Origin of the sequence: Pseudomonas sp. 10C3, assembly GCF_036346185.1 — a bacterium.
Taxonomy (GTDB): Bacteria; Pseudomonadota; Gammaproteobacteria; order Pseudomonadales; family Pseudomonadaceae; genus Aquipseudomonas.
This window is the reverse complement of the sequence record NZ_JASJVE010000015.1, coordinates 56,556-108,962: the sequence shown is the minus strand read 5'-3', so window position 1 is coordinate 108,962 and position 52,407 is coordinate 56,556. Positions and strand designations below refer to the sequence as shown.

Sequence of the window (52,407 nt, the reverse complement as noted above, 5' to 3'; positions counted from 1 at the left end):
GCACGGTGTCGTTGCCGGGCCGTGAAAGCGAATTTCGCAGTGGTTTTGATCGGGCGCTGGAATACGCCGCGGTGCTGGGTAACTCACAAATTCATGTCATGGCTGGCCTGCTGCCCTCCGAGAATGACCGGGCTCGGCATCACGCCATTTACCTGGAAAACCTGGCCTACGCGACCGCCCAGGCGGTCAAAGTCGGGGTCACGGTGTTGCTGGAGCCCATTAACACCCGAGACATGCCACGCTTTTTCCTTAACCGACAGGATCAGGCGCAAGCCATCTGCAAGGAAGTGGGCGCCAGTAACCTGAAGGTTCAGTTCGACTGTTACCACTGCCAGATTGTCGAAGGCGATTTGGCCAGCAAATTGCGACGGGATTTTAACGGTATTGGCCATATCCAGATCGCGGGCGTGCCGGACCGGCACGAGCCGGATCTGGGAGAGGTTAACTATCCCTATCTGTTCGAGTTGATCGATAAGTTGGGCTATGACGGTTGGGTAGGGTGCGAATACAGGCCGCGCGGCAACACGTCAGTCGGTTTGCAGTGGCTGCGGGACTGGAACGCTCGCTAACGCGCAAAGCCTTACACGCTGTCATCAGAAGGCAGCAGCAGTTCAACCCCCTGTTTGCGGATGCTGTCGGCTGCGGCAGGGGTCAGCGCGTCGTCACTGATGACAATGTCGAACTGCTCGATCCCGGCAATTTTGTACATGCTGAACGTGCCGTACTTCGAGCTGCTGGCCACCAGCACCACTTGCGAGGCCGATTGCATCGCGACTTGCTTGACCTCGACCTTCAGCGCCGAAGGCGTTGTGAGGCCGCGACGAAGATCCCACGAACTGGTCGATATGAAGGCGATATCGGTGACGATCTGGCGCAACGTGGCCACCGCCAAACCGCCTACGCATGAATGGTTGGAATGATCCAGCTGTCCGCCGGTATGAATGACGGTGACATGGAGCGCATCCATCAACGCCAGGACAATCCCGAAGTCGTTGGTCACCACGGTCATGCCGGACAGCGCCTTGATAAAAGGTACGATTTCCAGAGTGCTGGTTCCGGCATCCAAGTAAATCGTCATGTCGGGGTGCAGTAACCGTGCGGCCAGTTTTGCCATCGCCTGCTTCTGCGGCAATTCGACGACCGCTTTGAGTTGATGGCTAGGCTCGCTGTGCAACTGGCTGGCGATCCGCACGCCACCCGTGACCGAGTAAGCACGTCCTTCCTGTTCGAGCAGCGCGATATCGCGGCGTATGGTCATGTGCGAACAGTCGAACATTTCCATCAATTGATGAACACTCAGCACCTGATGCTTGCGTAACTGCCGTAGCATGAGCTCACGGCGCTGCTCAGGGATCATCGGTGCGCCGCTTTCGGCGGCGATGTCCTTTTGACTAGACATTCGAGCTCCAGAATGAAGAAAACCGCAGAAAAGAAGCGCGGAGCAAATATAGTAGCGAATCTACAGGCAAGGAACGACACGTTTGACTTTCCGAGCGAATGCGCCGGGATGCCAGTCATTTAATGGGCTTTGAATAACTTACCGCCATCTGTCTTCGCCCGACAGTCTTCACTGGCGTGGGACGCTCTAAGGTAGAAGCATGAAGCACATCGTCACCGTTTTATCAGCGCTTGCTATCGCTGTCGGCCTCCTTGGTTGTATCAGCGCCCCGATCGCAATGACGCCACAGACTGAGCAGCGTTTGCACGCACAAGCCCCTGTCCGTTTTTTGCTGACCTTTGATGACGGGCCAAGTGCGTCCAGTTTTTTTAATCCGACGCTCTCCGTTCTCGACGATCTTGCCCACAATCCAGTGCAGCCGGGCATCAAGGCAGTATTTTTTGTGCAGACCCGTGCGGCACGGGCGGGCGGCAGTGAATTGGGCCGAAAAATCATGCACCGTGAATATGACGAAGGTCACGTGCTGGGCTTCCATACCGCTACGCCGGGGCATACCAATCATCGTTCTCTCAGCCCGGAAGAGCTGGAACAGTCGCTAACGGAAGGCAGTGCAGACATCGCTGCGATCACCGGTGCACCACCCGTGTTGGTGCGCCCGCCATTCTGGAACTACGATAAGCGCACCTTCGCCGCTTACCAGCAGCATGGCATGCATGTGTTGCTGACCGATCTGAGCGCGAATGACGGCAAGATATGGGGCTACAATTTCAGCCTGCGCAGACGGTCCAGCATGCTGAGGCAGTTGTCCGAAGTACGCGAGCGGATTGCAGCAGGTGAGTTGCCAGCGGTCGATGGCGCTATTCCGGTGGTAGTGACGTTTCACGACCTCAATCGCTACACCGCTCGGCACGCGCAGGAATACCTGCAGATACTGATCGACAGTGCGCGCGAGACGGGTCTGACAACCGCAGCCAAGCCTTTTTACGATGATCGATCAGCGTTGCAGCATGCCGTCATGGCGCGCACCGTCAGGGACAGTTTTGAGCCTGTTCAGTTGCCTGGGTTCTGGAGCTGGTTTTGGGACAGTAATTCGCATTAGTTTCAGGGCGTTATGACGGTTGAAAAACGTCACACGCGTGATCGGCGCTTCACGCGGGAGATAACTGCTTTTTCAGCTGGCTGTCGAGAGCCAGCGGGAGCAGGGTATGGAATTATTTTCTGCCAGCGATTGACATGCTATTCGAACAAGTCCAGAATTGCGTCCATTCCTGATGTGGGAATGTAAAAAAACCTATAGATTTCAAAGGGTTGGAAGCTAGATTAGATTCAAGTTTTCAGCTCATGTGTGTATGCGTTCAATGTCAGCTGTATCGACGTTGTACGTTTGGGGCCGAGTAGCAAAATGGTTATGCTGCGGATTGCAAATCCGCCTACGCCGGTTCGATTCCGACCTCGGCCTCCATCATAAACAAGCTCCGTAGATCCATGATTTACGGAGCTTTTTTATTGGTTTCGCGCGCAATGTTTTGTTGCATTGACGGGACCAGTAAACTTGCTTCACCGGGTAGGGATGTATATATTCCCTGCACATCGCGCTACCGCCCGAATGGCGAAATTGGTAGACGCAAGGGACTTAAAATCCCTCGTTCGTAAGGACGTGCCGGTTCGACCCCGGCTTCGGGCACCATATAAAACAAGGGCCTGCATGAGATATCTCATGCAGGCCCTTAGCTTTTATTTCCGCAAAAAAATATCCTTTTCCGCAATTCGCTATTTCGTCGGCGTAACCTTCATGCCTTTCCGGGTGCGGATGTAATTCTCTGTCATGCCGATTGTGGTATGTCCGAGCTGGTCCCGCGCCTCTCGGATATTGCCCGTCGACTCCTCCTTATCGGTAGCAGCTTTGGCGCGCAGATCACGCATTTGAAAGGATGCTTTGGCGATGCCAGCCGCTTCCCGCGCAATATCAAACCGTGATCTAAGCATTGAATAGGTCATTGGTTGTCCGTTTTCGATGACGATCAATCGAGTCGCCCGGATCTTGTAGCCGGCCTTTCTGACCATGATTCGGTCGATCAGCACTTTCAGATCACCAATGATTTCAATTCGACGCTTTGCCCCGGTCTTACCCTGGTGTACCGCCAATTGGCCGTTACGGACATCCCGCTCATCCATTTTGAGCGTGTCGGTGATCCGCTGGGCCGTCAGGTAGAACAGATCAAGGGCATCCCTGAGAGGTTGGTCCGCGTGTTCGAAGACCTTGAGCAGCATTTCGTCCTCGATGTACACATCGCGCCCTGTTTCCTTGTGACCCTTGACGCCGGAGCAGGGGTTGGCCAAAGCCGTGTAGCCGCACTCCCTGGCGAAGTTCCAGATAGCACTCAGCAACGCCTTTTCACGATTGGCACGGACTGGAGCTTTCTTTCCACGATATCGAAGGTACTGGCGCACATGCTGGGGTTCAATTGCTTCAAGGGGCGCCGGCGGGTCATTGAAGAACAACAGAAGTTGTTTCAATTCCCGCGTATTGTCCTTTTGGGTGGCGGTTGCCTTGGTCGGGACAACTTCCTCGAAATACCGCTCAGCAACATATTCGAGAGTTAGAACTGTGCGAGCAAGTGCGGTGGATGTCCGGCTTTGTTCGAACTTTGCGTAAGCAACGATAGCCAGGCCATAGTCGCTACCAAGCGGAAGTTCCTTTCGCGGTGTTCCTCCAACATCGTAGAAATAGTAAATTTTGTCGCCGCGCTTGCGTTCCCGAAAGCGGGCGATACTTCCTGGCTTAGACGGTTTGCGGCCCATTCAACCCGCCTTCCTCGGCTGCCAGGCTGGGATTTCCTTGGGCTGTTGCGCCGGGCTTGCGACAAGAGCGGCTGTTGTTACGCACGGCCAGCCGTTTCGCTTGATTGTGTGGCGGATACCGTTGCGGCGCAGTACGGTGAGCTGGCCAGATTTAGTGCGCGCTCCAGTGAGATCGCACACCTCTTTGTGTTCCAGGAATTCGATTGAACTCATGAGGGCTCCGCGCCGCTCTATGGCGGCAGAAGGTGGGGATGGGTGTTAGATAGCCAGGATGTGGCCGAACGGAACGCGGAAGCCTGGGGCATTGCGATGACCGCCACCGCCATACTGCTGAGCGATCGCTGAAACGTCCTCACCAGCGTCAGAGCTGCGCAGGCTGAATGATCGGCCTTCCGGCGTATCCCAGTAGCAGGCGGCGAAGGGCTCGCCCGCAGACATCAGGTGCCCCGCATCGCTGGTCAGCGTGTACGGCAGGTTTGCCACTGGCACGTCATGGCCACCGATCATCATCCGGCGTTTAGTCACCCCGACCAATTCCGCGACGTCCTTGTGGTGCTTGCGCTCGATCGCACAGCCATCCGAGCGCAAGGCGCTGACGTCGGCAGCGAACAGGCCGTCCCAAACTTCGAAGTCATATGGATAGCTGAAGACGCTGGCCTGTATCTCGCGAGTGCCTTCCAGCTTGAACAGCCACAAGTCACGGTCCTCGATGTGATTGATCAGTGCGGGGCGGGGCGAGCCTGGAAAGAAGAAGTCCCATGTGATACCGGCGCCGGACCGGGTCATGTCGAAGATCGCGCCAATGTGGGGTGAGTTGTTGCAGCGGCACTCTGCTTTGCAATCGCTCTGGAAGTCCTTATAGGTAAGACCAGCCCAAAATAGATTCTTCAGGTCTTCGTGCGCAGTTTTGTGGTGGTCGAGGATCAGCAATGAGGCTGCTTCGTAGGACATCTGGACGAGCGTGTCATAGGGGTAGGAAAAATCGACGATGACGACATTTTTGCCCGTAACGTCCGGCACCGGCTGGCCGTAAGTGGCGGCATGAAACTCGATGTCGGCGCCCAGGGCTTTGCGAACAACCCAGGCGGCGTCGAAGCCATCGGCACAGTTGCCGTGGTAAATACAGATAGTGGTGGCTTTTTTATCAGGCATGACTTCGTCCTTGCCGCTATAGCGGCTGACTTTGAGTTGGGGGGGCGTTACTGCGGAGAGTTGTTCAGGCGTTTCGCTTCTCTCCGGTCCGCTAGCCCGGGAATAGCATGTTTTGGGAGCTGCCATTCTGGAATGCGAATACATATTCGCCCAAGGTATAGCCAGCCACTTGTCCGGTTCCCGAGCGGCGAGATACGGTAGAGTTGGAGAAAGGTCGATCACAAGACTGATGCGCAACGAAAGCGAGTTGCGAGACTTGAAACTGCCAACGCATGACAGTCGGGTAGCACGATGAAAAAAAAGTCATCACCAGAGCATCATCTTCAACTCCGGGTACGCGAACTTGGGCAGTTGTTCAACTCGATGGATCCGACACCTTTTCTTAACAAGGATCTCGATCGCGAAGCGGAAGCGTTCATTGAGACCTGGGCGGCGGAATTTACGTCGGACAGCCGGCTCAAGATTACAATCCACCTTGAGCACCTGCCTGCAGAGGGCGAGCCAAGTGCGATTATGGTCGAAGCAATCCACAATTATTTTGATCATAAGGCAGGTCTCGTACGCGGTGAGTTGAAGCATCTCCTTCGGGACGGTCGCATTAGCCTATTGATCGGCGTTTCCTTTGTGATCCTGTGCCTGATCATGGCCGATGTCATTGGTAAACTTGGTACTGGCCCTGTCATCAACATAGCGCGCGAAAGCCTAATGATCGTTGGCTGGGTAGCAATGTGGCGGCCGCTGCAGATTTTTCTATATGACTGGTGGCCTCTTTTACGATTGATTCGCGTCTACAAGTCCATAAGCCATGCACGTGTTCAAGTGGTGCAAGGTAAATAATGTCTACGCAAGCTGTAATTCGATCTCCGGCAGGCAGGTCATTGGCCCGCTGAGGTCGATGCGCCTTATGCTGCCACCTTTGGAGTATAGGTCAGCGTGCCGTCGAGGATCGCTTCCTTGATGGCGTTGAACTCCCAGGCGTAGTACTGCGAATCGACGTAGACGCGCATGCCGTCGCGGTAGTCGTGTTTCTTACGCTTGATAAAGGCTTCGGCCGCGGCATGGGTGAAGTGCGCGTTGACGTACTCCCAACGGTCGTCCCAGCCGGTGACGGTGTGCTCTGACAACCCATCCAACACGTACCACTGATCATCCTCGCCGGCCTTCATGAACTGGCACTCGGACCAGTTCTGCATGCGCTTGTTCAGCTCGGATTTCTCCCGGCGGTCCAGGGTCAGCCAGTACTCATGAATCGAGTAAGCCACCGACTCGCCGCTGTCCCAATACACCAGACGCTTGTCGGTGCAGTCCATGTCCAGGCCGCAGACAATCCTTCTGGCTTCGACAATGAAGATGGCCGCGGCGGTGCAGTGATCCCGCACCCGTTCGCCGATACAGTCGTGACGCAGACGCTGAACGAAGTCGGCCCATGTCGCGGCGTTGAGGTCGTGACCGGTAGCCAGGCTCGGTGCCGGCTCAGCGATTTTATTTTCTGTGGGCATGAGGCGTCCTCGCCGGCTGGCGTGCCAGAGCGTTGTAAGGTAGAAAGTAAGCTCAAATATTTGTTGAGCACTAAGGATTGAGCGATGGGACGCTGGGGTAAGCTTGTGGGAAATGTAGGCAAGTACACTGTTCAAGCATGGGAAGAGCAGAGGGCAGACGGCACATATTACGAAGCTAGGTTTTTCGTGAATGGGCCAGACGCCTCTAACGTTTCGCACGGTGATTTGCCGTCAGCGATTGCCTTGGCCGAAAAGCTTCATGACAACCCGAAGCCTCGATCTTCTGGTCCACGGATGGGCTAATAGCCAGTCTTCAGAGCAATAGGTCAGGGTGAGTCAGGCTGCGGCTGCCTGACTATGAGTCACCCGCCATGGATCGTTCGCCCGGGCTAATGCAGCCATGGGTGGAGGGCTCACGCTGTTCCCGCACATATGCACCTGTTGGGTCTTCGTAAAGGGCTTGCCGTCGGCGCCCTTGTCGATGATGTAGTCGGCGGGAAAGCCCTGCGCTCGGTACAGCTCTGCTGGCTGCAGCATCCGAAGACGGATGTCGACGATCACGTACGGTGCCCCTTTGACCATCACGGTGACCAAGGCCAGCCGATCCTTCGTGGTGATGGTCGGCGCCGGCTTGTTGAGTCCGCTCATGTTCTCGGTGCCGTAATAGCTGATCAGGAATGCCGCAACCCGCAAGGCACCTTCTTCGTGTTCGGGTGAAAGCTGGAATGAAACCAGAGAACTCTTCCCGCCGCCGCCCGCCGTAATGGTTGGTGCGGGCTCATCGATGCCCTGACCAATGCTGGCGCCGAACTGGCGCTCAAGGAATGCACTGGCCAGGCCGTGGTGAGTTCCGCCGGCGCTTACGGTGTGCAGGGGGTCGCTCAGGTCACGGGCATCACAGTTACCGCGAAAATGCACCAGGTTGGCGGCGACCAGTTGCTGTTGGCTGCCGGTGTTCGTCACTGTGGTCATGGGCTCGTCGATGCCCTTGGCGTCTGTGGTGTTGAATCCGCCATTCATCTGCGCCATGAAGGTGCTGACCAGGGCGTGCTTAACGCCACCAGCGACAACGGTACCGAGCGGCTGGTTAAGTCCCGGAACTCTTGGTTGTTGTCCGTCTCGCTCGCCATAACCGGTTTGGATCAGGGTAGGGCTGATCAGTGTGAGTTCGCCGCGGTTGGCGCATGTAACCGTTGGCAATGGCTCAAGTGGATCGTTGATCCGGTCGCTGCCCTGGTGGGTTGCTGGCGCAATGATGGGGCTGACTACCGAGAATGCGCCGCCTTTCGGGTAGGAGGTAATAGTACGCAAGGGCTCATCCATCGATTGCACTGTCTCGGTCGACCAGTTCGCGATCGGCACGATGAAGGGTTTTGAGTTGTCGATGACAAACTTTTTCATGCCCTTCGCTACGCGCCGGAGCGTGGCGGGTGCCAGGTCCTTCTTTCGTCCAAAAATGCTTTTGCCCAGATCGCTGAAGTCGATGCACTCGGCGGCGGTGCGCCAAGGAAGCTGACCCTTTGCTGGTTTCTTCGCATGGGTTGGCTCTGGCCATACGACTGGCTGACCATCGCACCGCGCGATCATGAACAGGCGTTCACGACTGGTCGGTGCGCCGAAGTCACAAGCCTTGATCACGCGCCATTCGACGACGTAGCCCATACCCTGCAGTTCGGCGACGAATCGCGACCAGGTATGGCCTTTGCGTTTCGGATCGGGTATCAGGAATTGCTGCTCGAGCGGAACGACCTCGCCCGGTCCCGCAATGTCCCCACCCAGCTTTACGACGCGCCCGGTCAGCTTGCATCGCTTGGCGATCAGCGGGCCCCACTGAAGGATCTGCTTCACGTTCTCCAGGCTGATCACGCGCGGCTTCTTCTTGCCACCCCATTTCAGGCCGATCCAAGACAGGTTTCGAATCTCGCGCTTACGCGGCTGGCCACCGGCTGCCTGGCTGTGATGCGTGCAGTCTGGCGACATGTGGAACCATCCGACCGCCTTGCCTCCGCACTCGGTGTCAGGGTCGCCCTCGAACACGTCGGTGGTGTAATGCCTGGTATGTGGGTGGTTGACAGTGTGCATGCTGATCGCCGCAGGGTTGTGATTTTTCGCCACGGTCACCGCACGCTCAAGGCCCATTTCCAAGCCGGTACCGGCTCCTCCACCACCACAGAAGAAATCCACCAGGATTTCATCGTCTTGCAGGTTGAAGCTAAGGCCGTACTGAGTTTTGAAGTCGTTTATGTGCTTTCTTTGAATAGCTGGCATCCCGCAGATCTCCTTGGTATAAGTGGCTATAAATCTGTTTGATTTGAAATGGACGTTAAACGTTATGAATGGAGTAGCTTGGATTGCGTAAAATTGATTTGGATAATCTGTATGAGAAGTTTGAATCCGAAGCACACTTTATTCGTGATTTATATTTGGTAACTAAGGGGCTTTATGGCGAGCTTAGAGAGCGCGATGCATATTTAAGTAAGCTTTCGGAGTTGTGCTTTCATAAGCTGTACGTCGCATATGAAATATATATATCGAATCTCTTTGTTGGATTAATTAATAAAGATTCTCAAAATTACCAGCAGTGGCTTTTCAATAAAGCCTTGCAGCAGGTAAGTGTGGGTGTGCCTATATGGGTAAAGTCGGGGATAACATTTAAGCCAGTTAAGCATCTTACTGTTGAACAGGCGCGCAAGGCGATTGATCCTAATGGATTTAATAAGACATTTTCTACAGCAGGCGATATGGTAAAGTTTGCAAGAGGCAAAATCTCTGCAGTTAGCGGTAGAAATATAAACTCATTATCTCAGCCCGACCGGAATCTTATAAACTCCTGCATTGCTATGCGAAATTTCATTGCTCACGAAAGTGCAAGCTCTCGTTCTACGATGAATAGCCAGCTTAGGAAAATCAATATAGGTGGAGGTAACGCTGGTTTGGATCGACAGGCTCGGGAGGTACATAAGGTTGGCGCGTACATGCGATCAATTGTGAATGGGCAATCACGTCTGGAAGTTTATGTTTCTCGACTATGTGTGATTGCGCACTCGCTTAAGCCTTAGCTCTATCGTTAAATGTCTACGAGACATCCTTGTCTCTATAGTTAGCGAGGATCGAATGTGCCGAGTGCCAGCTTGGCCGCTTCACCTACTTGAGCATCGAGCACCGACTTGAACTCCTGCGCGATTTCTTCGCGCTGAACTTCTTCGCCGATCCAACGGAGCTTCAACGCCGGCTGCGCGCCGCTGGTGATGACCGAGATGCGCAGCACGATTTCGCGAACGCTCAGGCCTTCGAATGGCACCACCGAGAACACTAAGGAAGTTGGCAGTGTTTCTTTGCTGCTGGCCTCGATAGCGTCCATCGCGCTGCGGCTGGCGCCGGTCTCGCGCACGGTGTGATCGCTTTCCGACGACGCCTTGATGGTGATGGTGCGCACTGCTGCGATCGCCTTCACGATACTGATGTCCTGCAGGTCCTCACCAACAGCCTTCAGCGACGCGTTCCAGTCCTCGATCCAGTCGCTCAATTCCCTCTGCGACAGGGTGCGCCCGCCAATCTCCCGAACAGCCTTGTAACCGGCCGTGGGTTTCAGCTTCAGCGCAGCTCGGTCATCGGCGTGACCAGGGTTTGCGGCGTCGCCGATGTTGAACATCACCAAGCAGGACATTTCGTCCTGATCAATGAAGCCTTGAGCATTTACCACGGCTCGGTCGGTGACGTACTTACCGAAGTCCAGCAGGGAGTTGGTGGAGAAAGTGCCACGGAAGCGGCTGCGGCCAGCGGCGAAGCGCTCCAGGTCAAAGATCTTGGCGCCTTCCGGAAGAATGGCGGTCGGCATGAACGTGGGCAGCGGCTTGCCGTTGGCGATCAACGCGGTGTCGGTGATGAGTTGAATTGCTTCAGGGGTGAGGGACATACGTCAAATCTCGATGGGGAAGGGGTGGTGTTGCGGGTGATCAGGTGCGGGGAATTACCGGGGCCTGGTCTTTGCTGAACAGCTGCGCGTGCTTCTCAGGGAACAGCGTTATCTTGCCGCCGCTGCCAACATGCATCGGCGTGTCGAGGCTGGTGTTCTCGCTGCGGGTACCGCGCTTGGTAGGAACCTTGTAGTCGAGCTTGTGCTTGATCTTCACCTGGCTCGATTCGCCGATTTGGGCGAAGTCCAGGGTAATAACCAGCTTCCCGACCTTGCCGTGGTCAACGACACCGGCAGCGACTTCGGAAAGGGCGTGGCCGATCTGGCTGGCGAAGGCGCCGCCGTTCAGCTCCTCGAGGAACTCGGCGGTATCGGTTGCGATGGGCATGGGTGATTCTCCGGGAGGGCTTGAAGCCCGCTTGGTGGAAGATGGAGTTGTGGTTGGCGACGGCGCTGACGCACCTTGGTGTTGATGCGCTTCAAGCTGCTTTTCTCTGATGCCATGCGTCCACCGCGTTGAATATCCGGGCGGCCTGCGCTTCTTCCAGCGAAACGCTGCATGGGATGGCAATCCAGCCAGAAGCGATGATGTGGTTCTGGTTGCACTCAGCGAGCAATGATCTGTAGCTGATCTCTATCACTCCAGCCAGAGAGTCAACTTGATAGACGCCTTGCGTCTCGATCTCGACCGACTTGATATATTCCGACCCGATTTGATCGACGCACAGCGCACTGAGGTAGATCGTCCAGCGGTGCGACACCTCGAATATCGCGTCGACAATGCCGCGGCTTCGGATGATGTTGCAGCTCTTCCAATTGATCATCCACTGGCGCCCGCTGGGGTCTATGTTCACAACTGCAACATGGTTCGAACTAAGAAGCGCCCGGCAAGAGCGCTCGATCCTCGCATGACGGTTGTGAGGCTTCCTTTTACTCATAGTGCCTCCGCGAGTTTCCGCAGAATCTTGCGTTCTTCCACTGTGGGAGAGCGGCGCCGGCGCTTGAGGACCGTTTCAGGGTCAACCCTTCCGGAGCGCGCAGGTTTGGGTTCTGGCTCAATGTTTTTCGCCTGAACGATCCGCCCATCACGCGCAAGGAATGCAGCCATAGCGGCAGCCAGGCGGGCCGACTCTGGTCGGTTACGTTCGACGATGCTGGTATGGTTGCTGATCATGGATGCGAACCGTAGAAGGCAAGCACAGCGATGATCGCGCAGAAGGTGATAGTCCAACGCAGCATTAACTTGCTGAAGTCGGCCTGCCGCTTGGTCGCCGGGGATTGCTCAAGCTGCTGAGCAAACTTGCAAGCAGCGCCGTGGCCCGTGCAGATCTGTTTTACCTCTCCGGTGGCGCGTTCCACGATCCCGAACTGGTTGTTCCCGCTTGGGATCACGCTGAACCGGGGTAGGGAGGCCGGATTGAGTCGGTCAACCTTGTCGTAAAACTCGGCGGTTGAGAGGGTGCAACGCTGGCGGAGGCCTTCGAGAATGGCGCGGCGCTGGCTGATTGTTTGATGCATAGGATTCTCCAAGACCGCATTGGTCAGATGCCAGGCGCGGGAGACCAAGCCCAGCCGTGAGACTGGCCTGGCACCTGCCGATGCGGTCATATTGGTTGGGGGGAGGGTGATGCAGGGGGCCGCTTTCGCGGTATGTACTCATCCGCATCAGTAAATCTGCAGGTCTTGCGGGCCGGTGTTACTCGCCACCTCCGGCTGGGCGATTACTTTTATGCATGCGCTTTGGTTGCCACCTGGCCCTAACCAGTTCGCACTACTTCATGTCACCTATCCGCGCCTTGCCAGTGAACATCCCTCATCTTGGGCTCTGGTAGGTGGCTGACTCAGTGCAACCCTCAACCCGTTTAACGTGGCCAATCCTGTGTTGCTGATCGACTGACGCGCTACCTGGCTTTGAGCTGGCGGGGTTCTCCCTGCGATATCCAGTTCCAGTGCTGGCGTGGGGATCGAAATTTATGTTTCGCGCTATACCCGTTGCCGGGGATCGATCCGCGAAGATTTCAGATTGAGTAAAGAGCGGTCGATCCTTGTGGGGACTTATCGCTGCCGGTCCCTGGTTAGGTACTCGGCGGCGATGGAGTGAATATGTACTAATGGTTCATAGTGGTCAAGTACCGAAAGTACATATTTTTTAGGTCAGTACAGAAATCGATGGAGTTTTCAGAATCTTGAAATTCAGGATTTACCCGAAGACATCGGTCAGATATGCTTCGTCAGCACTGTATAAACATACAGCTTTAAGGAGTAGCTGATGAGCGAGGCGCAAGAACAAAAGCAACAGGTTAAATCGGAGATGTCCGGGGTAGAGCGGCTTGGCCTGCGAGTGTCGTCGATGGTCAACCACCCAATCGCGCAGACGCAGCGCTGGGTGACGATCCATCGCCTGGATACGGACGGTGACCGAGAGTGGGATGAGGTGATGGGCGTGCTATCTGAAACGGATGATTTGGAGCTGACATTCAACGACGACGAGACGATCACGCTGAAGTGGGAGGCGTCGACGGACGATGATCGGCCTGTCGAGGCTATAGACGACCCGGTGGAGGAGGCTGCACCGTTTTAATGACTTAAAAAAGCCCGCTTAGTGGCGGGCTCATGAATCAAGTCAGGCGGGGAGGCTGCTTGCCCGCACGGAAAATAAAGACCAAAATAAAGACCTCTCTAGGAGTCTTCTCTATGCAAAGCGTCTTGGCTGATGTGGCTGTCAGCGTATCTGAGCTCAAAAAGAACCCATCTGCGGTGCTGAGCGGGGCAGGCGGGGTGACTGTGGCCGTGCTGAACCACAACCGCGTCATGGGTTATATGGTCCCGGCTGATGTCTACGAGGCGATGATTGAGCGCTTGGACGACCTAGAGCTGGCACAAGTGGTCAAGGCGCGGATCGACGCCAACGAGACGCCTGTTCGAGTGTCTCTCGATGATCTCATTGGCGAGGCTGAGGCCGATATTGCTAATGAGCGCTGAGTACAACGTTGAGTGGGACCCGAAGGCACTGAAGGAACTCCGAAAGCTTGACGGCGCCGTCCGCCTTCAGTTTCTGCGAAAGCTTCAGGAGCGGCAGAGTCATCCGCGAGTGCCCGGCGATGCGCTCCACGACCTCAAGGATTGCTACAAGATCAAACTGCGCGGGGCGGGTTATCGTCTGGTATATCGCGTTGAGGATGAGCGGATTGTCATCCTGGTGCTGGCTATCGGTAAGCGTGAGCGCAGCTCGGTGTATGAGCAGGCAGATAAGCGTCAGGCAGGAACGAAAAAGCCCGCCTAGGATTGGTCCAATAATCACTTGCGCATAAACCGGTCAATCGCATCAGCGCTACGATGAGATAGGTGTGGAGACGATCAATGAATATTAAGCCTACCCGTACCGACGAAGACCTCAAGGCGGCCTTTGCACGCATGGACGAAGTGTGGGGCGCAGAGATCGGCACACCTGAAGGTAACGAGCTGGAAATTCTTGCTCTACTCATCGAAAAGTACGAGGACGAGCATTATCCAATGCCGCCGTCCGACCCAATCGAAGCAATCAAACTCCGCATGGATCAGCAGGGATTGACTCTGCGCGACCTTGAGTAGTACATCGGACCGAGCGGGCGCGTGTCGGAGGTCCTGAGCAGAAAGCGAGGTCTGAGTCTGGCAATGATCAAGCGTCTACACGAAGGACTGCGGATTCCCTATGAGTCGCTCTTTGCTGGAGCTGCTTAACGAAAAGTCCGGCGGTGGATGGGTATACGCGGCGGACTCATCTATTTGATATGGGTATCAGTTCTCCGGATCGATCTCGGCTTCCGCCTTCTACTTGGCAATCAGCTCTAATGCTTGCTTGCCCTCTTGGCTTGTCGCTGGTCCGAGACCAAAATCTCTAATGCGTCAGACAGCACGGAAACGCGCGCTCTGAAATCATCAATGCTGGACAAGGTAGTCGACTTGGATGGGTTAAGCGGCGGGGTGTAGTGCCCCGTGATCACATACAAAACATCGATACCCACTGAGGATATCTTTGCCAAGTAATCTGCTCTCGGACATCGGTCACCATTCTCATACTTACCTTGCGCATTGGCTTGGATGCCGCCGATATCCGCAAGTCTTCGCTGGGTGAGGTTAAGCCGAATCCGCTCACTTTTCAGGCGTGCGCCTATCTGAGTCATGGCTGTCTTCCATTTACACTGCTTTGAAGGGTGTTTTCCAGTTTAGCAGTGCCTTGTAATAGTGTTAAGCGCAAGGAAAGGTCGGGCGGTAGGCACAGGGAATGCGGCGCCAGTCCGGATAGCTGCGCGACGTACAGGCGGGCAAGACGAGACGATAGTTAAGCGAATGCGCCTATCGCTCCGGACCGATAAGCTCAGCAATCCCGAGCGTTACAAACTCCAAGTTATCCTCGATGGTGCTCAGCGCCCCACGTACGTTCCCACCGACATCTGTCGATCCGCGCTGCTCAACCCACAGCGCAAGCTCCATAATGGCAGCCTCCAGGGCGATCTGATTCTCGTTGAGTTTGAAGAGCAGGGAAGGGAGAAGATCTTTGTCTGCCATGGCTTGAGTCTCCATTGAAAAAGGAAAGCGTAGCAGCAGACAACAAAAAGCCCGCGCGCGGCGGGCTATCTGTCGAAGGGAGCTGATCCATCAGCTGATCCGATTGTAGGACAATGGATGGCGAAGTGACAGTAAAGCGTCCTAGCGTGTCGTTATTGGAATCCACTTATCACGGAGCGACAGCTGCATAAGGGCAGTATCGCGAATGTGATCGGTGGATACGAAAAGCCCGGCGCTGGGCCGGGCTTGGAGGATTGAGAATTGAGGATTACTTCACAATATGAAATTTAGCCTTGGGCTGCTCTTGGGAGGCGACTTTATAGAGGTCTCTAAAGTCCGAAGCCACAATACCGAGAGTGCTCATCATTTCGTCATGCGTGTACCCAAGCTCGTGCATATGAAGCTCTAATATCTCTGTCGTTAGAATTGCTTTCTCGTGCGGGAAATCAAGCTCAGAAGGCTCCCTAAGTCGGTAACCCATGCTGCTGAGCTGTCGCCACATATAGCTGCCTTGAGTTTTCGTGATGGCCTCAAGTGTTATCGCCCTGAAGAGTAGCGCCGCAATAGATGCCTTCCAAACAGGCTTAAGCGCTGCGAGAGACTTGATGCTTGCATTCTTTAGGTCGTAGTAAATATCTTTCCTTGGCATTAGGAGCGCGGCGGCAAAACTATTTGCTTCATCTTCCATTGATGGACGAGGTTGCCTATGCATCACCAAATGTCCGAGTTCATGGGCCAGTGAAAACCGCATGCGATCGGAAGGTTGATTTCCACTTAAGAAGATGCAAGGCGGCATGCCTTTTACGGCCATAGTTACGCCATCTACTTTTCCATCAGGAAAATCACAGATAAATACTAAAACTCCCGCCCGCTCTACAAAGTCGATAAGGTTTTTGATAGGGCCGTTAGGCACCATCCAAGTCCTACGAACCAGTGATGCTATTTCTTCTGTATCTCCGCCATATTGCTCAACATCCAAGTATGGCAACTCAAGCTCTTGAGCTATATCTACGGATCGAAGAAGTTTTCTGTAATGAATTACCCGTAAATTCATTTCCGCCTGAATGGCATCCAGAGTTTTCTGTGGAACGCTGGCCTTTTTTCGGTAGGCATGAACGCTAATAGGTAATCCGTAAACTCGATCCTGATTAAAGAAATAACTCTCAGGGAACGACAGCGTATTAGAAAGCGTGAAAAGCGTGTCATTTCCTGGCTCTATTAAGCCATTTTCAATTTTAGACAAATAGCCCTGTGTTATACCAGTAGCCTTTGCCAAGGCTATTTGACTAAGGCCTCTGAATTGCCGCGCCAATTGCAGCATTTCTGGGTTGAATCGCTCGTTCATTTTGAAGGTGTTACATTCTTAGGTGTTGATTTGTCTAATGCTGTAGCCAGTTTTTCGGCTATTTCACGCTTGATAGAAGCTCGAGCCTTTCTAGGTGTAACTTTCTGCGTATGTTCTGTAGTGTTGATTGCAAAAACCTTCGCAAGGTTACGATCATAGATTGGATGAGACCAAGCTACAGTGTCGCCATTTCTGCGCACTAATTTAATGGTGCTTATTTCTGTCTCAAGCTTGTTCAAGACATAAACTATTTCGGTTTTTACCGCTTCGGGTATGCCGAGAACATACTGTTCAGGATCATGAAACGCCAAAGCCATAGGTGTTGGATAGTTACTACTTACGCCGTTCTCATCAGCTTTTTTGAATCGAAAGGTGAGCTGCTGACCAATCATAAACATGCATGTGTTCGAAGACCGGTTTACGTGGATACTCGGCAAGGGATCTAGTTTTTCTTCAAGTGTTCTTGTGGCTATATCCCAGATCATATTTGCGCGCGTTCTCGCGCAGAAATATTTCTTATTGGGAGTCTCTAACCAAGTACTCCATGCATAGAGGACGGCTTCAGAAATTCTTGTCTCGACTGGGCCGATAATTGCGGCAAGCTCGCTGTCAGATAAGGTTGTCATTCGTGGGTTACCTGCTGGTTCGTGCCGGCAGAATACAACCACTACAAAATGATAGTCAAATTATTCCAAAAATTATTCCTGTTACCTTTTAAGCCTCTTCTGTGCGCGGCTCTCACAGAGCGCCCCGCACAATCCTCCCAGCCCGCGCCTCATCTCATAACCCGCCAGCTGCCAGCTAATTTGTACCCTCAATGGAGAATCCTTCGACTCTCTCCAATCCTGATTCGATCAAGCGCCCGGTTTAATGCGTCCAAGGCGTCGAGGAGAGCTTTCGCCTCAGCCTCTCGACCATCTCCCCAAAGGCGTTCCGCCATTTTGTTCAGGGCCTGGATAGAGCGCTCAATTTCAGCAGCAGTCGCTGCAGCTTTACTTTCCGGTTGCTTCTTCGGCATTCAGTAACCCTTCTGCAGGGCATGGCTTTGTCTTTCAATTTTTAGCGCGAATACGTCGCCCGCCAAAATGCTTGGGCTAATCGATGAAATTTTGTGCGATGTGATCTGGTGCGCCCGTTCAGCGGAGATGATGCATATTTTTTCGGTTAGTGAGTACTCGACTTGACGATCAGTCCCGTGCCGATTTCTTTCGTGTACCCAAGCAGCACGTCCTCAGCCTCATTGAAGCTTTGAACCAATTTGAGGATCGCCTTAGCCTCATCCTCAACGCCAGCCTCACTCAGGCGGACAGCAATGCCCAAAAGATCGACCGAGGACCACTTCAGCGTTCCGGCGATCTTCTTGAGATCGCGCCGCATGTCTTGCGTTGGTTTGTTCATGGCCATTGCGACGTCCTACAAATCCCCGTCCATTGATATCAACCGCCTCTGAGCCATCGCCTGAACGTAGACATCAATGAGGCTGGCCGCGGTTTGCTTTCACCGACCAATCCGTCAAGCGCAATCGTTGCCTTAAGGGTTCGCTCCCTGAGTAGGCTGAGCCTGGTATGCAGGTCTTTCTTGAGCCGCTTCCGATCTTCAAGAGGCGAGAGCTCTATCAGCTTCCCCGCCATAAAAAAATTTAGCTCCATCTGCCGGTCCAACGCTTCGGTAATCTGCTTGATTGCGTCGTTCATCCCGAGTCCTACTCAATTGATTTCAGCTCGCACCGTCGGATGATCTATTACAACGTCCGCGCGTTTCTAAAGAGGTGCGCGCCCTACAAATTCCCACCGCGCCACCTATTCAGTCTTAACCCGTACAATCCGCCCATCCCTAACCTCGTCCGCAAGTGCTGCCAGACGATCCGCCTCCTCATACAGCTTTGAAATCAGCTTCAGCGCAGCGACAACGTCGGCATCCCCGCAGCTCTTGGTAATTTCGAGGACTTCGGATGCTGCCTGTTCGAGACTCAGCGCTGCGTCTTTGAGTTCGCGCTTCAGCTCTTGCGTTGGTCTGTTGAGTCCCATTTCGACCTCCTACAAATTCCCGCTGCGCCAGACTATGGCTTCCAGTACTGCCCACGCTTTAATTTCAGCACGTATTCGGCGAGAGACTGATTGCGATCTGCATAGCCTCCATAGTCACCGGGGGTGAAGAACCATTTTTTCCCATCCCACGAAACATCGCGATTCGCCGGCTTTTCCGGGTTGCACACCACCATGCAGTCACAGATAGTCGTATCCGAGTGGACCATTGCTACAACGCTTGGAGTGCGATCAACATAGATCCAGTCTCCAGCCTTTATCTCGGGACGCATATCCATGCCTGATCTGACTCCAAAAGAGCGTGTTTTTAAGTCGCTCGAATACATCGAAAAAATCCTGGATTCAGGCGAGAGCCTTGAATCTAGGCGTTACGAGATAACCAGAAACATCAAGAACGCCTTGTCGTGGGAAACCGAACTGATCGACAGGGTTGATGAGCCACAGAAGCCCTTATAGATCCCCACCGCGCCAGATCACACCGGTTGCCCGTTCCACACGTACAGCACGCGAGCCAGGATGTGGGTATCGTCGACCCGGATATCCTCTGGGTCATGGTGCTTGTTGTCCGAAATCATCTTGAAGCCATCCCTGCCTTTTTTCTGCAGGCGCTTCACGTACAGCATCTCGTCGTAGGAGAACAGGTAGATGCCATCCCCGGTGAACTCCCGGATCGTGATATCGACCAGCAAGGGGTCACGGTCCTTGATCGTCGGAGCCATCGACTGACCCCAGCCGGTGATCATCTTTAGATGGAAGTGCTCCTTGAACGTGACGCCCATCTCGCGCAGGTGCCGAGGGCTGACCCTGATGTCCTGGAGCATTTCTGGGTATTCGTGCGGGATCTGCCCGCTACCCATGGCGCCCCGCACATCGTAGTGGGCAATCCAAACCTCGTCGCCGACTTGGCCGGGGCGAGAGAAGTCGACTGTTATGACGTTGCTCGATCCGACCTTGGCGGCAACCTCTTGAGCGACGTCTGCAATCTTCTGTCTGGCATCTTCGGAAAGGTTCTTTCCGTGCTTGGCGAGCATCTGTTGAACAATATCGGCTGACGAGGTGTGAGCGTCTCCCGCAGCGCCTTTGCTTTGGGAGATGGCAGGCAGTCCCGGCTTAGCGCCGGACCCGTACTGAAGCCACTCTATTTGCACCTCAAGGGCATCCGCTATAGCCCGCATTTTCGCAGGGCCTGGTAGTGACTCACCATTCAGCCACTTACTGGAAGCTTTCGGCGTAACGCTGGCGATTTCAGCCAGCCGAGCGCCTGCCCCCCACTGGTCAATTCCGTGGGCGGACAAGGCTTGCTTAAGGCGAACGACGAATGCTGCGCGAATTTCTTCTATCTGAACCATAGGTTCAATGTCGCATGCCCTTGCATGTACTTTCAGTTCCGACATAATATGTACTGTAAGTTCATATTTAACCCGGAGGCCTTATGCGGCCGCTCAAGAAATCGATTGATGATGCAGGCGGCGTTCCCGTAGTGGCCATGGCCTGTGGGAAATCGCCCAGAGCTGTTTACAAATGGCTAACCGCTGACTCGCTTCCTCGCACCGAATACACCGGAGAGACGCGGTACGCAGAGCGCATCGCGGCGCTCGCAGCTGCCAAAGGCAAGCCGTTTGAACCGGCGTGGCTATTGGCTGAAGCGCATCCAAAAAAATCTGCCGCCTAACTCCATCGCTCCGATCCGGATACCGAACTTATGGCCTACGACGAGAAAGCGCACCGGCACGAACACCAGGTAAAGGTCCGGCTCGACGACGACGTATTCCAAGAACTGAAAGAAGTAGCCCGCGACCTGAAGTTACAACACAGCGTGCTCAGTCGGGAAATCATCGAAGCGGCACTAGAAGTCAGACGCGAACGAGGTGAATTGCCTTTCGGTCTCGAGAAGCAAAGAGCCTGACAACGCAACAGAGGGGGATTTATGCCCATTGCAGTAGAGAGCGCAGTAATTCTCGGAAGGGGCATGAGCAAGGAGCTTGAAGAGTGGGCAGGGGAGGCTGGTTTGACCGTATCGCAGTTGACTTCGGAGCTTCACCGGCTGGCTCTGCCCAGAATCAGAAAGGCGATTCTGGAGAGTGCCAAACCGAGTTCCAACGTAGTCCCGATTAAAGGCGTCCAGGTCTCTTATTAGGGACCAGAGCATCAGGTTAGATCCGTTAGCACGGGTCTCTAAATGGGGACTGGGTAAGCAGTTCATGGGGTATTCCCTGATCAGTTGATGAACAGATATTCGCCTTATTGGCATTACGCCACCACGGAAACAGAAATGAGGTTTTACGAATGGAAAGTTTCTTGCGGGCATGCCAGAGCGCTGTTCTGGATAACGAGGCAAAGACTCTCGCGGCAAAGATGGGCGTTCCGCATGTCGGCCTACTCCAGCGCGCTAACCCAGACAACGATGCTCATCGCCTGACGATTGAACACCTGTTTGGGATTCTGCTGCACACCGGTGATATGCGTCCGCTGAAGGCGCTCGCCGAAGAATTTGGATTTGATCTCGTGGCGAGAAACAAGCCTCAGCCAGAGGCATTGACCACCTCGATGATCAATGTCGGCAAAGAGGTTGCGGATCTGACGATTGCTGTCCACGACGCGCTGGAAGACAACTTTGTATCCAAATTAGAAAAGTCGGTCATTAGCCGGGAAATCGGCCATGTACGCGAAAGTCTGGATGTGATGGAGGCGTCGGTTCAAGCAGCTTGAATTAAAGACATAAAAAAGCCGGGGTGCAACCCGGCTTTTCGAACAACTTGTAAAACAATGTGGAGCCATTATGAACACGATCGTTGCTCCGGGCAACACGGTGACCATGAGCAGCCGGGAGATTGCCGAGCTCTGCAACAAAGAACACAAGAACGTCAAACGTGACATCCAGAAAGTCCTGACGGAGCTGAATTTAGATGCGCTCAGTTTTGAGCGCATCTATCTGGACGACTCCAATCGCCGCCAAACCGAATACTTCCTGCCTCGCGACCTTACCGAAACCCTGCTCACCGGCTATAGCATTCCGCTGCGCCATCGCGTCGTCACTCGACTGCGAGAACTGGAAAACGCCGTTCCTACCGCGGGCAGTATCCCCACCAGCTTGCCGGAAGCCCTGCGCTTGGCTGCCGATCAGGCTGAACAGAATCAGCAACTGCAGAAGGTCATCCAGGACCAGGCGCCGCAGGTGCGAGCGCTGGCCACGCTCACTTTTACCCACGGCTCGATTTGTATTACCGATGCGGCGAAGCACATCGGCATGCGTCCTCGCGAGCTTTTTAGCTGGCTCAAAAACAACCGCTGGATTTATCGCCGCAGCAGCGGCGCCAACTGGTCGGCGTTCCAATCGCGTCTCTCGGCGGGCCTGCTCGAGCACAAGTTGGTGATCCTCAACAAAGACAAAGAAGAAGAGTCCATGAAGGTTGTCGAACATGTGCTGGTCACGCGTAAAGGCCTGACTGTGCTGGCTCAATCGGTAAATGGGGATTCGGCGTGAGCACGGTCATTATGAGCCTTTGCTGGCCGCTCCAGGGCATGAGTGCTACCCAGAAGGCCGTCCTGATTTCCCTGGCTGACAATGCAAATGACGACGGCGTTTGCTGGCCCTCGGTAGCAAAGATTGCTGTCCGAACCTGCCTTTCGGCACGAGCTGTTCAAGGCGGAATCAGGTGGCTGTGTTCGACCGGTATTTTGGCGGTCAGCGAGCGTATGGGTCGGTCTACCGTCTATACGATAACCCCCGCAGCATATGCACCCCCGCAGGTAATGCACCCCGCAGATGATGCGGACCTACCTCCGCAGGATATGCACCCGGCCCCCGCAGCCGATGCGCAGGCCCCCCGCATCAGCTGCACCCAGAACCGTAATGGAACCGCCACTGATCCCAAAGTAGAACCGCAATCTCTTTTGCCAGCCCGTTCCGGCCAGGCCGCCGGAAAACTTGTGGCGCTCGATCAGGCCAACCGCGCCAAGCAAAAATTGGACGACGAACGCCAGGAGGCTTGCCGCGCAATCTGGACTGCGTACTCCACGGCGTATTTCGGGCGCTACAACACCGAGCCAGTCCGGAACGCCCGGGTAAATACCCAAATCAACGACCTGCTCAAGCGACTCGGTGCGGCAGAGGCCCCGGCCGTTGCTGAGTACTACGTTTCGATCAACGACGCCCACCTCATTCGCAGCTGTCACGACGTTGGATCGCTGTTGTTCAAAGCCGAGGCGTACCGCACTCAGTGGGCTACCAATGTGCAGATCAACGGCACCTCAGCCCGGCAGATGGAAAACACCCAGGCGAACATGTCGACGGCCGAACAGGCCAAAGCAATGTTGCGTAAGCGTGGTACCGGCAATGCTTAACCAGGACGAGCTTGATCTGGCGATCGATCTTCTCTGCGGTACCGCCGAAGCGATGGGCATGACGTTGAGTCCAAACGCAGCGGCAATCATGGCAGTCGATTTGATCGAGCACCCATTGGGCTTGATCGAAAGGGCATTGAAGGCTTGCCGGAAAGAGGTCCGTGGGAAGTTGACGATGTCGGACATCTTGTCGCGAATCGAAGCAGCCGATGGCCGCCCGGACAAGGACGAGGCATGGGCTATTGCGCTGGCCTCCAACGATGAGTTCGACACTGTGGTGATGACCGACGAGATTCAGATTGCACTCGGTGCGGCCCGCCCTGTGTTGAGTCTTGGCGACAAGGTCGGTGCCCGCATGGCATTCATCAATGCTTACGAGCGGCTTGTGATCCGGGCCCGGGCCGAAACCAAGTCAGTCCATTGGCATGTCTCCATCGGCTTTGATGCAAATCGCCGAATCGAAGCCATAAACGCTGCTGTGCAGATGCAACGCATTCCGCAAGAGCGCGGCCGGCTTTACCTGGCTGATTTGAGTCATGAGCCGATCACTGAAGACGGTCGCGCGCTTGCTGGGTTGATTACCGGGCAAGTCGTGAAGCCAACTGCCGCGATAAGGGAAAAGCTGAAAGGCATCAAAGCCAGCATGCTCGAAATGCGAGGTGTCAGCGATGAGCGGAAGAAAGAGGCTCGTGAAAAAGCCGAGCAGGAGTTCGCCGCGCGCCGGGCCTTTTTGTCTCAGCAGGCAATCGCCGCCCTTGCAAAGGAAGACGCTCATGTCTGATCAGCGCCTCGCCAACACCAATCCTGCCGATTACCGCTTCGCGGTGCACTGTTGCGGCTACAAGTGGGATCTCACCGATAAGCCAGACCGCGCCGTGGGTCTTTTTGAACATCGCTCCGTCGCCGTTCAATTTGGCCGTGCGCTGTGGCCGAGCACCTTTGAAGTCATCGATATCGTCACCGGGGAGAAGGTATGAAAGGCCGTAACGTAAACGCTCAGCAGAAGCGCTGGCACGACATGCTGGTGCAGACCATTGGGTGCGTTGCCTGCCGTATCGGCCAGGACATCCACAACGACCAATGCAGCATCCACCACGTCGACGGCCGCACTAAGCCTCATGCGCACTGGTGCGTACTTCCGCTGTGCGCTGGACACCACCAACACGGTTACGGCGCCGAAGGTTTCCCTGGCTACGCCGTGCACGGGCAGAAGGTGGCGTTTGAAGAGTCATACGGCACCCAGTCGGAGTTGCTCAATTTCTGCGCCCAGTTCGTCGCAGAGGCGGGGCACAGCGTTCCGGCTGGCTTGCTCGCCCGGATAAATGGTTCGGGGGTCGAAGCTTGATTCCTCTAATGTTTGCCGCCCCGAAGCAGAAAAGCACCCGCGCCAAGCCAACCGATTGGGAAGGGCAGGAACAAGTAACGCTGCTATCTGAGATCGAGCTGCGTCACCCGGCGGCCTTCAAGTTGATCTACCACCCGGCCAACGGCGGGCACCGGCACAAGTTGGTGGCCATAAAGCTGAAAAAACAGGGCGTCAAGGCGGGTGTTCCTGACCTGGTGCTGCCTATGGCGCGCGGCGGGTACTTCGGCCTGTATATCGAGTTCAAGGCTACGCCGCCGCATGATTCGCCGGTGTCTGCCAGCCAGGATGCATACATCCAAGGCTTGATCAGTGAAGGTTATCTGGCAGTCGTCTGCCGTGGGTGGCGTGATGCGATGGAAGTACTTGGTAACTATCTGAAGCAGACTCGCACGGCGGTGGCTGCATGAGCTGCGCCGTCGTCACGCTGACAGATGCCGAGATCCGCCGGCAGTCCTTGTCCGATGCAGTGCGAGATATTCGTGATCCGCGTCACCAAGGCCTTTATTTCCGGTTCAATACCAATCGGGAGCGCGGATCGTGGTATCTGGTGGTGAGCAAGAAATGGAACAAGATCGCTGGCTATCCCGAACTGAACACCAAGAGCGTGCTGGCTGTGCTGCCAGAGGTTCGTCAGCGGTTTTCGGCGGATGGGGCAGCCTCGGCCACCGTGTCGAAGTGGGGCACCACCGGCCAACTCCTGGCTTGGTACTCGGACCGTATGGGCCGTGACCGCAACTTGTCCAGCAAGCGCAAGAACACATCCAAGTCGGCCATTGCCTGCCACCTGATTCCGCGTCTGGGCGATATGCCGCTGGCTGACATCAGGCACGCCACACTGGACAGTCAGTTGATGTGGCCACTTCAGGAGACGCTTTCTCTCGAGTACGTGCGCCTGGTGTTCGGTCTTTTGGTTGTGGCATGTCGGCAGGCCATGGCACTCAACCTGATAGCCAGCAACCCCATGGACGGGATCAAGTTCAGCGACTTCTCCAAGACCAAGATCAAGGCCAAGCCTGCGCGCCTGCGTGGCGTCCAGCTCGAAAGCTTACTGACCACCCTGACCAGCGTGATGAGGTTGGCTCCGGCTGACGCAATGCTGGCCCTGATGATGCTCTGCCACGGCACCCGGGTCGGTGAGACACGCATGGCGCGCTGGTCGCACATCAGCTTGGCCGAGCGAGTGTGGTTCATTCCCGCCGAGCACACGAAGACCCGGGTCGAACATTCGCTTCCTCTGACTGACCAGGCGTGCGCGCTGCTGACCCAGTACAGGGACAACCAGACCGCCCAAGGCTATGACGGGCAGTACGTGTTCCCGGCTCGCAACGGGAAGGCGATGAGCGAAGGGCAGGGCTGCGCCGTGTTCTCTCGCCTTGGCCAGGGTGAGTGGACCAGTCACGACTTGCGCAAGTTGGCCCGCACTGGCTGGGCTGACCTCGGTGTCGACTTTCTGATTGGCGAGATGTTGGTGAACCACGCCATGGGCCACAACGTGCAAGCGTATATCCACACCCAGATCGAACAAGGCAAGCGCGAGGCGCTGGAGAAGTGGCACGCCCATCTAGACAGCAAGGGTTTCACTGTCATCCACGGGTTGACAGAGGGTGAATCGGGAAATTCGAAGAAACTGCTACAGGCCACGGAACATATGGCTTTGAGTGCCCTTCAAGAATCAACCATAGGCGAGGTTTAAAAACGTGAAAAAGAGCCACGGACCCGCCTTTCGGAAGACCTTGAAGCCGCTCCGTGAGTGTCTCGACTGTCGTGGTGTTGGTGTGGTTCGGGGTGTTTTCCACGAAATGGAGTGTGCCACCTGCAATGCATCGGGCTGGGTCTGCGCAGAGACCGGCGCCGCGCTGCCGTTGGCCGAGTTGGTATTGCAGTTGAACTTCAAGTTGCGTGCATTGGCTCGAGACCTGGCCATCGCCAGCCAACCGGCTAGCACGAGCGGTCCTCAACAGCAGTACGAACAGAACAACCGCCGCGGTGCCGGCGGATCGAATTACACCGGGGATTGATGGAGAGCCAAAATGCTCAATCAGATGTCTTTAGAGTTGCCGTCCCAGCCCGTGCAGCCGCGCCTGCGGATAGTGCCGCGATTGAAAATCGACTCCGGGCCGCCGCCTGCTCAGCTCGCGTTCGACTTCACTGCGGTATTTGCTCGAATCCCACGGCGCCCGATACGCAGTACGATTTGCGCGGGTGCCACGCTGATCACCAGGGACGGGGTAACGCTCCCGGCTGCGGAGTGGGCTGCACGGCTTGGGCTGAAATGGCAGACAGTGAAAATGCGCAGGCTGCGCGGGGATAACTGGTCAGATGCGCTGGCCCCAGAGTTGAGGCGCAGCACCTTTATGTCAGGCTGGAAGATGCACGGTTAACGCCAGACGTGTAGCACCTTATCGCCGTGGCCTTCGTCTACGGCCCGACGCTTCAACTCCTGCAACAGCACCAGCATGCGCTCGATGCCCTCGGCGCTCAGCGCACCGCCGATGGCAGCATTCTCGGTCTTGCCGCTCAGCGATATCACCAACAACGCATCAGGCGGATTGGTTCCCATCGCTTCGTCCGCCAGCGCCATCACTTCCGTAATTGCCATGTACTCGGAATCGCGCGTCGATCCGATATCTGATTTCGTTTTGCTGGTCATTGGAATTGCCCCATTGGTTGAGAGGCCAGTCCATGTGACTGAGTTCGCGTGCGCAAGGCTTGTGGTGGCTATTGAGTCACATAGGCTCGGCTCAACGATGAAACCTGCCTCAAGGGCCGACGATGATCACCAAATCCAGCACCGCATCAGCAGAGGTCGAACATGGAGTTCAATAGGGCTACGGTCTGGCTCGCCGGGCTGATTGGTGCCCTGATTTCGAGCTGGTGGCACAAAGATGATCTGGCCGATAAAAAGGCCTGGCTGATCTTTGTCACGTCAGGCGCATGCAGCGCGCTCTATCTGACGGGCATGGTCAGTTCCTACTTAGGTATCACTGATCCCAACAACGTTGCCGGTGTCGGCTTCCTGCTGGGCACCTTCGGCGGCTCGCTTATGGCTGCCATCAACCGCGCTATCAAAGCCGCTGACCTTTGGGCGTTGATTCGCTCGAAGTTCGGGGGAGGCAATCCATGACTCTCGAAACCCTGAGTTCGACCTGCATCGGCATTATCGCTGCCTGGGCAACCTGGTGCGTAGTGAGCCGGAAAGTGAACGACGGCCTGCTGGGCAAGATCATCTTCGCGGCTATCGCACTGACTGGTTACGCCATGGTTATTCGCACCGAAAGTACCTTTTTTACGCCAACTGTTGTGGGAGTGACCTTTCACGGCGCGCTGGCCATGGCTGGTGTCCGGCACTACGTCATGGTCAACCACTGGCCCCGCATCAAGGCGCTGCTCTGCCGTTATCTGCATTGCGAAAGTTGCCTCAATGAGCCGACTAAATCTGAGCCACGGGAGTCACGGAAATGATCCTGCTGATGATCAATGCTGTGCTGTTACTCGTCCCGAAACGGGGTGAGGGATGAGATTTATACCCATCCCCACGGATGTCGATTTCGAAGGCATTCAGTGGCGAGTTTGTCATGCAACTACCGACTATGAAATCAGCGAATACGGGCATGTTCGTCGCTTGACGCCTGGACGTAGAACCTATCCCGGCAAGATTCTTTCTTATTGCTGGCATCGGGCGGGCTACCCGGTTTTCAAGCTGACCATCAATGGAAAGCACAAAAACTTTGAAGCTCACAAGCTGGTTGCTTTTGCGTTCCTTGGGTATCCGACCCCAGAAGCGAATGAGGTCGCACACGGCGATGGTGATCCTACGAACAACCATCTAAGCAATTTATCGTGGAAGTCTCATTTCGAAAATGAGTTTGACAAGATCGGCCATGGAACTGTGCCACTCGGTGAAAGGAACGGCGGAGCGAAGCTTACCGCTGACACGGTATTGAAAATCCGGTCCATGCGGCTTACAGGGCTCAGCCTATCGGCGCTGGGCCGTGAATTCGGCGTGGCTTTTCAGACCATTTCAAAGATCGTTAACCGCCAGAGCTGGAGCCATATTTGATGAGTTTAAATGATAAAGATGTAGACGTTTTGGCGCGTACGCTGTTTGGCGAAGCCCGTGGTGAGGGAATAGCAGGGATGATTGCCGTGGCCTGGTCGATCCGCAACCGGGTGAACGACGGCAAGGACAAGTCTTGGTGGGGTGAAGGCTACTCTGGCGTGTGTCAGGCCCCGTGGCAGTACAGCTGTTGGAATAAGAACGACCCCAATTACCCATTTCTCAGCGGCGCGCGCCCGATCCCGGCTGGTGAGATGTCCGCCGCCCGTCAGGCCGCCACCACAGCTATCGAGAGCCCCGGTCCAGATCCCACCGGTGGTGCAACTCACTATTACGCTACCAGCATGCCCAAACCGCCCGCATGGGCTGCCGCCGCGACGCAGACACTAGCGCTCGGCCACCACATCTTCTTCAGGAACGTGCCATGACCGAAGTCGCGTTGAAGTGGATCGGCTTCGCCGTCCTTGCCCTGGTTCTGATCGGTATCGGCGCGGCAGGTGCATGGCAATGGCAGGCCAACAGCTACACGGCGATCATCAAGACCAACGAGGCAAATCATCAGGCGGACTTGACCGCAATCGCTAATGCCGGCGCCGCACAGGCCCGGCAAGCACTGGGCAAACAGAAAGACGCTGAGCAGGCGCTTGCGACCCTCGACACGAAAGCCACCCAGGAGAAGGCCGATGCCCTCGCTGAAAACGAAACGCTGCGCTCTCAACTCACCGGCACACAGGCTGACAATGACCGCCTGCGCGGCGACGTTGCTGCTGGTGATCGCCGGTTGCGCATCGCAGGTCGATGCCCCGCAAGTAATACCGGTGGCGGCAACGTGTCCGCTCCCTCCAGCACCACCGGCCTGGGCGATGCAGCCACCGTCGAAATCTCTGCAGCAGCTGGACAAACTGTTTTCGATATCCGCGCCGGGATCATTGCTGATCAAGCAGCCCTGAGGACATTGCAGGATTACGCGACCAACGTCTGCCAAGGCGCCCCCGCCGCAGGTAACGCCCAATGAACTGGTTCAAAACCCTGCTCGCTAAATTTGCGGGCTCACGCCATACCGAGGAAATCGCCATGCCTGAAGTTGATGCAGCCACCGCAGTAATTCCAGCCGCCCCGACAGAGTTGAACACTGACACGCTCAAGGCTCTGCTCTTGGCACTCGGCCATGACGTCGAAGCTGATTGGGAGCACCTGGTCGCGCTGGCCAAGAAAGTAATCTGAAATCCGCGCCACGTTCGGAGTTATCGCGAAACGTGGCGCGCCGTACAACTCGCATTGGAATACCTGAGTGGCTGAGCGCAAGAAAGTCGACTGGGAAGCGTTGGAGCGTGAGTTCCGTATTGGCTCGATGTCGCTGCGTGCTCTATGTGAAAAACACGGCGCCAACCCCGGTAACGCCAGTCGCAGGGCAAAGAAAGAGGGCTGGGTACAGGACGCAAGCCAAGAGGTCCGAGAGCGCACCCGCGCCGCACTAATCAGCCAGCCGAGGGAAGAAGACAACACTGTTGTATTCCGAGACAACGCTCCCACGCGGGCCGACGTCGATGTTGCTGTTCAGACTAACCTAGCTGTCATCACCAGGCACCGCAAGGACATCGGCCAGGGCCAAGAGATCGTCGGCCTACTCATGCGTCAGCTCGTCGAAACCGCGGTTAACCGCGAATCGATTGAGAATGACATTGAGGAAGAAACCAAAGGCGACGAAACCAACCAGCGCCGGTACCGGATGATCAAAGCCATCTCGTTGCCGACCAACGCAGCAGTGATGCGCGACCTTTCCACCGCCATGAAGAACCTGGTTGGGATGGAGCGTCAGGCTTTCAACCTTGACGAGCTGTCGTCAGAAGAAACGTACGAAGAGCGCTTGGCGCGCCTGATGGGCAGCAAGGAGTGAAGAAGAACTGGTCCGTCACTACGCCGGGACACAAACCATTTCCAATGATCCTGCTTGAGGGCGCGCTCGATCATGCGGGAGCGCTGGAGTTTGCCAGGTCGATCTGGCCTGAATGCACGATTGAGTGAGGCAAGCATGGCCAATGTCACGATCATCCGTCACGTAATCCCGATCAGCGTCGAGATAACGCAGGCCATCAACGATCTCGACACCACCATCGCCAAGGCAATCGACACTGCCAAGGCTGCCGGACTGCCTCAGGGATTCGTCGTATCGATCTTGCGCGGTCACGCGGCATTACAGACGAATAGCATGGGGAAGTGATCGGCTAATCCATGTATGGAGTTACGGCGTCAGGTATGGCTGGTTCTGGCGCCGATCGCCACGCTATGAATTAACAGCGGCCAATACCGCCGAATAGCCCATCGTGACGCCAATCCCAAATGCCTTTCCTGTAAGGGATTTCACTGTTCCCATCAGCCCTGCCTTGGCGGCTTCCTGTAGTTGAGAACCTATGCTTTTGCCCGAAAGGCTGTCTGGAACTGCCTTGAGCACTTCAAGACCCTTGGCGGTTAGAGTGCACTCGTAGAACTTGCATGGATGGCTACCCTGTTGCCCGAATGTTATGTAACCGCTCTTTGAAAGCCATGTGATAGAGGCGCAAAAAAATTCTTCCGACTCGAAGATCTGTTGTTCCCCTTCAGGAGTTTCAATTGAATCGATGGCTATAACGCTACTGAATTGCTCTGTCGTCAGGGATAGCGTCATAGGGAATGACTCATAGAGTCCTGCAAGCACCTTCCCTGCAAGCTGATCGAATCGATCTATGTTGCTGGTAGCCATGTCGCTCTCCTTGCGTTGATTGATCCCCACCAATACCGGCAACCCACCATTATTTCAAGTCCGATGCGCAAGCTGACGCCTGTTGCGCGTGTTGCTCCCTCGATTCAGTCACATAGGCTCGGCCCCGTCATTTCGATAATCGAGATAGGGGCTGATCATGAACGACCAAGCAATCGAGCAAGAGATCCAAGCCAAAGGCCTGACCGCGCCGCGTATCACTCCTGGCGACGTCGAACGCAATATCCGTAGCGAGTTTTATTTCACTGCCGGTGAAGGTGTGCTTGGCCAGAGCGAGATGGGAACCAAGCCTGCTGGCAACGCCGATAGTCTTAACCGACTGACGTTCTGTGTGTTGGTGCTGGCTAACGGTTTCACCGTCACTGGTGAGAGCGCCTGCGTCAGCCCCACCAACTTCGACGCTGAGATCGGCAAGAAGGTGGCTCGCCAGAACGCTATCACCAAAATCTGGCCGCTGATGGGATATGAACTGACGCAAAGGCTGTCTACCCAGGCAACCGTTTAACCCATGTCAGCCGACGCCATGCTGTCGAAGCTCATCACTGACGATGAGCTTTACTGCGCACGCAACTTGAAGATCCGGACGAAGGAGGGCGCAATCCTGCCCTTCATCTGGAACGACGCGCAACGCATCCTGCATGCCCGGCTAGAAGAGCAGTTGTCGTTGCGTGGCTGGATACGGGCAATCGTGCTCAAGGGCCGCCAGCAGGGTTGCAGTACCTACGTGGCGGCCAGGTTCTACAAGCGCACCTGCACGAACTTCGGCAAGCGCACCATGATTCTGACGCACCTCGACGGCGCGACACAGAACCTGTTCGGCATGGTCAAAACTTTCTTTGATCTCAGCGACAGTACGCTCAGGCCGAAGGTGAAGGCGAACAGCGGCACCGAACTCTCATTTGAGAAACTGCGCAGCGGTTACAAGGTGGCCACGGCCGGCAGCAAGAACGCCGGACGTTCCGACACCGTGCAGTACTTGCATGGAAGTGAAATGGCGTTCTGGCCGAACGCTAGCCAAATCATGATGGGCCTGGGTCAGACCGTGCCGATGGCCGATGGCTCGGAAATGATCCTCGAGTCAACGGCGAATGGGCTGGCCAACCTGTTCCGTAAGTTCTGGCTGATGGCTGTGTCGGGGAAATCCGACTACATGCCGGTGTTCATTCCGTGGTTCGTCCAGAAGGAATACCGCCGCAAGCCTGATGCTGACTTTGAACTGTCCGAAGAGGACATCGAGTACCAGGATGCGTACGCCCTCGACATCGAGCAGATGGCCTGGCGCCGCGCCAAGACCGACACCGACTTCGCCGGAGACAGTGACCAGTTCAACCAGGAGTATCCAGCATCGCCTGACCTGGCATTCCTCAAGGTTGGGCACAAGCCGCTGATCAACACGCTGAAGGTGCAACTGGCTCGCAAGAAGCTGATTGCACATATGCAGCGGATCGGTGCCCACGTCGTCGGGCTCGACCCTGCGCGCTTCGGTGACGATGACTCCGTGTTCATCCACCGCCAAGGGCGCGTTGCATGGGGCACTGAGCACATGGACGGCGCCGACACGATGGAAGTGGCTGGCCGTGCCGCACGAATGCTCACTGATGACCCGACCATCCGCATGATGTTCATCGACATCGGTGGGCTGGGCGCAGGTATCTACGACCGACTCGTCGAGCTTGGCTTCGGTGATCGCGTCACCGCCGTCAACTTCGGTTCCTCCGCGTCGGATTCGCGCAAGTACTTCAACAAGCGCACCGAGATGTGGGGTGAGCTCGCTGAATGGCTGCACGACAAGATCACCCCCAGCATTCCGGATGAAGACCTGCTCCACGCCGACCTGACGTCGCCATCGTTCACGTACAGCTCCAACGGGCAGAAGAAGCTCGATCCCAAAGAGAAGATCAAAGCCGAACTCGGCCGCTCTCCTGATGACGGCGACGCCCTGGCACTCACGTTCGCTGAGCCTGTGGCTGCGGACGACACATTCACCGAAGACTGGAAGGCCAAGCTAATGCGCCGCAACTCCCGTAAATCTGCGATGGGGGCCTGACATGGCTGATGAGGTTGCTGAGGCGAACTGGTCCCGCTACCAATACGGTATCAGACGAGGCCACAACGATTACATTCATGACGCTCGCTTGTGTGAGGGTTTTTACCTGGGTGGTGGTCGCCAGTGGACCAATGAGGACCGCCAGCGCCTGAATGAGGCCGGCAAGCCCGCGCTCGAGTTCAACCAGATCAAGAACAAGATCAATGCTGCCGTGGGTTACCAGATTGGCAACCGTATGGACATCGGATTCCGTCCCCGCTCAGGCGCCTCTGATCAGGAAACCGCCACAACGCTGTCCAAGTTGGCAATGCAGATTGCGGATAATAATCAGCTGCACTGGAAGGAAACTCAGGTCTTCGGTGACGGAGTGATCCAGCAGCGCGGATTTTTCGATATCCGTATGAGCTATGACGACACGCTACTGGGCGAGGTCAAGATTGATGTGCTTGACCCGCTCGACGTGATCCCTGATCCAGACGCGAAGGATTACGACCCAGACAGTTGGGCGGACGTCGTCGTTATCAAATGGCTGACCCTGATTGAGATTGAAATGCTGTACGGCTCCAAGACAGCCAATGACCTTGATGAGTCCGGCGATGTGGTGGACGGAGGCGATAGATCGAACACCAGGCGAAACAGCTTTGGCGGTGATGATCATGACTTCGATCAGTACGTGTCCGAGGACAAGGACGACGCGGCAAAACGCTTCTGTGTAGTTGATCGCCAATTCTGGCAGATGGACAAAGCCGACTGCATCATCACCTCGACAGGTGATATCCGCGTCATCTCGGACATGAAGCCTGAAGCCATCCAATCAATGGTTAAAGAGGGCGGCATTCAACAGAAACGCCGCGTAAGGCGCGTGCGCTGGGCCGTGTCGACTCAAGACAAAACGCTGCACGACGACTGGTCTCCGTTCGATCACTTCACCATTGTTCCGTTCTTCCCGACGTTCCGGCGCGGTCACACGCGAGGCCTGGTCGATGACGCGATCGGGCCGCAACAGCTGCTCAACAAGTCGATGAGCCAGTTTCTGCATACCATCAACACTACGGCGAACAGTGGCTGGATTACGGTCGCGGGTACGATTGCGAACATGCGCGATGATGAGATCTCGGAGCGTGGCAGCGAAACTGGCTTGCATATGGTTATCAAGTCCAAGACTCCTGTCGAGGACAGGCCGAGCAAGATCCAGCCCAACCAGGTGCCGACCGGATTTGACCGGCTGATCGATCGGGCTTCATCACTCCTCGAGCAGGCGACCGGAATCAACGAGGCCATGTCAGGCAAGCAGGGTAACGAAGTCTCCGGCATTGCCATCCAGACCCGCCAGTTCGCCGCACAGCAGCAACTGGCCGTGCCACTCGACAATCTGGCCCGCACCCGAGCAATGCTCGCTGGCCGGATGCTTGAGATGATCCAGAAGTTCTATGACCAGCCGCGAATCATGCGGATTACGGAAACAGATCAAAGTGGCAAGGAAACGACGCAGGAAATCCCGCTCAACTGGACACAGGATGACGCGCGGATCCTGAACGACCTGACCATTGGCGAATACGATGTAATCGTCACTGATGCCCCGGCACAGATCACATTCGAGAACAGCCAGTTCCTGCAGGCGATCGAATTGAACGAGAAGGGCGCCAACATTCCCTGGTCGTTCATCATTGGTTACTCGAACCTGGCCAACAAGAAAGAAGTTGTCGCGGCCATGGAAGCTCAGCCCGCGCCACCGGTTGATCCTTCAGTGCAGGCCAAGGCTGATTTGCTCGCCGCTCAAGGCCAGAAGACTCAGGCTGAAACCGCCAAGGCGCAGATATCTACCGATCTCATCAAAGCGCAGACCGACGATATCCGCGCTGACACGGTATCGAAATCGGTTACCGCTCAGTTCAGCGCCATTCAAACCGCAGCGACTATCGCTTCGACGCCGGCCACCTCAAGCCTCGCTGACGCGTTGTTGATGTCTGCGGGTTACATCGATCACGACGCTGCGCCAATCGTCCCGCAATACACCGGAACGGTCCTCGCTGCGCCGAATATCCCTCACAGCACCAATCCACTGACCCCAGCTCATCCAGCAGTGGGTCTTGATGCGGGTATCGAAACCCCGCGCATTGAAGGAGTACCAGCATGAGCAAAGTCTTGGATAGCGCAGCAGAAGACGACAGCGAAGACGAAGCATGGGAAGTCGAGTGTGACCTTCGAGCTCTGGCCACAGCCATCGAAATCAATAAAGACCCAAAAAGACTGGCGGCCGCCAAGGCCCTGGCTAAGCAAAAAAGCGTAGAGATGGCCTCGATCGCTAAGCAATAACACTGAAAATTAAAGGGGCAGAATATGAAACCAGCACTCGCACAAGAAACCCAGGAAGAGATCGACGCCCGCCTTGCGCAGGACGCTATCGACAGCGGCGACCACTTTGAGCCGACCGCTGATGATCTGGCTGACGAGGCCACCGCCGCTGCGCCACGCGACAAAAAACCAACTTTACAAGCCGATATCGATCTCGAAACCTTGGCTGTGATCGTGGGTGAAGACAAGCCTAAGATGGTTCCTCATTCGCGCTTCAACGAGGTGAACGAAGAGGCGAAGGCTCACCGCGCCCGCGTGCTGGAACTAGAAGAACAGTTAGCCCGGGCCAATGGCAAGGCCGCGCCTACGACCGCCAAGGATGAGCCGAAGCCGGTTGAGTTTGACTACGACGCGGCCGAAGAACTTTACAGCGCCGCCATCCTTGATGGCGACACGGCGAAAGCAAAAAGCATCCGCTCTGATATCCGCGCCAGCGAGAAAGCCGAAGCGATCCGTGACGCTGAAGCTGCCGCCGACCGCCGATATACAGCGAACCGTCAAAAGGATGATGTGGCCCGGGCGACCACTGAGCGTGATTTGGCAGTGGCCAAGGCCTATGTCGAGTACCCGTTTCTGGATTCGGCCAGCGCCGATGCCAATCAGGACGCGATTGATGAAGTTCTGTCGCTGACCAACCTGTTCACCAGCAAGGGCAAATCCATCGGCGAAGCATTGGCTGCTGCTGTGTCCCGGATCGGTCCGCGCTACGCGCCGGCGGCTGAGGTTGTTAAGTCATCAGCCGAGAACGTGCCCGACCTTAGAAAAGGTATTGATCGAGCTAGGCAGATTCCCGCTAAAGCAACTGGGCTTGGCGCCCGGGCCAATACCATTGATGTGCGCAAGTTGACTGGCGCCGATATCAAGAAAATGTCGAAAGAAGAAGATGCTCGGCTTTCTGGTGATGAAGTTAATTGACTGACCAATTCAGTCACATAACTTTGTGGTTGCGGTAGACATCGACGCACAAGGAAGTGCACCTCTCCTCAATCCCGTACTGGGCAGAGAGTAATAAGCCTCGCATCGGCCAGATGCTCGCTCACCGAGTTACGGTGTCCCTCGCCGCCGGGCGTTAAACGGACCAGCTGCAAGCGCCCCATGAGCGCCTAAACCATGTCCTCGCAAGGGTGGCGATATACCCAGAACCAGACCGCCACTCTCAAAGGAATGCCAATCATGGGCGTTACCAACTTTGCGGCCCTTCAGCCGCAGAACAAAGTTTATTGGTCCAAGAAGACCTGGGAAGCAGCTCGCGATCAGATGTTCGTGAACAAGTTTCTGGGTGACGGCGACACCGCGATTATCCAGCACATCACCGAACTGACCCAAACCGAAAAAGGCACCCAGGTGATTATCACTCTGGTCGCTGACTTGATCGGTGATGGTGTGTCCGGTGATAACTGGCGTGAAGGCAACGAAGAAGAAATGGAAGCCTACTTCCAAGAAATCCAAGTTGACCTGATCTCTCACCAGGTACGCAACAAAGGCAAGCTAGCTGAACAGCGTTCGGTTGTTAGCTTCCGCAACCAAGCAAAAAATCGTCTCTCGAACTGGCTGGCCCAGCGCGTCGACGAACTCGCAATCCTGACCCTTTCCGGTATTGGTTACACCTACAACACCGATGGCAGCCTGCGTTCTGGTTCTGCCTTCCCAAGTCTGTCTTTTGCCGCTGACGTGAGTGCCCCCTCGCCGAAACGGTATTTGACTTGGGACGGTTCTAATTTGATTGCTGGCAGCAATGCCGGGATCACCTCGGCCATGGTGCCGAAGTACAAAATGATTGTGGATCTGATGGCTTACGCCAAGACCCACCACATCCGCCCTGTGGTTTCGGGTGGCAAAGAATACTTCTTGGTCCTGCTGCAGCCCGGCACCCTGGCAGCTATGAAGATGGACCCGCTGTGGCAGAACGCTCTGTCGAACGCTGCCGTGAAAGGTGATCAAAACCCTTGGTTCACCGGCGCGACCATCACTGTGGATGGCGCGGTGATTCAGGAGTCGAACAAGGTGTTCACCACCTTGAACGCGCCTGCTGGTTCCAAGTGGGGCGCTGGCGGACTCATCAACGGTACTCGCACCTTGCTGCTTGGTGCACAAGCCCTCGGCTTCGCCGATATCGAGCAAGCGGGCGATTCCTGGAACGAAAAAACCTTCAACTACGGTGCCCAAACAGGTATCTCGGTTGACCGTTTCATCGGCTTCCTCAAACCGAAGTTCTACAGCATCTACGACAAGTCGACTGAAGACTTTGGCGTGATTGCTATCGATCACTTCCTGCCAAACGCTGGCCAGTAAGGAGTTCTGATGAACAAGTCCAATTACGAACACCAATGGCCCCTGGTTGGCCACAACAGCTTTCTGGTCGTCGACTTCGCAACGCTGGCCACCCAAAAGGTTATTGGTCTGCCAGCCGGCGCCCAGGTAATCAATGGGTGGGTGCTGGTCACTACGCCTTATGACTCTGCCACCACAGCGGTCTTGGACGTCGGCGACGTGGCCTTGCCGAATCGCTACGCCAATGACATCGACCTGAAAACGGCGGGCCGTAAGAACCTCACACCGACTGGCTTCCTGACGACTGCTGCGGGTGCTGTCACTGCAACCTTCACACAGACCGGCACACCGGCAACTGTCGGCGAGGCCCGGGTGTACATCGAGTACATCGCGGCTCGCAAGTCCGACGAAATCCAAGACTGATCTACCAATAGCCCCGGTTCGCCGGGGTCTTCACATGCGAAGGGGCAATAACCATGGCTGAAGCAACCCGTCTGTTACCGCCGAAAGGCAAAGAATCATTTCCAGTCTTCCTTGCGTCTGGGCAGAGCATTCGTATTTTTTGCGATGACCCTGACGGCAAGGAGGGCAGCATTGTTCCGCCGAAATATCGTCGCCTGGCACTGGCTGCTGGGTGTATTGAAGTCGGCACCGAGTATGAAGAAGATGAACTTGCTCAGGCTGACGGCCCGGTGGCGATGATCCTTCGTGCCATCGAGACGATCGTGAATCGCGATGTACTGGAAGAGCTGGAAGGCGATGGCCGCCCTAAGCTTGGCGTTATCAAGTCAGAAGTCGGCTTCAACGCGACCCGGGCGCAGGTCATTGAAGCCTGGAAGCTATTCGAAGAGTCGTTGGCTTAACCCATGGCCTACGAAACTGTCAGCGACCTCATCAAGGCCTTTCGTGAAGACGAGCAGGACACCATCGCGCCACACTTCTGGTCTGACAGCCAGTTGGTGCGCTGGACTAATGAGGCGCTGACAGAGTTCGCCGAGAGCTCGATGAGCATTTACGACGATGAAAGCCAGGTAACGCTCATCCCGTATGGCGTCGGTGAGAATCGGTTTTCGCTGGACCCCTGCATCATAGATATCATTGACGCCTGGATAGATGGACAGCCGCATTGCCACCTCTGCCGTAGCATTGTCAGTTTTGGAAATGGTTACCGTGGTGGGAATGGTTACGGAAATAGCCAGGGCTACAGTGGCAGCTGCACACATTTCCACTTCGATGGCGCCGGGCAACTGCGACTTCACCCCAAACCGACGACATCTGGAGCAATTCGCCTGCGTGTTGTACGGCGCCTAGTGAGGGAGCTCAGCAAGAGCGATCGAATCCCTGACTTGCTACCGCAAGAGCGGCGCCACCTACTGTCATATATCGCTTACAAGGCCTATCGCGTAAATGAGGGTGAGACCTATAACCAAGGAAGCTCTGACGAGCACCTGAAAAGGTTTGAAGAGGCTTGTCAGACAGTCCGGGAGACTTCAATTCTCCGCCGTGGATCATGCGCCAGGCCGATTCGGAGTAATTGGTAGTGGGCGGTTCTGCGCCGGCTATTCGCGGCCCATGGCCTGCTGGGATAAACAACCGCGCTAACGAAAAGGCGATCCCGACAGGCGCAGTGCGCGACTCTGTTAACTTCGACCCGAGCGCGGACGGCGTAATGCATCTGCGTTCCGGATTCGATCTGGTAGTGCCTGGGGAAAACATTCGCGGCGCTCTCGGTATTGGCGATCACGTATTGATCGCTGACGGTACCAAGTTGATCGATTTCAATGAGTCGACAGGGTCGACCGCCCAGCTGGCCAGTATCGCGGGTAGTGGTCGGTTCGTTGGTGATGTGCTGAATGATGAACTGTTCTTCTGTACCGAAAACCAATCCTTCCGTTACAAGAACGGCGCACTCCGACCTTGGGGCGTTCCGACTGTTACGTTGCAGCCGGTTCCCACTCTTGGCGCCGGATCGCTTGCGGCTGGTAGCTACCAGTGCGCAGCTACCTTTATCGATGCGCACGGCGACGAAGGTGGGACCACGGAAGCGCTCATCATTGACGTGCCGGCCAATAGTTCTTTGGGTTTCATCCTGCCATCACCTCCTGACGGCGGTAAGGTTCGACTCTATGTCAGCTCTGTAAACGGCGGCACGCCCTACCTCCAGTACGAAGGAGTCGGCGCTTATATTTGCTCGGTCGTAATGGATAGCAGCGCCCGCCTGGACACCCAATTCCTGCGCGAACCGGTAACCGGCGACTCAATTACTGCGCATAACGGCGTGCTGGTTATCGCCGCTGGTTCGACCCTGCATATGACCCTTCCAATGCGCCCGCATCTGCGCAGCGCAATGACAGGATTTTTTCAGTTTTCCAAGCCGATCGACATGGTCATGTCCTGTGACGGCGGAATCTATCTCGCCGCAGATAAGACGTTTTTCCTCACCGCTATCGAAACGCCAGAACCTGTTAGCACCAAGGTTCTGGATTTTGGCGCTGTGCGCGGATCCGGTGCGCGCGGTATCAAGAAGGAGGCGGTCTGGATGACCCGATACGGTGTGGCAATGAGCGACGGGCAGGGCGGAGCGACACTAATTAGTGAGGCTAACTTCGTGCCGGAACTTGCTTCCTCTGGTAGTTCAGGAGTGCTTGAGCACAACGGAAATCAACTGGTCGTCACGACAATGCATGACCCAAAAGGCCCAAACCCGCTCGCTGCGAGCGATTATTACGAAGCGGAGATTTTCACCCCATGACCAATCGTGACCATCACGAACAAGCGCTCCGCCTCGGTTTTATTTACGAGGGTGAGCTGGTAGACGCCGAAGGCAAGGTGCTCGACCGGTTCGTGGATCGAAATATTATTCCCCAGGCCGGTATCAACCATATCGTCGGCCTTATTCGTGGCGAAGCCAGCTTGCTGGCCCCTTGGTATGTGGGCGTCTATGAAGGCAATTACGTCCCGAACAGTGCGACCTCATCAGCAGATCTTCAGGCTGGCGCTCAAGAGTCTGTTTCCTACAGCGAGACTGCGCGGCCCGAATGGGTAGATGTTTATGATGGTGTTCAGCTGATCGGCAACCTGGCTTCCCGTGCTGAATTCACCTTTACCGCAGCCAAACGGCTTTATGGCGGCTTTCTCTGCTCGAACGCTGGAAAGGGCGGAAACAGCGGCGTGCTGCTCTCGATAGCGCGTTTTGCATCGCCTTACGATGTCCCTGCCGGGTCCACATTCCGTCTTGGCGTTTCCATCAGCATCGTTCCGGCGTCCTGAATATGGCTATGTCTCCAGATCTCATTGCTAGCTCCTTGGCGTACTACTTCACCGCAGACGCGTCGGTACCTAGGCCATCGGCATGGCAGCTCAGTCTGCACACAGCAACTCCAGGTGGTAACGGTACCGCGAATGAAGTTACGGACTCTGCCTATGCGCGCCAATCCGTGACGTTCAGCGATCCTGACTTGGCGAATCCGCTATTTCCACTTGTTTCCAACAGCGCACTGGTTTCATTCCCTGCGGCCTCGTCCTCATACACCGCAACTCATGTTGTCGTATGGGACGTAACACGTAGCGCTCCGCTGGTTATCCAGCGACTTATCGCAGACAAGGCCGTACCAATTGGCTCGCAAGCTCAGTTGGCAATCGGCGAACTTAAGATTGGAGGGGTAATTTAATGAAACGCAGCACTGGACTTCGAAACCTGATGCTGGCTTCCGGCTCCCTCAAGAGCGCGCTGGACGGGACAGTGATTGAAATCTATCAAGGCCCGGCCCCAGTTACCGCGGATGACGCACTATTAGCTGGAACAACACTGCTGTGCACCATCAGCGTCGGTGGTACGGGTACAGGGCTGACTATGGCCGCTACAGCAGCATCAGGGCAGCTGGCAAAAAATAGTTCTGAGGTGTGGAGCGGAACTGTAGTGGCTAACGGCACCGCGAGCTTCTTCCGTATGAAGACCGCAGCCGATGACAACTCAAGCTCAATCACGGCATCACGTATTCAGGGGAGTATCGGGCTGGATGGTGCGGATCTCAATTTCGCCACGCTCGGGTTGGTCGTTGGCAATCTGCGACAGATCAACTTTTTCGTGATTTCCGTTAGCGCGGGCTGAAAAAGGCATAACCAATGGCCCACCGACTGATCAAGCAGGCGACCTCGACCTATTTGCCTGCCGTCAAAGAGGTAATTGCCCAGCCGGCGCACTTCGATGTTGTTTTCACGCTGTCGGCGGTTACCAAGTACTCGCCCGGCACCAAGCCTGGCGTGCCGATACCTGTTTACGGGCCGGTTTCCGACGCGTCTGGGCGAACATCGCAACAAATCATTGGCTACACCTCAACACAAGTTCCTTCCGGCACGCCCTATGTTGTCTATGAACAGGTGCCCACCTATATCTATCGCCCAGCAATTTCGGATGTTCAGGGTCGCGATGCGACTGTTGTTACTGACAATCAGCCAGGGTGGAATGCCGGCGCCCATAGCTCAAAAGTCGTTGATGGTGACTTTGAAATAAGTTTCAGCCTTCCCCGTAGCGATATTGGCGCACTTGTTGGTCTGGCGGTACCAGGGAGCACTAACAGCTTTAATGGTGTTGAGCATGGGGTGTTACTGACTTCAGCAGGCAGCCTGACCATCGTAGAGTCGGGGGTCCCGCGTGACTCATCCGTAGCCTCGGAAGCTGTAGTGTCGATCAGAATTGTCCGGCGTAATAATGTAGTCACGTCCTACGTAGGGAGCGACTTTTCGTATATCAGCAGCATCCCGTCTTACGGTCCAAAGGTTTTATCAGCCGTTCTTTATGCGGCTACTGACTTTGTTGATGACCCCACAATCAGCGGCATAGTATTTTTCCAGTCTCGGGATGCTTGGGATTTGGGTGATGGCTTAGGCTTAATAGGTTTGCAGGCTCGTTCTGGTTGGGACCTGGCTGGTAGCGCGACAATTGGCGATGGCTCGGGGGAAATGTCCTTCGATTTGACGATGAATGCTCTTGATGCTGATCGCACCAGCGGGCATATGGTCATGGATGTGCCAACCCTGACAGCCACCGCTGGCTTTATTGACGTTGAGGCCAATGGGGTGACGGTCAATATCCCTATAAGCATGCTGTCCATGGCGATTGAGGTGGATATCGGATCGACGTCGTCGGTATTCGATCTGACTATGCATAGCGCCGATTATAACTATGGCGATGCATCCATAGTGTTGAATGCCCCTGATGTATTTGGCTTGTCTACCGAAGAACCGGTCGATACTTCGTCGTGGGCAGAGGCATCTTTTTTTGGTGATTTCTACAGCGTCGATCGCGTCCTGTTCGCGCTTATTCATGATGGTCTGTCGATCGGCGATTCGTTCGATTTGCTACTGAGCATGGACGCCGATCTGGCCGAGCACTTGATGCTCTACAGCGACTCTAGCGCCACGATGCTTATTCAGGCTCTCCTGACAAATGGCATTCAGGTTTCGAACATCGCATCGAGTGCCGCCCGAACCTTGCTGCAATACGTAACAAACCTCGCGAGTGGTGCTGTTGGTCGCTATCAGGGCTATGACTTTGATGGCTTCTGCCGCATAGGGATGCAGACCTTCGGATTTAAGCCTAACGGTCTCTACAGGCTTGGAGCGCCGGATGATAACGGTACGCTCATTAGCGCCCTCATTGATTTTGCCGCAGACAGCTTCGGTACCACTCAGGGCAAGAGGGTAGGAAACGTATTCCTTGGTCTTGGCACCGATGGCCAAGTGTTCGTGCGCACAACTGAAGATAACGACATCGAAATGACGTACCGCGCCTATCAACGCAAATCCGAGTTTCGTGCGGATATGCAGCGGGGCAGGGCGTCGCGCTTTTGGCGGATGCGTATTGAGATAGTAGATGCTTCCTTTGCGGAGCTAGACAACGTTGAGTGGGCGCTTGCGGCTACTGGGCGACGTACCTGAAGGAGAGCGACATGGCTTCTGAATACAGCAGTACAACGAATCAGCTCTTTTCGCTGGCGAGCTCAGCGCTCGGCCAAGTCGGGAATACTGCGGCGAATATCGGGGGTGGCGCCCGGCCAACACTTGGAAATACCACGCTAAGTTACAAGCCTGGATCGATGTCGCTTGGCGAAGTACCAAAATTCTCCGATCTTTTTAATGGGGTTGATAAGAGTGGCGAGCTCATCACTCAGCTAGACAGCCAGATAGATGCATGGATTGCCAAATACTTTCCATCTATCAATGGACAATTTAAAAGTCTGCCTGAAGATTGGTGTGCCAACGTAATCAGTGGGGTAAAGCCCTATGGGACCGATTCAACAATCTTCGATTTGATATGGCAGCAGTCTCGTGATCGCGCATACCGTGCAACCCGCAGCGAGCAACGCAATCTCGAAGCTAATCTGTCTTCACGAGGATTCACCCTGCCTATTGGTGCGTTGGTCGACACCATCAGCCAGTCCGAGCAGAGGGCCACAAGCGCGATCCTGGACGTTAATCGTGAACAGGCGATAAAGGACGCAGATATCAAAGTAGAACTGCTCAAGCAGGCCGTGAGCATGGCTGCAACGCTGAAGATGGGAATACTCAATACCAGCGCCGAGTATTTCCGCTCGTATTACAGCGTCCACAATCTAAATAATGAGACGGCAAAAATTCGTGGCGATGCGTACCGATCTTTCTACGGCGCGCTGTCCAGCTACTACAACGTTGAGGTTTCGTTTGAGGAGCTTCGCTTACGGGCAGCTACGTCGACAGCAGACGTAAGCCTGTCGTCTGACCGCAACAAGATCAGCCTTTACGGAAGTGATGGTAGCTCGAGCGCCTGGGCCCAGGCATCGAGAGGGTTTGCCGATATTGCAAGCCACTCAGCAAGCGCTGCTGGAACACTATCTACCCAGATACAGAGCGTCTCTTGATGGATGAGAATGAGGGGCGCCCTAATCAGCCGATTATCTCCCAGGTGGCTACTCGCACCGGAGCTGTAAACATCAGGATGGCGCAAGACCTTGCTCGTAGTGCCGGAAGATCAAAGGTGCAGATTAATACCAGAATACTAAATGGATACATAATTCGAGGAATTAAGCGGGGGAAGATTTCGCTCGCGCAAGTAGTAGATCCACCGTCGTTCGCTCTGCTGGCTGGGCGCTCCAATGTCGGGCCAGTGCAAGGCATAAGCCTGGGCATGGCTGTTGGCAACCGGGATGAAGTTTATCCGCCTGGGACCATAGCGACGTATGAGGGGAAAGAGTCAGTAGGCGATACCTCAATCAGCCGAACTGTATGGGTTGGCCTAAAGCCGGCTGGCGGCGCTCTTGCTCGGCAAGTTATAAATCGTAGTCAAATACAGATCAGTTCGGGCCTGATGTCAGACGGTCAGCTATCTGCCGGGATCGCTGTAGACTGGAACAATCACCAAAACCTTGATGATCTGACAAAATTCACCGATGCGAGTCCGGTAACGCTATCGGGTGCGATCCGCACCCAGTACTTATCGGCGCTCCCTATTAGCGTTGTTGATGGGACAATTATTTCTGGGCAGGCCCCAGCAAGTTACTTTGCCCACAACTCGTTCACGATCTCTGAGTCGCAGCTTCCCGCGGGCTGGCAGTTCTTCCCGCGCCGGCTGCGGCCTTGGCAGGACTACACGGATACTGTTGATGAGCTGCAGGTGGTGCGGTACGACGAACCGAGTAATTTCGGGTTCGTGGCGGCTCCCTCTGGACCGCCGGGCACTAGCGGGGTAGATAAATTCTGCCTGACTGCCGGATGCGATAATCAACCAAAGACCCTGTTCAGGGAGAGTTCGGATGGGGTTCCTGTATATGCGCGCTATGGACAGAAGGGACTTATGGTAGCGTTGGGATCGCTAGATAGGGCCGCATTTTCCGGTAAAGATGTCGCTGCTACACTTGACTCTCTGAGGGTGTTTACGCCCGATGACCTGCCAGCTGCAGTACGTCCATTTCCCGAGATACGCTTGCCAGCAAATGACTTTGGTCGACCAGACATAAAGAACCTGGGTTACTTCTACTTCCCTCTGCCACTACGCACTACCAATGGGTTCATTACCTTCTCTCTTTACTACGCGGTACAGCAGGTAAATTCAGTGCAGAGCTACGGTATCTACGGGATTGTAGCCGTACTCGACAGCGGTAATCTTATAAGTGTCAACTCGGACTGGTACAACACGGGAATTTCCGGGACTCCTACTCCCGCTATACCCGAGTCTTCCCCGGACTTCTTTGTATATCCTCATATCGTTGGCGGCGTCTCAGTAGGCGGGATGGATAGCTCTGGAAACCCTACTCATACCGCTCAGTGTTTAGTGTGGGAGTATCTGGCGGGGCGGTTTGGCGACGATCCCCCACATGGTGTTCGCTGGGTAATTTATAGTACACAATCCGGCGCTCCAACCAGAATAGTACTTACGGGGGATGACTGCGGTCCGCTCTTTGGGCAGATGATGGCTAGTCCGCCATGGCTGAGTCATGGTATCCCAAGCGGGTATACAGCAAGTCCATGGAACTGGTTTTATCCTGGCGATGTTGGTCGCGCAGATACGGAGCATCAGTTGTCGGCGGTGTATGACTGCGGTGGGGGTCGGCTCGTTACTGCAGCTATCGCTTACCCTTGGCCCGATGCAGAAATATTCGGGAGCGTAGATACTAATCTAGTGGTAGCGGAACACGATATCCGCTGTATGGTCATCGACCTATCTGTCACTGCTTCTGGCACCACGGGTACAGTGAAGTTGCGGGGATCTATTGCTGCGCGAACAAGCGTTACAAGCAAGTGCATTATCACAGTTGTCCAGCCCTATGTTCCGGCAGTCAATGGAAAACCAGCAGTAGAGGCTGTGCTACTAGCCTCTGTTGTGGAGCATAAGTATGGTAACTGGGGTGACGGAAAGACCTACCTATCCATGGATGGTGGTGACAACTGGCGTGAGTACATCACTGATATCGGCGGGCAATCTGGCACGTTTTGGGCAGGAAATAGCCTTTATTTGTTCGACCCGCTCAAGCCCTTTATCGAGGCGTCTCTATGAAGATCGTGCAGATACTCAATGAGTCCGGACAGATTAATGGCCACTCGAAGGCGTGGGACTCAGCCACTGGTAGCGTAGAAGAAAAGGTATGGGCCTGGCCTTACGGGACGAACCCGGGTCGAGTCGCCGAAATGCTCCGTACCTCTGGTGGGGTTATGGGGCTTACATACCACCAGATGGAATCCGATGGACGCTACTACATTGACAGCGCCTACACTGCAGTTGCTGGTGACAGCCCCGGCCCTATCACTGACCCTGCCGTAGGGTATCTGACACCGTTCGCGCAGAATAACTTCATGATTGGTGGCACCGTTATCATAGCGCTGCTGGACTGGAGGTCGCAGTACGTGGTGTACGACTTCGCTGCGGACATACCAGTGATAAAAATTGGTGCGATTGGCAGTTTCCCCGCCAGCATCAGCGGCCTTACGACAGTCAGCTACACCGACGGAGCAACCCGACTGGTTGCGATGTCCGGGGACACGGGGCTGATGTACCTATCTACACCTCTGGATGGGTCGACCCTGGACCTTGCGGCCTCATTGCCTATTGCGGTTCCACCATCTTCGCCCACTGACTACGCCGACATTTCCATACAGACGGCGTACGGGGCAACCCAGCTTGCCAATATTATTGCGGCCGGCTCTGGCACTCCAGTCTGGGGCGATGGCTGGATGGTTGGTAACGACCCGGGATATCCAGGGCTGTACGCTAGATCGCTCACCTCGCAATCAGTAGTAGCGCCTCTGCCTGGAAACTCGATACGGGTTGAGTTTGTAACTGGGGTCGATGGCGACCAGGCCGTAACTTTGATAGTAGATGCTGCGGGATCTATAACTGAGAAGTCAGTAGTTGCAGTTAGCGGGGTATCTGTTTCCGGTATCGACAAGTGGTTTGTTATGGGGCCAACAGGCGTGACGCCTCCAGCTGTTACTCCTCCTTTCTGGCGCAGTTTTGTGAAAACCTTCGAGCAGATATGAGGGACTAGCCGAAGCTTGATCGTCACGTTTAGTCACATAGCCTTGGGTACACAGCTGATCAGCGGAGTACTCAAGCATGGCCATTGGCGATATTGCCGGCGACATCCAAAATACGTACGGGCAAGGTTTGACGCCGGAACAAAGGGCCGCACGGCAGGCAGCGCTGGCGCAGGGCTCCGCACCATCATCCCTAGCCACATCTCCAATATCAGCACCGCCCGCTGGGCCGATTGGCCGAGCTCAGCAACAACTTGCCCCGAGCTCTAGCCTCAACGATCCAAGTTTTGGCTTGTCTTCCCAGGGTGATGCTCGGCAAACCTCTTTTGATGTTACCAACACGCCATCGAAGTACTTGCCGCCGGTTTCCCAGCCAGCGCCTGTTGTACAGCCTGTCGCATCACCTGCAGCGTCTCCACCACCGACTCAGGTAGCATCGCCCGCACAACAAGCGCCTGCGCCATTGTCGAGCCTGGATCAGGCTAATTTGGTCACGCCCATTCCCCAGGGGCTGCAAGTACCACCGCTGACGAACCTATCTCAGATCGGGACGACCGTCGGAACGAGCCTACTTGGCGGAGGCGCTAAAAATCAGCCGCCAGATCAGACTCTGGGCGGGGTAATTCCCACCGCAACATCGCCGACGGTTGATCCGTACGGTATCAAGTCAGTGAATGCCCAGAGCATGCTGAACGCCGCTAATCTTCTTGCTAACGTGACGCCGTCGCCGGCTGCTCCGGCCACAGGCCCGATATCTGCTGATCAATATCGTTCTACCGGTGTTGGCGGTGCTGGACGTGGCGGCCAGATCGTTGCTCGGACAGGGCCAAATGGTGAGCCACAATTTTCCAACCTACCGGCAGACCAACAGGCAGCTCAGGGTTTGGGGCAAATTAGCGTAAATCCAGCGCAGGGCGCCGGCACACCTCAACCAAACGCCAGTCTGTCGTCACTTGGCTCGGCCGGTAATCTTGGTGATGGGATCGGTACGTTCAGCCAGGCGCCGCCAGGTGATGCAGCGCTGTCGGCGGATAGGTTTGCTCGAGCAAATGAATTGCGCCAAGGCTATGCGAATCAGGATCGCTTGAGCCAGGCGCTTGGAGCTCAGTTCTCTGCAGATCACACCAATGTAGTTCATGACAGCAGCAAGCAATTGACTGACGGGCAGAGGCAGAGTGATCTGGGGTTGCAGCAAACCAGAGCCGCCGCAGATGGCAAGGTCTCGCTGTCTCAGGCGATGCTCGGATCGAGTATTCAAAACCGCGCAGGCGAACAGCAGCTCAAACAGACGTCCAGTTTGAACGATCTTCGGGCAACAGCTTCCTTACCCGGGGCTACCGCCGATCAGTAGAACAAGTATCTGGCTGCCGCAGACCCTAAAGCGTATCTCCAGGCTCAACAAAAAGCGCCGCTTAACGCTCTGGAAATTCAGGGCAAGCAGCTGGAAAACCAGCAAAAGGCCCAATCTATCGTCCAAACGACGAACTCTCAGCAGCAAGAACAGCAGGATCGGGCCAAAGGGCAGGCCGGACAGATAGCTACGATCGATCAGGCCATCACTTCCGTAGATTCGCTACTTGGCACCAAGATCGATCCTAAAAATCCGAATGGCCCTCGGCTTGATGAGGATCCAGGTCTTACCAAGTCACTTGGGCCTATCGACGGGTTGATCCCGAGCGCACCGGGCACTCAGGGCGCAGATTTCAAAGCTCGACTCGATACGTTGAAAGCACAGACGTTCCTTCCCCAAGTGGCCTTACTCAAAGGTGCCGGCGCACTCTCTGATGCCGAGGGCAAAAAGCTGTCCGACTCTGTCGGGGCGCTATCTACAAGCATGAGTGAGGGTGCTTTCCGGAAATCGCTGAGTGATATCAGGACGTCATTTGCAGCAGCCCGCGAGCGAGCAGCAACGGGGTTAGTTGCCGGCAGTGGTGGTTTCGCTGCACCTGGTGCACAACCGACAGCACCGGTCCGCGCACCGACCGGTGCTGCCGCAGCCGTCTTAGCGCCGGTACAGATATCGACTAATGCTGCGTATCTGGCGCTTCCCTCCGGCGCTCAGTACATCGATCCTCAGGGCAATCACCGGAGCAAGCCATAATGGCCGCTTGGGATAACGATCCAATCATCACGCCTGCGGCACAGGTAGCGCCTTCTGCGGCTATCGCGCCTCCAGTTATGGGCGCCGCGCCCGCAGTTCCTGCGGCAAACCCATGGGATAACGACCCGATTGTGCAGGCTGCGCCGAAACCAGTCGCACCCGCAGTGTCTGCACCGGCTCCTGTCGTTGCTCAACCGGCTCCTGTTGCCGCTCAGCAGTTGAGCCCAATTCCTTCTCCACTCAGCAGTCCACCAGCGGCTGCGCCGGTTCAGGACGCAGCACCTGCCACTCCAGAGCCTGGCTTTCTCGATAAGGTCGGCAACTTCTTTACCGGCGCTGACAGAGAGACCCGGGCAACGAACGAACTACCCGAACTACAGAACTCGGGCCTACTGGCTGGTCTGGGTATGTCTCCGGCGAAAGCTGCCGCACTCAGCGCAACGCTGGCTACCACGCTCGATCCGGAAGAGATGTCGCGGATATTGAAGGCTTCTTCGCCCGATATCGGCGTCGAGCAGGATGAAAAAGGCAACTTCATCGTTGCCAACAACAAAACCGGCGCCCAGGCAGTGGTAAATAAGCCGGGTGTCTCGGCCCTTGACGCGCTCCAGCTCGCGGCCACTGCTGGCGCTTATGCTCCTTCGGGCGGCGCGGCCTCGTTAGTCGGTAAAGGTATTCTGAAGTCTGCTGCAGCTGTGGGTGCAGCATCGGCATTGACCGAAACCGGGCTTCAAGCTGCTCAGGCTGCCGAGGGCGGTTCGTTCGATCCTGCTGACGTGGCGCTGGCGGGTGTGGGTGGTGCTGGCGGTGATCTGGTGGCGCAGGGTGTGGGCGCAATCGGCAAGGCGGCGCGTAGTGCGATCGCAGGGCGTAAAGCCGAGGGTGATGCGCTGGTGTCGGGTTACGACACGGCGGTTGCTGGGGGCGAAACCCCAGCGTCTGCGGCGGAGCGATTAGTCGGCAATGTTCCGGTTCCAACCCAGCAAACTGCAGCAGAAGCCGTCGTGAATGCGACCAATTCAAGCGGCAAGGCTCAAGATAAAAATATTGGTGCAGTACTTGAGCAAGTTTCTCCGGATCAGTCTGTTCTAGATGCTGCTCAGCGTCTTGATTTGGGGGTAGATCTGACGCCGGCCCAGTTCTCAAGCAGCCAAGCTTATCGAGAGATCGAGCAGGGACTATCGTCACTGCCTGGCAGCCCGTTAAATGCAAAGCAAAACGAATCTTATAATGCATTAGCCCAGCGGGCTGATAAGTTGATTACTGACTTTGGCGGATCTACCGACAAGGCAAGGTTTTCTGACGATTTCAGAAGTCAGGGCATTGATACGGTTAACCGGTTGGAGCAGGGCGCTACGAACCTCTATGGGCAAGTGAGCGCAGCCATCCCGAAAGATGCTCCAGCGGTGGCGGATAACGCGCTGGCTCACTTGCAAGCCAGACTCACAACCTTGAATGGAGATACCTCACTGCTCACTACACCTGAGCAGAGAGCATATAGGGCGCTCACTGCGGATCCAGATATTGGAAAGCCTTTAGTTTCGACTGTCGGCCTGAAGGTGCCAGAGCGTCATGTCGCAGCGGCGCAAGCGGTCGCGCAGGATGCCAACGGTCTTGTCACTGATCTGGGCGGCAGTTTCGACAAAGCAAGGTTTTCTGACACGTACAAGGCTCAAAATCTCGCAACTGTAGAAAGACTAGAAAAACATTCAGATGAGATCTTCCAGCAAATCAACAAGGCAATCCCTGCCACTTATAGCGCCCCAGCTACTACGACTGTTGGGTTTCTGAATAACAAGCTTGACGACTTCGGCGGACGCTCAGCGCTGATGAGCACTGCGGAGCGGCGGACTCTTTCAAACCTTTCACCCAAAGAGGGCGATCTACCAGGCGAGATCGTTGAACCTACTTATGCAGCGCTCGATGCTGTACGTCGCCAGGTCGGCGCAGGGTATAAGGGCCGCGGTATTTTTGCTCAAAGCGACACTGCCGACCTTGACGCGCTATATGGGACGTTGAGTCAGGATCAGCAACGTATCGTGGATGAGGTCAGTCCAGAACTTGGTGCCCAATTTAAGCAGGGAAAGGCACTGATAGTTGAGCGTAAGGGCATTGAAAGGGGCCTGAAGTCCACGATTGGGATCGATCTCACTGGTTCGGTGGCCAACAAGCTCAGCTCTTCACTCAAAGCGCTATCGACCGGGGATTTCCAGGCATTTGACCGAACCATTGCGAATGTCCCTGACAATTTGAAGCGGCAAGCAGTAGCTACTGCGTTGAGTGATGTATTTACGGGTGGGAAGGGCAAAGAACTCAACGTGCCAGCGCTCACGACCTGGTATGAAAATATGAGTAAAAACCCAGCTGCTAAAGCTCGGTTAACCAATTTGCTGC

Annotated in this window: 69 protein-coding genes, 2 tRNA genes and 2 pseudogenes (2 of these 73 running past the window's edge); 50 read left to right on the top strand and 23 right to left on the bottom strand. The window is 55.5% G+C overall.

The window, feature by feature from the left end; genetic code table 11:
- Positions 1-569, top strand: partial view of a 2-oxo-tetronate isomerase gene (gene otnI, locus QN399_RS16315; RefSeq protein WP_322179242.1) — the 3' portion only. It extends 214 nt beyond the left edge of the window; only the last 569 of its 783 coding nucleotides appear in the window; its start codon lies off the left edge, out of view; it ends in the stop codon at positions 567-569.
- 11 nt (positions 570-580) lie between these two features.
- Here the strand turns inward: otnI and QN399_RS16310 are convergent, their stop codons facing one another.
- Positions 581-1,399 carry a DeoR/GlpR family DNA-binding transcription regulator gene (locus QN399_RS16310; protein ID WP_322179243.1) on the bottom strand — a complete coding sequence of 273 codons (819 nt, stop codon included), beginning with the start codon at positions 1,397-1,399 and terminating at the stop codon, positions 581-583.
- Positions 1,400-1,598: 199 nt separating this feature from the next.
- On the opposite strand from QN399_RS16310, the gene QN399_RS16305 reads away from it, so the two are divergent.
- The 3 genes from QN399_RS16305 (at position 1,599) to QN399_RS16295 (ending at position 3,086) form a co-directional block, all read left to right on the top strand.
- Complete coding sequence (locus QN399_RS16305; protein ID WP_330201265.1) at positions 1,599-2,498, top strand: polysaccharide deacetylase family protein; 900 nt, start codon at positions 1,599-1,601, stop codon at positions 2,496-2,498.
- Between the two features lie 289 nt (positions 2,499-2,787).
- Positions 2,788-2,861: transfer RNA gene (locus tag QN399_RS16300), tRNA-Cys, on the top strand.
- Between the two features lie 138 nt (positions 2,862-2,999).
- Positions 3,000-3,086, top strand: a tRNA-Leu gene (locus QN399_RS16295).
- A gap of 83 nt (positions 3,087-3,169) precedes the next feature.
- On the opposite strand, the gene xerC is transcribed toward QN399_RS16295, so the two are convergent.
- Genes xerC through QN399_RS16280 form a run of 3 tightly spaced genes read right to left on the bottom strand, consistent with a single transcriptional unit; the run spans position 3,170 to position 5,353 of the window.
- Positions 3,170-4,201: a tyrosine-type recombinase/integrase gene (xerC, locus tag QN399_RS16290; RefSeq protein ID WP_330201264.1), complete on the bottom strand. Its 1,032-nt coding sequence runs from the start codon at positions 4,199-4,201 to the stop codon at positions 3,170-3,172.
- Positions 4,202-4,414: a DUF4224 domain-containing protein gene (locus tag QN399_RS16285; protein ID WP_330201263.1), complete on the bottom strand. Its 213-nt coding sequence runs from the start codon at positions 4,412-4,414 to the stop codon at positions 4,202-4,204.
- A gap of 45 nt (positions 4,415-4,459) precedes the next feature.
- Positions 4,460-5,353: a phosphohydrolase gene (locus QN399_RS16280; protein ID WP_330201262.1), complete on the bottom strand. Its 894-nt coding sequence runs from the start codon at positions 5,351-5,353 to the stop codon at positions 4,460-4,462.
- A gap of 291 nt (positions 5,354-5,644) precedes the next feature.
- Between QN399_RS16280 and QN399_RS16275 the strand changes: the two genes are divergently transcribed.
- Positions 5,645-6,190: a hypothetical protein gene (locus QN399_RS16275; protein WP_323566086.1), complete on the top strand. Its 546-nt coding sequence runs from the start codon at positions 5,645-5,647 to the stop codon at positions 6,188-6,190.
- 65 nt (positions 6,191-6,255) lie between these two features.
- Here QN399_RS16275 and QN399_RS16270 read toward each other — a convergent pair whose 3' ends face one another.
- Complete coding sequence (locus QN399_RS16270; protein ID WP_330201261.1) at positions 6,256-6,852, bottom strand: hypothetical protein; 597 nt, start codon at positions 6,850-6,852, stop codon at positions 6,256-6,258.
- Between the two features lie 336 nt (positions 6,853-7,188).
- Positions 7,189-9,120, bottom strand: coding sequence for a DNA cytosine methyltransferase (locus QN399_RS16265; RefSeq protein ID WP_330201260.1), 1,932 nt, complete (start codon positions 9,118-9,120; stop codon positions 7,189-7,191).
- An 83-nt stretch (positions 9,121-9,203) separates the two neighbouring features.
- Here QN399_RS16265 and QN399_RS16260 point away from each other — a divergent pair, with 83 nt between their 5' ends.
- A complete protein-coding gene (locus QN399_RS16260; protein ID WP_330201259.1) occupies positions 9,204-9,911 on the top strand; it encodes a hypothetical protein in 708 nt (235 codons plus the stop codon).
- A 41-nt stretch (positions 9,912-9,952) separates the two neighbouring features.
- On the opposite strand, the gene QN399_RS16255 is transcribed toward QN399_RS16260, so the two are convergent.
- The 5 genes from QN399_RS16255 to QN399_RS16235 form a co-directional block, all read right to left on the bottom strand.
- Positions 9,953-10,768, bottom strand: coding sequence for a DUF2303 family protein (locus tag QN399_RS16255; RefSeq protein WP_330201258.1), 816 nt, complete (start codon positions 10,766-10,768; stop codon positions 9,953-9,955).
- 40 nt (positions 10,769-10,808) lie between these two features.
- Complete coding sequence (locus QN399_RS16250; protein ID WP_322180666.1) at positions 10,809-11,156, bottom strand: hypothetical protein; 348 nt, start codon at positions 11,154-11,156, stop codon at positions 10,809-10,811.
- A 91-nt stretch (positions 11,157-11,247) separates the two neighbouring features.
- Positions 11,248-11,706: a hypothetical protein gene (locus QN399_RS16245; RefSeq protein ID WP_330201257.1), complete on the bottom strand. Its 459-nt coding sequence runs from the start codon at positions 11,704-11,706 to the stop codon at positions 11,248-11,250.
- Positions 11,703-11,942, bottom strand: a complete 240-nt coding sequence (locus tag QN399_RS16240) for a hypothetical protein (protein WP_330201256.1) — start codon at positions 11,940-11,942, stop codon at positions 11,703-11,705. The genes QN399_RS16245 and QN399_RS16240 overlap by 4 nt, the downstream gene beginning before the upstream one ends.
- On the bottom strand, positions 11,939-12,286 hold the full coding sequence (locus QN399_RS16235) for a hypothetical protein (protein ID WP_330201255.1): 348 nt from the start codon (positions 12,284-12,286) through the stop codon (positions 11,939-11,941). The genes QN399_RS16240 and QN399_RS16235 overlap by 4 nt, the downstream gene beginning before the upstream one ends.
- Before the next feature lie 751 nt (positions 12,287-13,037).
- On the opposite strand from QN399_RS16235, the gene QN399_RS16230 reads away from it, so the two are divergent.
- From QN399_RS16230 to QN399_RS16215, 4 genes and pseudogenes are all read left to right on the top strand, one after another.
- Positions 13,038-13,349 (top strand): DUF1654 domain-containing protein, encoded by a 312-nt coding sequence (locus tag QN399_RS16230; protein WP_330201254.1) that lies wholly within the window; start codon positions 13,038-13,040, stop codon positions 13,347-13,349.
- Positions 13,350-13,462: 113 nt separating this feature from the next.
- The gene (locus QN399_RS16225) at positions 13,463-13,750 is read left to right on the top strand and encodes a type II toxin-antitoxin system Phd/YefM family antitoxin (RefSeq protein ID WP_330201253.1); all 288 of its coding nucleotides are present in this window, start codon (positions 13,463-13,465) and stop codon (positions 13,748-13,750) included.
- Positions 13,740-14,051 (top strand): type II toxin-antitoxin system RelE/ParE family toxin, encoded by a 312-nt coding sequence (locus QN399_RS16220; protein ID WP_330201252.1) that lies wholly within the window; start codon positions 13,740-13,742, stop codon positions 14,049-14,051. Before QN399_RS16225 ends, QN399_RS16220 begins: the two co-directional genes overlap by 11 nt.
- Before the next feature lie 77 nt (positions 14,052-14,128).
- Positions 14,129-14,488 (top strand): annotated as a pseudogene (locus QN399_RS16215) (type II toxin-antitoxin system HigA family antitoxin).
- A 107-nt stretch (positions 14,489-14,595) separates the two neighbouring features.
- On the opposite strand, the gene QN399_RS16210 reads toward QN399_RS16215, so the two are convergent.
- The 9 genes from QN399_RS16210 to QN399_RS16170 all read right to left on the bottom strand — a co-directional run bounded on the left by QN399_RS16210 (position 14,596) and on the right by QN399_RS16170 (position 18,984).
- Positions 14,596-14,931, bottom strand: coding sequence for a helix-turn-helix transcriptional regulator (locus QN399_RS16210; protein ID WP_330201251.1), 336 nt, complete (start codon positions 14,929-14,931; stop codon positions 14,596-14,598).
- A 172-nt stretch (positions 14,932-15,103) separates the two neighbouring features.
- Positions 15,104-15,316, bottom strand: coding sequence for a hypothetical protein (locus QN399_RS16205; RefSeq protein ID WP_330201250.1), 213 nt, complete (start codon positions 15,314-15,316; stop codon positions 15,104-15,106).
- 268 nt (positions 15,317-15,584) lie between these two features.
- Entirely contained in the window at positions 15,585-16,661 is a 1,077-nt protein-coding gene (locus tag QN399_RS16200; protein ID WP_330201249.1) for an XRE family transcriptional regulator, read from the bottom strand.
- Positions 16,658-17,287 carry a hypothetical protein gene (locus QN399_RS16195; RefSeq protein WP_330201248.1) on the bottom strand — a complete coding sequence of 210 codons (630 nt, stop codon included), beginning with the start codon at positions 17,285-17,287 and terminating at the stop codon, positions 16,658-16,660. Before QN399_RS16195 ends, QN399_RS16200 begins: the two co-directional genes overlap by 4 nt.
- Before the next feature lie 188 nt (positions 17,288-17,475).
- Positions 17,476-17,679, bottom strand: a complete 204-nt coding sequence (locus tag QN399_RS16190) for a hypothetical protein (RefSeq protein ID WP_330201247.1) — start codon at positions 17,677-17,679, stop codon at positions 17,476-17,478.
- A gap of 146 nt (positions 17,680-17,825) precedes the next feature.
- Positions 17,826-18,065 carry a hypothetical protein gene (locus tag QN399_RS16185; RefSeq protein WP_330201246.1) on the bottom strand — a complete coding sequence of 80 codons (240 nt, stop codon included), beginning with the start codon at positions 18,063-18,065 and terminating at the stop codon, positions 17,826-17,828.
- 32 nt (positions 18,066-18,097) lie between these two features.
- Positions 18,098-18,355: a hypothetical protein gene (locus tag QN399_RS16180; RefSeq protein ID WP_330201245.1), complete on the bottom strand. Its 258-nt coding sequence runs from the start codon at positions 18,353-18,355 to the stop codon at positions 18,098-18,100.
- 105 nt (positions 18,356-18,460) lie between these two features.
- Complete coding sequence (locus QN399_RS16175; protein WP_330201244.1) at positions 18,461-18,688, bottom strand: hypothetical protein; 228 nt, start codon at positions 18,686-18,688, stop codon at positions 18,461-18,463.
- 32 nt (positions 18,689-18,720) lie between these two features.
- On the bottom strand, positions 18,721-18,984 hold the full coding sequence (locus tag QN399_RS16170; RefSeq protein WP_330201243.1) for a hypothetical protein: 264 nt from the start codon (positions 18,982-18,984) through the stop codon (positions 18,721-18,723).
- Between QN399_RS16170 and QN399_RS16165 the strand changes: the two genes are divergently transcribed.
- Positions 18,983-19,162: a hypothetical protein gene (locus QN399_RS16165; protein WP_330201242.1), complete on the top strand. Its 180-nt coding sequence runs from the start codon at positions 18,983-18,985 to the stop codon at positions 19,160-19,162. The genes QN399_RS16170 and QN399_RS16165 overlap by 2 nt on opposite strands.
- A 17-nt stretch (positions 19,163-19,179) precedes the next feature.
- Here the strand turns inward: QN399_RS16165 and QN399_RS16160 are convergent, their stop codons facing one another.
- On the bottom strand, positions 19,180-20,055 hold the full coding sequence (locus QN399_RS16160) for a LexA family transcriptional regulator (RefSeq protein WP_330201241.1): 876 nt from the start codon (positions 20,053-20,055) through the stop codon (positions 19,180-19,182).
- A gap of 83 nt (positions 20,056-20,138) precedes the next feature.
- On the opposite strand from QN399_RS16160, the gene QN399_RS16155 reads away from it, so the two are divergent.
- The 13 genes and pseudogenes from QN399_RS16155 to QN399_RS16095 all read left to right on the top strand — a co-directional run bounded on the left by QN399_RS16155 (position 20,139) and on the right by QN399_RS16095 (position 26,797).
- On the top strand, positions 20,139-20,378 hold the full coding sequence (locus tag QN399_RS16155) for a hypothetical protein (protein ID WP_330201240.1): 240 nt from the start codon (positions 20,139-20,141) through the stop codon (positions 20,376-20,378).
- Between the two features lie 30 nt (positions 20,379-20,408).
- On the top strand, positions 20,409-20,612 hold the full coding sequence (locus QN399_RS16150) for a hypothetical protein (protein WP_330201239.1): 204 nt from the start codon (positions 20,409-20,411) through the stop codon (positions 20,610-20,612).
- A gap of 380 nt (positions 20,613-20,992) precedes the next feature.
- Entirely contained in the window at positions 20,993-21,415 is a 423-nt protein-coding gene (locus QN399_RS16145) for a phage regulatory CII family protein (protein WP_330201238.1), read from the top strand.
- 70 nt (positions 21,416-21,485) lie between these two features.
- Positions 21,486-22,190, top strand: coding sequence for a phage regulatory protein/antirepressor Ant (locus QN399_RS16140; RefSeq protein WP_330201237.1), 705 nt, complete (start codon positions 21,486-21,488; stop codon positions 22,188-22,190).
- Between the two features lie 11 nt (positions 22,191-22,201).
- Positions 22,202-22,375, top strand: a pseudogene (locus QN399_RS16135) (helix-turn-helix domain-containing protein); the annotation flags it as partial.
- Positions 22,376-22,498: 123 nt separating this feature from the next.
- The gene (locus QN399_RS16130) at positions 22,499-23,050 is read left to right on the top strand and encodes a hypothetical protein (protein ID WP_330201274.1); all 552 of its coding nucleotides are present in this window, start codon (positions 22,499-22,501) and stop codon (positions 23,048-23,050) included.
- On the top strand, positions 23,043-23,831 hold the full coding sequence (locus tag QN399_RS16125) for a hypothetical protein (protein WP_330201236.1): 789 nt from the start codon (positions 23,043-23,045) through the stop codon (positions 23,829-23,831). Before QN399_RS16130 ends, QN399_RS16125 begins: the two co-directional genes overlap by 8 nt.
- Positions 23,824-24,027 carry a hypothetical protein gene (locus QN399_RS16120; protein ID WP_322217318.1) on the top strand — a complete coding sequence of 68 codons (204 nt, stop codon included), beginning with the start codon at positions 23,824-23,826 and terminating at the stop codon, positions 24,025-24,027. The genes QN399_RS16125 and QN399_RS16120 overlap by 8 nt, the downstream gene beginning before the upstream one ends.
- Positions 24,024-24,395, top strand: coding sequence for a Ref family recombination enhancement nuclease (locus tag QN399_RS16115; protein ID WP_330201235.1), 372 nt, complete (start codon positions 24,024-24,026; stop codon positions 24,393-24,395). Before QN399_RS16120 ends, QN399_RS16115 begins: the two co-directional genes overlap by 4 nt.
- A gap of 8 nt (positions 24,396-24,403) precedes the next feature.
- Entirely contained in the window at positions 24,404-24,823 is a 420-nt protein-coding gene (locus tag QN399_RS16110; protein ID WP_330201234.1) for a VRR-NUC domain-containing protein, read from the top strand.
- Positions 24,820-26,109: a tyrosine-type recombinase/integrase gene (locus tag QN399_RS16105; RefSeq protein ID WP_330201233.1), complete on the top strand. Its 1,290-nt coding sequence runs from the start codon at positions 24,820-24,822 to the stop codon at positions 26,107-26,109. Before QN399_RS16110 ends, QN399_RS16105 begins: the two co-directional genes overlap by 4 nt.
- 4 nt (positions 26,110-26,113) lie before the next feature.
- Complete coding sequence (locus tag QN399_RS16100; protein WP_330201232.1) at positions 26,114-26,434, top strand: hypothetical protein; 321 nt, start codon at positions 26,114-26,116, stop codon at positions 26,432-26,434.
- Between the two features lie 12 nt (positions 26,435-26,446).
- Positions 26,447-26,797, top strand: coding sequence for a hypothetical protein (locus QN399_RS16095; protein ID WP_330201231.1), 351 nt, complete (start codon positions 26,447-26,449; stop codon positions 26,795-26,797).
- On the opposite strand, the gene QN399_RS16090 is transcribed toward QN399_RS16095, so the two are convergent.
- Positions 26,794-27,066 (bottom strand): hypothetical protein, encoded by a 273-nt coding sequence (locus QN399_RS16090; protein ID WP_330201230.1) that lies wholly within the window; start codon positions 27,064-27,066, stop codon positions 26,794-26,796. The genes QN399_RS16095 and QN399_RS16090 overlap by 4 nt on opposite strands.
- A gap of 162 nt (positions 27,067-27,228) precedes the next feature.
- Between QN399_RS16090 and QN399_RS16085 the strand changes: the two genes are divergently transcribed.
- The 8 genes from QN399_RS16085 (at position 27,229) to QN399_RS16050 (ending at position 30,694) form a co-directional block, all read left to right on the top strand.
- A complete protein-coding gene (locus QN399_RS16085; RefSeq protein ID WP_330201229.1) occupies positions 27,229-27,540 on the top strand; it encodes an MFS transporter in 312 nt (103 codons plus the stop codon).
- A complete protein-coding gene (locus QN399_RS16080) occupies positions 27,537-27,878 on the top strand; it encodes a hypothetical protein (RefSeq protein ID WP_330201228.1) in 342 nt (113 codons plus the stop codon). Before QN399_RS16085 ends, QN399_RS16080 begins: the two co-directional genes overlap by 4 nt.
- 52 nt (positions 27,879-27,930) lie before the next feature.
- The gene (locus QN399_RS16075; protein ID WP_330201227.1) at positions 27,931-28,476 is read left to right on the top strand and encodes an HNH endonuclease; all 546 of its coding nucleotides are present in this window, start codon (positions 27,931-27,933) and stop codon (positions 28,474-28,476) included.
- Entirely contained in the window at positions 28,476-28,901 is a 426-nt protein-coding gene (locus QN399_RS16070; protein ID WP_330201226.1) for a cell wall hydrolase, read from the top strand. Before QN399_RS16075 ends, QN399_RS16070 begins: the two co-directional genes overlap by 1 nt.
- Entirely contained in the window at positions 28,898-29,488 is a 591-nt protein-coding gene (locus tag QN399_RS16065; protein ID WP_330201225.1) for a lysis system i-spanin subunit Rz, read from the top strand. The genes QN399_RS16070 and QN399_RS16065 overlap by 4 nt, the downstream gene beginning before the upstream one ends.
- Positions 29,485-29,697, top strand: coding sequence for a hypothetical protein (locus QN399_RS16060; protein WP_330201224.1), 213 nt, complete (start codon positions 29,485-29,487; stop codon positions 29,695-29,697). Before QN399_RS16065 ends, QN399_RS16060 begins: the two co-directional genes overlap by 4 nt.
- Positions 29,698-29,764: 67 nt before the next feature.
- Complete coding sequence (locus tag QN399_RS16055) at positions 29,765-30,370, top strand: hypothetical protein (protein WP_330201223.1); 606 nt, start codon at positions 29,765-29,767, stop codon at positions 30,368-30,370.
- Positions 30,371-30,505: 135 nt separating this feature from the next.
- A complete protein-coding gene (locus QN399_RS16050) occupies positions 30,506-30,694 on the top strand; it encodes a hypothetical protein (protein WP_330201222.1) in 189 nt (62 codons plus the stop codon).
- Between the two features lie 63 nt (positions 30,695-30,757).
- Here QN399_RS16050 and QN399_RS16045 read toward each other — a convergent pair whose 3' ends face one another.
- Positions 30,758-31,213, bottom strand: coding sequence for a hypothetical protein (locus QN399_RS16045; protein ID WP_330201221.1), 456 nt, complete (start codon positions 31,211-31,213; stop codon positions 30,758-30,760).
- Between the two features lie 157 nt (positions 31,214-31,370).
- Between QN399_RS16045 and QN399_RS16040 the strand changes: the two genes are divergently transcribed.
- The 18 genes from QN399_RS16040 to QN399_RS15955 all read left to right on the top strand — a co-directional run.
- Positions 31,371-31,736, top strand: coding sequence for a Gp49 family protein (locus QN399_RS16040; RefSeq protein ID WP_330201220.1), 366 nt, complete (start codon positions 31,371-31,373; stop codon positions 31,734-31,736).
- Between the two features lie 3 nt (positions 31,737-31,739).
- A complete protein-coding gene (locus QN399_RS16035) occupies positions 31,740-33,278 on the top strand; it encodes a hypothetical protein (RefSeq protein ID WP_330201219.1) in 1,539 nt (512 codons plus the stop codon).
- Between the two features lies 1 nt (position 33,279).
- Positions 33,280-35,415, top strand: coding sequence for a genomic island protein (locus tag QN399_RS16030; RefSeq protein WP_330201218.1), 2,136 nt, complete (start codon positions 33,280-33,282; stop codon positions 35,413-35,415).
- Positions 35,412-35,594: a hypothetical protein gene (locus QN399_RS16025; protein WP_330201217.1), complete on the top strand. Its 183-nt coding sequence runs from the start codon at positions 35,412-35,414 to the stop codon at positions 35,592-35,594. Before QN399_RS16030 ends, QN399_RS16025 begins: the two co-directional genes overlap by 4 nt.
- Before the next feature lie 24 nt (positions 35,595-35,618).
- Complete coding sequence (locus QN399_RS16020; RefSeq protein WP_330201216.1) at positions 35,619-36,548, top strand: hypothetical protein; 930 nt, start codon at positions 35,619-35,621, stop codon at positions 36,546-36,548.
- A 258-nt stretch (positions 36,549-36,806) separates the two neighbouring features.
- Entirely contained in the window at positions 36,807-37,925 is a 1,119-nt protein-coding gene (locus QN399_RS16015; protein ID WP_330201215.1) for a DUF4043 family protein, read from the top strand.
- Between the two features lie 9 nt (positions 37,926-37,934).
- Positions 37,935-38,327, top strand: a complete 393-nt coding sequence (locus tag QN399_RS16010; RefSeq protein ID WP_330201214.1) for a hypothetical protein — start codon at positions 37,935-37,937, stop codon at positions 38,325-38,327.
- 53 nt (positions 38,328-38,380) lie between these two features.
- A complete protein-coding gene (locus QN399_RS16005; protein WP_330201213.1) occupies positions 38,381-38,767 on the top strand; it encodes a hypothetical protein in 387 nt (128 codons plus the stop codon).
- 3 nt (positions 38,768-38,770) lie between these two features.
- Entirely contained in the window at positions 38,771-39,445 is a 675-nt protein-coding gene (locus QN399_RS16000) for a hypothetical protein (RefSeq protein WP_330201212.1), read from the top strand.
- 128 nt (positions 39,446-39,573) lie between these two features.
- Complete coding sequence (locus tag QN399_RS15995; protein ID WP_330201211.1) at positions 39,574-40,656, top strand: hypothetical protein; 1,083 nt, start codon at positions 39,574-39,576, stop codon at positions 40,654-40,656.
- Positions 40,653-41,174 (top strand): hypothetical protein, encoded by a 522-nt coding sequence (locus QN399_RS15990; protein WP_330201210.1) that lies wholly within the window; start codon positions 40,653-40,655, stop codon positions 41,172-41,174. The genes QN399_RS15995 and QN399_RS15990 overlap by 4 nt, the downstream gene beginning before the upstream one ends.
- Before the next feature lie 400 nt (positions 41,175-41,574).
- Positions 41,575-42,015, top strand: coding sequence for a hypothetical protein (locus QN399_RS15985; RefSeq protein ID WP_330201209.1), 441 nt, complete (start codon positions 41,575-41,577; stop codon positions 42,013-42,015).
- A gap of 14 nt (positions 42,016-42,029) precedes the next feature.
- Positions 42,030-43,844: a hypothetical protein gene (locus QN399_RS15980; protein ID WP_330201208.1), complete on the top strand. Its 1,815-nt coding sequence runs from the start codon at positions 42,030-42,032 to the stop codon at positions 43,842-43,844.
- A gap of 11 nt (positions 43,845-43,855) precedes the next feature.
- Positions 43,856-44,803 (top strand): hypothetical protein, encoded by a 948-nt coding sequence (locus QN399_RS15975; RefSeq protein WP_330201207.1) that lies wholly within the window; start codon positions 43,856-43,858, stop codon positions 44,801-44,803.
- On the top strand, positions 44,803-46,935 hold the full coding sequence (locus QN399_RS15970) for a hypothetical protein (RefSeq protein WP_330201206.1): 2,133 nt from the start codon (positions 44,803-44,805) through the stop codon (positions 46,933-46,935). Before QN399_RS15975 ends, QN399_RS15970 begins: the two co-directional genes overlap by 1 nt.
- The gene (locus QN399_RS15965) at positions 46,932-47,915 is read left to right on the top strand and encodes a hypothetical protein (RefSeq protein WP_330201205.1); all 984 of its coding nucleotides are present in this window, start codon (positions 46,932-46,934) and stop codon (positions 47,913-47,915) included. Before QN399_RS15970 ends, QN399_RS15965 begins: the two co-directional genes overlap by 4 nt.
- 76 nt (positions 47,916-47,991) lie before the next feature.
- A complete protein-coding gene (locus QN399_RS15960) occupies positions 47,992-49,263 on the top strand; it encodes a hypothetical protein (protein ID WP_330201204.1) in 1,272 nt (423 codons plus the stop codon).
- Positions 49,264-50,012: 749 nt separating this feature from the next.
- A protein-coding gene (locus QN399_RS15955; RefSeq protein ID WP_330201203.1) for a lytic transglycosylase crosses the window boundary here: on the top strand, positions 50,013-52,407 show its 5' portion. 1,070 nt of this gene lie beyond the right edge of the window; only the first 2,395 of its 3,465 coding nucleotides appear in the window; it begins with the start codon at positions 50,013-50,015; its stop codon lies beyond the right edge, outside the window.

Excerpts from the sequence above, each read along its gene's own strand:
- QN399_RS16310 (WP_322179243.1), bottom strand. The coding sequence starts at position 1,399 with ATGTCTAGTCAAAAGGACATCGCCGCCGAAAGCGGCGCACCGATGATC.
- QN399_RS16305 (WP_330201265.1), top strand. The coding sequence starts at position 1,599 with ATGAAGCACATCGTCACCGTTTTATCAGCGCTTGCTATCGCTGTCGGC.
- xerC (WP_330201264.1), bottom strand. The coding sequence starts at position 4,201 with ATGGGCCGCAAACCGTCTAAGCCAGGAAGTATCGCCCGCTTTCGGGAA.
- QN399_RS16285 (WP_330201263.1), bottom strand. The coding sequence starts at position 4,414 with ATGAGTTCAATCGAATTCCTGGAACACAAAGAGGTGTGCGATCTCACT.
- QN399_RS16280 (WP_330201262.1), bottom strand. The coding sequence starts at position 5,353 with ATGCCTGATAAAAAAGCCACCACTATCTGTATTTACCACGGCAACTGT.
- QN399_RS16275 (WP_323566086.1), top strand. The coding sequence starts at position 5,645 with ATGAAAAAAAAGTCATCACCAGAGCATCATCTTCAACTCCGGGTACGC.
- QN399_RS16270 (WP_330201261.1), bottom strand. The coding sequence starts at position 6,852 with ATGCCCACAGAAAATAAAATCGCTGAGCCGGCACCGAGCCTGGCTACC.
- QN399_RS16265 (WP_330201260.1), bottom strand. The coding sequence starts at position 9,120 with ATGCCAGCTATTCAAAGAAAGCACATAAACGACTTCAAAACTCAGTAC.
- QN399_RS16255 (WP_330201258.1), bottom strand. The coding sequence starts at position 10,768 with ATGTCCCTCACCCCTGAAGCAATTCAACTCATCACCGACACCGCGTTG.
- QN399_RS16250 (WP_322180666.1), bottom strand. The coding sequence starts at position 11,156 with ATGCCCATCGCAACCGATACCGCCGAGTTCCTCGAGGAGCTGAACGGC.
- QN399_RS16245 (WP_330201257.1), bottom strand. The coding sequence starts at position 11,706 with ATGAGTAAAAGGAAGCCTCACAACCGTCATGCGAGGATCGAGCGCTCT.
- QN399_RS16240 (WP_330201256.1), bottom strand. The coding sequence starts at position 11,942 with ATGATCAGCAACCATACCAGCATCGTCGAACGTAACCGACCAGAGTCG.
- QN399_RS16235 (WP_330201255.1), bottom strand. The coding sequence starts at position 12,286 with ATGCATCAAACAATCAGCCAGCGCCGCGCCATTCTCGAAGGCCTCCGC.
- QN399_RS16230 (WP_330201254.1), top strand. The coding sequence starts at position 13,038 with ATGAGCGAGGCGCAAGAACAAAAGCAACAGGTTAAATCGGAGATGTCC.
- QN399_RS16225 (WP_330201253.1), top strand. The coding sequence starts at position 13,463 with ATGCAAAGCGTCTTGGCTGATGTGGCTGTCAGCGTATCTGAGCTCAAA.
- QN399_RS16220 (WP_330201252.1), top strand. The coding sequence starts at position 13,740 with ATGAGCGCTGAGTACAACGTTGAGTGGGACCCGAAGGCACTGAAGGAA.
- QN399_RS16210 (WP_330201251.1), bottom strand. The coding sequence starts at position 14,931 with ATGACTCAGATAGGCGCACGCCTGAAAAGTGAGCGGATTCGGCTTAAC.
- QN399_RS16205 (WP_330201250.1), bottom strand. The coding sequence starts at position 15,316 with ATGGCAGACAAAGATCTTCTCCCTTCCCTGCTCTTCAAACTCAACGAG.
- QN399_RS16200 (WP_330201249.1), bottom strand. The coding sequence starts at position 16,661 with ATGAACGAGCGATTCAACCCAGAAATGCTGCAATTGGCGCGGCAATTC.
- QN399_RS16195 (WP_330201248.1), bottom strand. The coding sequence starts at position 17,287 with ATGACAACCTTATCTGACAGCGAGCTTGCCGCAATTATCGGCCCAGTC.
- QN399_RS16190 (WP_330201247.1), bottom strand. The coding sequence starts at position 17,679 with ATGCCGAAGAAGCAACCGGAAAGTAAAGCTGCAGCGACTGCTGCTGAA.
- QN399_RS16185 (WP_330201246.1), bottom strand. The coding sequence starts at position 18,065 with ATGGCCATGAACAAACCAACGCAAGACATGCGGCGCGATCTCAAGAAG.
- QN399_RS16180 (WP_330201245.1), bottom strand. The coding sequence starts at position 18,355 with ATGAACGACGCAATCAAGCAGATTACCGAAGCGTTGGACCGGCAGATG.
- QN399_RS16175 (WP_330201244.1), bottom strand. The coding sequence starts at position 18,688 with ATGGGACTCAACAGACCAACGCAAGAGCTGAAGCGCGAACTCAAAGAC.
- QN399_RS16165 (WP_330201242.1), top strand. The coding sequence starts at position 18,983 with ATGCCTGATCTGACTCCAAAAGAGCGTGTTTTTAAGTCGCTCGAATAC.
- QN399_RS16170 (WP_330201243.1), bottom strand. The coding sequence starts at position 18,984 with ATGGATATGCGTCCCGAGATAAAGGCTGGAGACTGGATCTATGTTGAT.
- QN399_RS16160 (WP_330201241.1), bottom strand. The coding sequence starts at position 20,055 with ATGGTTCAGATAGAAGAAATTCGCGCAGCATTCGTCGTTCGCCTTAAG.
- QN399_RS16155 (WP_330201240.1), top strand. The coding sequence starts at position 20,139 with ATGCGGCCGCTCAAGAAATCGATTGATGATGCAGGCGGCGTTCCCGTA.
- QN399_RS16150 (WP_330201239.1), top strand. The coding sequence starts at position 20,409 with ATGGCCTACGACGAGAAAGCGCACCGGCACGAACACCAGGTAAAGGTC.
- QN399_RS16145 (WP_330201238.1), top strand. The coding sequence starts at position 20,993 with ATGGAAAGTTTCTTGCGGGCATGCCAGAGCGCTGTTCTGGATAACGAG.
- QN399_RS16140 (WP_330201237.1), top strand. The coding sequence starts at position 21,486 with ATGAACACGATCGTTGCTCCGGGCAACACGGTGACCATGAGCAGCCGG.
- QN399_RS16130 (WP_330201274.1), top strand. The coding sequence starts at position 22,499 with ATGCACCCGGCCCCCGCAGCCGATGCGCAGGCCCCCCGCATCAGCTGC.
- QN399_RS16125 (WP_330201236.1), top strand. The coding sequence starts at position 23,043 with ATGCTTAACCAGGACGAGCTTGATCTGGCGATCGATCTTCTCTGCGGT.
- QN399_RS16120 (WP_322217318.1), top strand. The coding sequence starts at position 23,824 with ATGTCTGATCAGCGCCTCGCCAACACCAATCCTGCCGATTACCGCTTC.
- QN399_RS16115 (WP_330201235.1), top strand. The coding sequence starts at position 24,024 with ATGAAAGGCCGTAACGTAAACGCTCAGCAGAAGCGCTGGCACGACATG.
- QN399_RS16110 (WP_330201234.1), top strand. The coding sequence starts at position 24,404 with ATGTTTGCCGCCCCGAAGCAGAAAAGCACCCGCGCCAAGCCAACCGAT.
- QN399_RS16105 (WP_330201233.1), top strand. The coding sequence starts at position 24,820 with ATGAGCTGCGCCGTCGTCACGCTGACAGATGCCGAGATCCGCCGGCAG.
- QN399_RS16095 (WP_330201231.1), top strand. The coding sequence starts at position 26,447 with ATGCTCAATCAGATGTCTTTAGAGTTGCCGTCCCAGCCCGTGCAGCCG.
- QN399_RS16090 (WP_330201230.1), bottom strand. The coding sequence starts at position 27,066 with ATGACCAGCAAAACGAAATCAGATATCGGATCGACGCGCGATTCCGAG.
- QN399_RS16085 (WP_330201229.1), top strand. The coding sequence starts at position 27,229 with ATGGAGTTCAATAGGGCTACGGTCTGGCTCGCCGGGCTGATTGGTGCC.
- QN399_RS16080 (WP_330201228.1), top strand. The coding sequence starts at position 27,537 with ATGACTCTCGAAACCCTGAGTTCGACCTGCATCGGCATTATCGCTGCC.
- QN399_RS16075 (WP_330201227.1), top strand. The coding sequence starts at position 27,931 with ATGAGATTTATACCCATCCCCACGGATGTCGATTTCGAAGGCATTCAG.
- QN399_RS16070 (WP_330201226.1), top strand. The coding sequence starts at position 28,476 with ATGAGTTTAAATGATAAAGATGTAGACGTTTTGGCGCGTACGCTGTTT.
- QN399_RS16065 (WP_330201225.1), top strand. The coding sequence starts at position 28,898 with ATGACCGAAGTCGCGTTGAAGTGGATCGGCTTCGCCGTCCTTGCCCTG.
- QN399_RS16060 (WP_330201224.1), top strand. The coding sequence starts at position 29,485 with ATGAACTGGTTCAAAACCCTGCTCGCTAAATTTGCGGGCTCACGCCAT.
- QN399_RS16050 (WP_330201222.1), top strand. The coding sequence starts at position 30,506 with ATGGCCAATGTCACGATCATCCGTCACGTAATCCCGATCAGCGTCGAG.
- QN399_RS16045 (WP_330201221.1), bottom strand. The coding sequence starts at position 31,213 with ATGGCTACCAGCAACATAGATCGATTCGATCAGCTTGCAGGGAAGGTG.
- QN399_RS16040 (WP_330201220.1), top strand. The coding sequence starts at position 31,371 with ATGAACGACCAAGCAATCGAGCAAGAGATCCAAGCCAAAGGCCTGACC.
- QN399_RS16035 (WP_330201219.1), top strand. The coding sequence starts at position 31,740 with ATGTCAGCCGACGCCATGCTGTCGAAGCTCATCACTGACGATGAGCTT.
- QN399_RS16030 (WP_330201218.1), top strand. The coding sequence starts at position 33,280 with ATGGCTGATGAGGTTGCTGAGGCGAACTGGTCCCGCTACCAATACGGT.
- QN399_RS16025 (WP_330201217.1), top strand. The coding sequence starts at position 35,412 with ATGAGCAAAGTCTTGGATAGCGCAGCAGAAGACGACAGCGAAGACGAA.
- QN399_RS16020 (WP_330201216.1), top strand. The coding sequence starts at position 35,619 with ATGAAACCAGCACTCGCACAAGAAACCCAGGAAGAGATCGACGCCCGC.
- QN399_RS16015 (WP_330201215.1), top strand. The coding sequence starts at position 36,807 with ATGGGCGTTACCAACTTTGCGGCCCTTCAGCCGCAGAACAAAGTTTAT.
- QN399_RS16010 (WP_330201214.1), top strand. The coding sequence starts at position 37,935 with ATGAACAAGTCCAATTACGAACACCAATGGCCCCTGGTTGGCCACAAC.
- QN399_RS16005 (WP_330201213.1), top strand. The coding sequence starts at position 38,381 with ATGGCTGAAGCAACCCGTCTGTTACCGCCGAAAGGCAAAGAATCATTT.
- QN399_RS16000 (WP_330201212.1), top strand. The coding sequence starts at position 38,771 with ATGGCCTACGAAACTGTCAGCGACCTCATCAAGGCCTTTCGTGAAGAC.
- QN399_RS15995 (WP_330201211.1), top strand. The coding sequence starts at position 39,574 with ATGCATCTGCGTTCCGGATTCGATCTGGTAGTGCCTGGGGAAAACATT.
- QN399_RS15990 (WP_330201210.1), top strand. The coding sequence starts at position 40,653 with ATGACCAATCGTGACCATCACGAACAAGCGCTCCGCCTCGGTTTTATT.
- QN399_RS15985 (WP_330201209.1), top strand. The coding sequence starts at position 41,575 with ATGAAACGCAGCACTGGACTTCGAAACCTGATGCTGGCTTCCGGCTCC.
- QN399_RS15980 (WP_330201208.1), top strand. The coding sequence starts at position 42,030 with ATGGCCCACCGACTGATCAAGCAGGCGACCTCGACCTATTTGCCTGCC.
- QN399_RS15975 (WP_330201207.1), top strand. The coding sequence starts at position 43,856 with ATGGCTTCTGAATACAGCAGTACAACGAATCAGCTCTTTTCGCTGGCG.
- QN399_RS15970 (WP_330201206.1), top strand. The coding sequence starts at position 44,803 with ATGGATGAGAATGAGGGGCGCCCTAATCAGCCGATTATCTCCCAGGTG.
- QN399_RS15965 (WP_330201205.1), top strand. The coding sequence starts at position 46,932 with ATGAAGATCGTGCAGATACTCAATGAGTCCGGACAGATTAATGGCCAC.
- QN399_RS15960 (WP_330201204.1), top strand. The coding sequence starts at position 47,992 with ATGGCCATTGGCGATATTGCCGGCGACATCCAAAATACGTACGGGCAA.